Annotated in this window: 52 protein-coding genes (1 of these 52 only partly in view); 32 read left to right on the top strand and 20 right to left on the bottom strand. The window is 67.0% G+C overall.

What is annotated here, in order from left to right:
* The 7 genes from kynU to asnS all read right to left on the bottom strand — a co-directional run.
* Positions 1–1,215 carry the 5' portion of a kynureninase gene (gene kynU, locus AC5JLE_RS16000; RefSeq protein ID WP_164166446.1) on the bottom strand. 60 nt of this gene lie to the left of the window's left edge, so the window shows 1,215 of its 1,275 coding nt (coding positions 1–1,215); it begins with the start codon at positions 1,213–1,215; the stop codon falls past the left edge of the window.
* Positions 1,216–1,418: 203 nt separating this feature from the next.
* Positions 1,419–1,940: a 3-hydroxyanthranilate 3,4-dioxygenase gene (locus tag AC5JLE_RS15995; protein WP_126411140.1), complete on the bottom strand. Its 522-nt coding sequence runs from the start codon at positions 1,938–1,940 to the stop codon at positions 1,419–1,421.
* A 19-nt stretch (positions 1,941–1,959) separates the two neighbouring features.
* Positions 1,960–2,622 (bottom strand): carbonate dehydratase, encoded by a 663-nt coding sequence (gene can, locus AC5JLE_RS15990; protein WP_010480460.1) that lies wholly within the window; start codon positions 2,620–2,622, stop codon positions 1,960–1,962.
* A gap of 72 nt (positions 2,623–2,694) precedes the next feature.
* A complete protein-coding gene (locus AC5JLE_RS15985) occupies positions 2,695–3,333 on the bottom strand; it encodes an FMN-binding negative transcriptional regulator (protein ID WP_032962046.1) in 639 nt (212 codons plus the stop codon).
* Between the two features lie 7 nt (positions 3,334–3,340).
* Complete coding sequence (locus AC5JLE_RS15980) at positions 3,341–3,655, bottom strand: hypothetical protein (RefSeq protein WP_006453002.1); 315 nt, start codon at positions 3,653–3,655, stop codon at positions 3,341–3,343.
* 7 nt (positions 3,656–3,662) lie between these two features.
* Complete coding sequence (locus AC5JLE_RS15975) at positions 3,663–3,962, bottom strand: hypothetical protein (protein ID WP_005410232.1); 300 nt, start codon at positions 3,960–3,962, stop codon at positions 3,663–3,665.
* Positions 3,963–3,992: 30 nt separating this feature from the next.
* Positions 3,993–5,387, bottom strand: coding sequence for an asparagine--tRNA ligase (gene asnS, locus AC5JLE_RS15970; RefSeq protein ID WP_014647663.1), 1,395 nt, complete (start codon positions 5,385–5,387; stop codon positions 3,993–3,995).
* Positions 5,388–5,515: 128 nt separating this feature from the next.
* On the opposite strand from asnS, the gene AC5JLE_RS15965 reads away from it, so the two are divergent.
* From AC5JLE_RS15965 to zipA, 7 genes are all read left to right on the top strand, one after another.
* Positions 5,516–5,854 (top strand): HesB/IscA family protein, encoded by a 339-nt coding sequence (locus tag AC5JLE_RS15965; protein WP_046431542.1) that lies wholly within the window; start codon positions 5,516–5,518, stop codon positions 5,852–5,854.
* Between the two features lie 94 nt (positions 5,855–5,948).
* Complete coding sequence (locus tag AC5JLE_RS15960) at positions 5,949–6,491, top strand: CbrC family protein (RefSeq protein WP_032962041.1); 543 nt, start codon at positions 5,949–5,951, stop codon at positions 6,489–6,491.
* A 185-nt stretch (positions 6,492–6,676) separates the two neighbouring features.
* A complete protein-coding gene (gene rpsF / locus AC5JLE_RS15955) occupies positions 6,677–7,114 on the top strand; it encodes a 30S ribosomal protein S6 (RefSeq protein WP_006452997.1) in 438 nt (145 codons plus the stop codon).
* A gap of 11 nt (positions 7,115–7,125) precedes the next feature.
* Positions 7,126–7,356, top strand: coding sequence for a 30S ribosomal protein S18 (rpsR, locus tag AC5JLE_RS15950; protein ID WP_002804494.1), 231 nt, complete (start codon positions 7,126–7,128; stop codon positions 7,354–7,356).
* A 104-nt stretch (positions 7,357–7,460) separates the two neighbouring features.
* Complete coding sequence (gene rplI / locus AC5JLE_RS15945) at positions 7,461–7,910, top strand: 50S ribosomal protein L9 (RefSeq protein ID WP_014647660.1); 450 nt, start codon at positions 7,461–7,463, stop codon at positions 7,908–7,910.
* A gap of 259 nt (positions 7,911–8,169) precedes the next feature.
* Positions 8,170–11,673 (top strand): chromosome segregation protein SMC, encoded by a 3,504-nt coding sequence (smc, locus tag AC5JLE_RS15940; RefSeq protein WP_164110320.1) that lies wholly within the window; start codon positions 8,170–8,172, stop codon positions 11,671–11,673.
* Between the two features lie 46 nt (positions 11,674–11,719).
* The gene (gene zipA / locus AC5JLE_RS15935; protein WP_014647658.1) at positions 11,720–12,457 is read left to right on the top strand and encodes a cell division protein ZipA; all 738 of its coding nucleotides are present in this window, start codon (positions 11,720–11,722) and stop codon (positions 12,455–12,457) included.
* A 136-nt stretch (positions 12,458–12,593) separates the two neighbouring features.
* Here zipA and AC5JLE_RS15930 read toward each other — a convergent pair whose 3' ends face one another.
* On the bottom strand, positions 12,594–13,718 hold the full coding sequence (locus AC5JLE_RS15930; protein WP_164166444.1) for a pyridoxal phosphate-dependent aminotransferase: 1,125 nt from the start codon (positions 13,716–13,718) through the stop codon (positions 12,594–12,596).
* A 249-nt stretch (positions 13,719–13,967) separates the two neighbouring features.
* Between AC5JLE_RS15930 and ligA the strand changes: the two genes are divergently transcribed.
* The 9 genes from ligA (at position 13,968) to AC5JLE_RS15885 (ending at position 28,483) form a co-directional block, all read left to right on the top strand.
* Complete coding sequence (ligA, locus tag AC5JLE_RS15925) at positions 13,968–16,439, top strand: NAD-dependent DNA ligase LigA (RefSeq protein WP_185741890.1); 2,472 nt, start codon at positions 13,968–13,970, stop codon at positions 16,437–16,439.
* A 48-nt stretch (positions 16,440–16,487) separates the two neighbouring features.
* Positions 16,488–16,973, top strand: coding sequence for a GNAT family N-acetyltransferase (locus tag AC5JLE_RS15920; protein ID WP_010480482.1), 486 nt, complete (start codon positions 16,488–16,490; stop codon positions 16,971–16,973).
* Positions 16,970–17,926 carry an EF-P lysine aminoacylase EpmA gene (gene epmA / locus AC5JLE_RS15915; protein ID WP_014647654.1) on the top strand — a complete coding sequence of 319 codons (957 nt, stop codon included), beginning with the start codon at positions 16,970–16,972 and terminating at the stop codon, positions 17,924–17,926. Before AC5JLE_RS15920 ends, epmA begins: the two co-directional genes overlap by 4 nt.
* A gap of 138 nt (positions 17,927–18,064) precedes the next feature.
* Entirely contained in the window at positions 18,065–18,796 is a 732-nt protein-coding gene (locus AC5JLE_RS15910) for a DUF3011 domain-containing protein (protein ID WP_014647653.1), read from the top strand.
* Positions 18,797–18,843: 47 nt separating this feature from the next.
* On the top strand, positions 18,844–19,908 hold the full coding sequence (gene mtnA / locus AC5JLE_RS15905; RefSeq protein WP_014647652.1) for an S-methyl-5-thioribose-1-phosphate isomerase: 1,065 nt from the start codon (positions 18,844–18,846) through the stop codon (positions 19,906–19,908).
* A 297-nt stretch (positions 19,909–20,205) separates the two neighbouring features.
* Positions 20,206–22,932: a DNA gyrase subunit A gene (gene gyrA, locus AC5JLE_RS15900; protein ID WP_164166442.1), complete on the top strand. Its 2,727-nt coding sequence runs from the start codon at positions 20,206–20,208 to the stop codon at positions 22,930–22,932.
* Between the two features lie 131 nt (positions 22,933–23,063).
* Positions 23,064–25,592, top strand: a complete 2,529-nt coding sequence (locus AC5JLE_RS15895) for a membrane-bound PQQ-dependent dehydrogenase, glucose/quinate/shikimate family (RefSeq protein WP_164166440.1) — start codon at positions 23,064–23,066, stop codon at positions 25,590–25,592.
* A gap of 123 nt (positions 25,593–25,715) precedes the next feature.
* The gene (locus tag AC5JLE_RS15890; protein ID WP_164166438.1) at positions 25,716–26,804 is read left to right on the top strand and encodes a lysozyme inhibitor LprI family protein; all 1,089 of its coding nucleotides are present in this window, start codon (positions 25,716–25,718) and stop codon (positions 26,802–26,804) included.
* A 47-nt stretch (positions 26,805–26,851) separates the two neighbouring features.
* Entirely contained in the window at positions 26,852–28,483 is a 1,632-nt protein-coding gene (locus AC5JLE_RS15885) for a peptidoglycan-binding protein (RefSeq protein ID WP_496065462.1), read from the top strand.
* A 51-nt stretch (positions 28,484–28,534) separates the two neighbouring features.
* Here the strand turns inward: AC5JLE_RS15885 and AC5JLE_RS15880 are convergent, their stop codons facing one another.
* Positions 28,535–29,524, bottom strand: coding sequence for a zinc-dependent alcohol dehydrogenase family protein (locus tag AC5JLE_RS15880; RefSeq protein ID WP_134966558.1), 990 nt, complete (start codon positions 29,522–29,524; stop codon positions 28,535–28,537).
* A gap of 119 nt (positions 29,525–29,643) precedes the next feature.
* On the opposite strand from AC5JLE_RS15880, the gene AC5JLE_RS15875 reads away from it, so the two are divergent.
* The 3 genes from AC5JLE_RS15875 to AC5JLE_RS15865 all read left to right on the top strand — a co-directional run bounded on the left by AC5JLE_RS15875 (position 29,644) and on the right by AC5JLE_RS15865 (position 32,602).
* Entirely contained in the window at positions 29,644–30,549 is a 906-nt protein-coding gene (locus AC5JLE_RS15875) for a LysR family transcriptional regulator (protein WP_496065461.1), read from the top strand.
* Between the two features lie 62 nt (positions 30,550–30,611).
* On the top strand, positions 30,612–31,040 hold the full coding sequence (locus tag AC5JLE_RS15870; protein ID WP_496065460.1) for a DUF4952 domain-containing protein: 429 nt from the start codon (positions 30,612–30,614) through the stop codon (positions 31,038–31,040).
* Between the two features lie 131 nt (positions 31,041–31,171).
* Positions 31,172–32,602: a serine hydrolase domain-containing protein gene (locus AC5JLE_RS15865; RefSeq protein ID WP_496065459.1), complete on the top strand. Its 1,431-nt coding sequence runs from the start codon at positions 31,172–31,174 to the stop codon at positions 32,600–32,602.
* 16 nt (positions 32,603–32,618) lie between these two features.
* Here AC5JLE_RS15865 and AC5JLE_RS15860 read toward each other — a convergent pair whose 3' ends face one another.
* Together AC5JLE_RS15860 and AC5JLE_RS15855 are read right to left on the bottom strand one after the other, a co-directional pair.
* Positions 32,619–33,011 (bottom strand): DUF3037 domain-containing protein, encoded by a 393-nt coding sequence (locus tag AC5JLE_RS15860; RefSeq protein WP_014647643.1) that lies wholly within the window; start codon positions 33,009–33,011, stop codon positions 32,619–32,621.
* A complete protein-coding gene (locus AC5JLE_RS15855; RefSeq protein WP_046431494.1) occupies positions 32,989–33,765 on the bottom strand; it encodes a HipA family kinase in 777 nt (258 codons plus the stop codon). Before AC5JLE_RS15855 ends, AC5JLE_RS15860 begins: the two co-directional genes overlap by 23 nt.
* A gap of 467 nt (positions 33,766–34,232) precedes the next feature.
* Here AC5JLE_RS15855 and AC5JLE_RS15850 point away from each other — a divergent pair, with 467 nt between their 5' ends.
* From AC5JLE_RS15850 to AC5JLE_RS15840, 3 genes are all read left to right on the top strand, one after another.
* Positions 34,233–34,562, top strand: coding sequence for a hypothetical protein (locus AC5JLE_RS15850; protein ID WP_014647641.1), 330 nt, complete (start codon positions 34,233–34,235; stop codon positions 34,560–34,562).
* 168 nt (positions 34,563–34,730) lie between these two features.
* Positions 34,731–37,193, top strand: coding sequence for a S9 family peptidase (locus AC5JLE_RS15845; protein WP_496065458.1), 2,463 nt, complete (start codon positions 34,731–34,733; stop codon positions 37,191–37,193).
* Positions 37,194–37,391: 198 nt separating this feature from the next.
* The gene (locus tag AC5JLE_RS15840) at positions 37,392–37,712 is read left to right on the top strand and encodes a hypothetical protein (RefSeq protein WP_032962012.1); all 321 of its coding nucleotides are present in this window, start codon (positions 37,392–37,394) and stop codon (positions 37,710–37,712) included.
* A 13-nt stretch (positions 37,713–37,725) separates the two neighbouring features.
* On the opposite strand, the gene AC5JLE_RS15835 is transcribed toward AC5JLE_RS15840, so the two are convergent.
* Positions 37,726–38,709, bottom strand: coding sequence for a hypothetical protein (locus tag AC5JLE_RS15835; protein WP_496065457.1), 984 nt, complete (start codon positions 38,707–38,709; stop codon positions 37,726–37,728).
* Positions 38,710–38,847: 138 nt separating this feature from the next.
* Between AC5JLE_RS15835 and AC5JLE_RS15830 the strand changes: the two genes are divergently transcribed.
* The 3 genes from AC5JLE_RS15830 (at position 38,848) to AC5JLE_RS15820 (ending at position 41,464) form a co-directional block, all read left to right on the top strand.
* Positions 38,848–39,813, top strand: coding sequence for a DUF2268 domain-containing putative Zn-dependent protease (locus tag AC5JLE_RS15830; RefSeq protein WP_100450303.1), 966 nt, complete (start codon positions 38,848–38,850; stop codon positions 39,811–39,813).
* Between the two features lie 49 nt (positions 39,814–39,862).
* Complete coding sequence (locus tag AC5JLE_RS15825; RefSeq protein ID WP_014647636.1) at positions 39,863–40,645, top strand: SGNH/GDSL hydrolase family protein; 783 nt, start codon at positions 39,863–39,865, stop codon at positions 40,643–40,645.
* Between the two features lie 141 nt (positions 40,646–40,786).
* The gene (locus AC5JLE_RS15820; RefSeq protein WP_014647635.1) at positions 40,787–41,464 is read left to right on the top strand and encodes a hypothetical protein; all 678 of its coding nucleotides are present in this window, start codon (positions 40,787–40,789) and stop codon (positions 41,462–41,464) included.
* A 3-nt stretch (positions 41,465–41,467) separates the two neighbouring features.
* Here AC5JLE_RS15820 and AC5JLE_RS15815 read toward each other — a convergent pair whose 3' ends face one another.
* The gene (locus AC5JLE_RS15815; RefSeq protein ID WP_049397600.1) at positions 41,468–42,013 is read right to left on the bottom strand and encodes a thioesterase family protein; all 546 of its coding nucleotides are present in this window, start codon (positions 42,011–42,013) and stop codon (positions 41,468–41,470) included.
* A 69-nt stretch (positions 42,014–42,082) separates the two neighbouring features.
* Between AC5JLE_RS15815 and AC5JLE_RS15810 the strand changes: the two genes are divergently transcribed.
* Positions 42,083–42,658: a TetR/AcrR family transcriptional regulator gene (locus tag AC5JLE_RS15810; protein WP_401735264.1), complete on the top strand. Its 576-nt coding sequence runs from the start codon at positions 42,083–42,085 to the stop codon at positions 42,656–42,658.
* A 34-nt stretch (positions 42,659–42,692) separates the two neighbouring features.
* On the opposite strand, the gene AC5JLE_RS15805 is transcribed toward AC5JLE_RS15810, so the two are convergent.
* On the bottom strand, positions 42,693–43,016 hold the full coding sequence (locus AC5JLE_RS15805; RefSeq protein ID WP_075076612.1) for a hypothetical protein: 324 nt from the start codon (positions 43,014–43,016) through the stop codon (positions 42,693–42,695).
* A 244-nt stretch (positions 43,017–43,260) separates the two neighbouring features.
* On the opposite strand from AC5JLE_RS15805, the gene AC5JLE_RS15800 reads away from it, so the two are divergent.
* Both AC5JLE_RS15800 and AC5JLE_RS15795 read left to right on the top strand, forming a co-directional pair.
* On the top strand, positions 43,261–43,509 hold the full coding sequence (locus tag AC5JLE_RS15800; RefSeq protein WP_075076613.1) for a hypothetical protein: 249 nt from the start codon (positions 43,261–43,263) through the stop codon (positions 43,507–43,509).
* Between the two features lie 44 nt (positions 43,510–43,553).
* Complete coding sequence (locus tag AC5JLE_RS15795) at positions 43,554–44,426, top strand: hypothetical protein (RefSeq protein WP_401735255.1); 873 nt, start codon at positions 43,554–43,556, stop codon at positions 44,424–44,426.
* A gap of 46 nt (positions 44,427–44,472) precedes the next feature.
* Here the strand turns inward: AC5JLE_RS15795 and AC5JLE_RS15790 are convergent, their stop codons facing one another.
* The 6 genes from AC5JLE_RS15790 to hutI form a co-directional block, all read right to left on the bottom strand.
* Positions 44,473–46,581: a TonB-dependent receptor family protein gene (locus tag AC5JLE_RS15790; protein ID WP_496065456.1), complete on the bottom strand. Its 2,109-nt coding sequence runs from the start codon at positions 46,579–46,581 to the stop codon at positions 44,473–44,475.
* 194 nt (positions 46,582–46,775) lie between these two features.
* Positions 46,776–48,212 carry a serine hydrolase domain-containing protein gene (locus AC5JLE_RS15785; protein ID WP_496065455.1) on the bottom strand — a complete coding sequence of 479 codons (1,437 nt, stop codon included), beginning with the start codon at positions 48,210–48,212 and terminating at the stop codon, positions 46,776–46,778.
* Between the two features lie 300 nt (positions 48,213–48,512).
* Positions 48,513–50,180, bottom strand: coding sequence for a urocanate hydratase (gene hutU / locus AC5JLE_RS15780; RefSeq protein WP_496065454.1), 1,668 nt, complete (start codon positions 50,178–50,180; stop codon positions 48,513–48,515).
* A complete protein-coding gene (gene hutG / locus AC5JLE_RS15775) occupies positions 50,177–51,031 on the bottom strand; it encodes an N-formylglutamate deformylase (RefSeq protein WP_496065453.1) in 855 nt (284 codons plus the stop codon). Before hutG ends, hutU begins: the two co-directional genes overlap by 4 nt.
* Complete coding sequence (gene hutH, locus AC5JLE_RS15770) at positions 51,028–52,569, bottom strand: histidine ammonia-lyase (RefSeq protein WP_049407853.1); 1,542 nt, start codon at positions 52,567–52,569, stop codon at positions 51,028–51,030. The genes hutG and hutH overlap by 4 nt, the downstream gene beginning before the upstream one ends.
* The gene (gene hutI / locus AC5JLE_RS15765; RefSeq protein WP_049407859.1) at positions 52,566–53,789 is read right to left on the bottom strand and encodes an imidazolonepropionase; all 1,224 of its coding nucleotides are present in this window, start codon (positions 53,787–53,789) and stop codon (positions 52,566–52,568) included. The genes hutH and hutI overlap by 4 nt, the downstream gene beginning before the upstream one ends.
* Before the next feature lie 67 nt (positions 53,790–53,856).
* Between hutI and AC5JLE_RS15760 the strand changes: the two genes are divergently transcribed.
* The 4 genes from AC5JLE_RS15760 (at position 53,857) to AC5JLE_RS15745 (ending at position 56,662) form a co-directional block, all read left to right on the top strand.
* Entirely contained in the window at positions 53,857–55,227 is a 1,371-nt protein-coding gene (locus AC5JLE_RS15760) for a formimidoylglutamate deiminase (RefSeq protein ID WP_197562109.1), read from the top strand.
* Between the two features lie 28 nt (positions 55,228–55,255).
* Positions 55,256–55,984, top strand: coding sequence for a histidine utilization transcriptional repressor HutC (gene hutC, locus AC5JLE_RS15755; RefSeq protein ID WP_033835268.1), 729 nt, complete (start codon positions 55,256–55,258; stop codon positions 55,982–55,984).
* A 94-nt stretch (positions 55,985–56,078) separates the two neighbouring features.
* Positions 56,079–56,261: a type II toxin-antitoxin system HicA family toxin gene (locus tag AC5JLE_RS15750; RefSeq protein WP_080053039.1), complete on the top strand. Its 183-nt coding sequence runs from the start codon at positions 56,079–56,081 to the stop codon at positions 56,259–56,261.
* 8 nt (positions 56,262–56,269) lie between these two features.
* Positions 56,270–56,662 carry a type II toxin-antitoxin system HicB family antitoxin gene (locus AC5JLE_RS15745; protein WP_046431440.1) on the top strand — a complete coding sequence of 131 codons (393 nt, stop codon included), beginning with the start codon at positions 56,270–56,272 and terminating at the stop codon, positions 56,660–56,662.
* The last annotated feature ends 131 nt before the right edge of the window (positions 56,663–56,793 follow it).

Below are 56,793 nucleotides of genomic sequence, written 5' to 3'. Positions count from 1 at the left end.
GTAGAGCGGGGTGGGCGAGATGCGGATCACGTCGGGTTCGCGCCAGTCGCCGAGCACACCGATGCCGCGCAGGTGCTCGAACAGTGCGCGGCCACGCTCGCGGCCACCGATCACGCGCAGCGACAACTGGCAGCCGCGGCGCTGCGGATCGGCCGGGGTGATGATGTCCAGCACCTGCGGCAGGCGCGTGCGCACCAGTGCTTCGAGCATGCCGGTGAGCGCCAGCGATTTGCTGCGCAGCGCCTCCATGCCGGCGCGCTCGAACAGGTCCAGCGAGGCGCGCAGCGGTGCCAGGCCGAGGATCGGTGGATTGCTCAGCTGCCAACCCTCGGCGCCGATGGCCGGGGTGAACTGCGGCGCCATCTGGAAGCGGGTGGCTTCCTCATGGCCCCACCAGCCAGCAAAGCGCGGCAGGGTGGTATCGCGGTGGTGGCGCTCGTGCACGAAGGCGCCAGCCACTGCGCCCGGGCCGCTGTTGAGGTACTTGTAATGGCACCACACGGCGAAATCGGGGGCCACGTCATGCAGGCGCAGCGGCAGGTTGCCGACCGAGTGCGCCAGGTCGAAGCCGATGCGTGCGCCCTGCAGGCGGGCGGCGCGGGTGATCGCATCGAGGTCGAAGGCCTGGCCGGTGCGGTACTGCACGCCAGGCCACAGCACCAGCGCCAGGCGCGGGCCGTGTTCGGTCATGGCGCGCTCGATGGCGTTCAGTGAAATCGTGCCGTTGGCTTCGTCCGGCTGCACTTCCACCAGGCACTCGGCCGGGTCGAAGCCATGGAAGCGGATCTGGGCTTCCACTGCGTGGCGATCGGTCGGGAACGCGCCGGCTTCCATCAGGATCACCGGGCGCTGCGTGGTCGGCCGGTAGAAGCTGACCATCATCAGATGCAGGTTTACGCTCAGCGTGTTCATCGCCACCACTTCGCTGGGCAGCGCGCCAACCACGCGGGCCAGCTGCGCGCTCACCAGGCGGTGGTAGGACAGCCATTGCGTCGGGCCGGTGAAGTGGCCTTCCACCGCCAGTTCGCCCCACTGCTTCATCACTTCCTGCACCGCTGCCTGCGCGCCGCGCGGCTGCAGGCCCAGCGAGTTGCCCACGAAGTAGGTCTGCTCGCCGCCCTCATGGCGCGGAATCAGGAATTCATTGCGCAGCGGGCGCAGCGGATCGGCGGCGTCCAGGGCGATGGCGTGGGTGCGGCTGAGCAGGTCGGACATGGTCGGGCAACAGGCTGCAACGGGACCGCCAGTGTAGCGCCTGGGGCATGGCCCGGTAGCAGCCGGCCCGGCACCAGCGCCGTGCGATCCGGTAGTCGCCAACCTTGGTTGGCGCACGTACAAGAAAGCGCCCATCAAGGTGGGCATCTACCAGGGCGGGAGCAAGCAAGCGCCCACCAAGGTGGGCGACTACCGTTCGGGACTCAGCCCGCCGCCGGCGCCGGCAGCGGATCCACGTGCCCGCACTGGCTGCAGGTACGCAGCTCCAGGCTGGCGTGGTAGCGCGCAAACACCTTGGGCAGGTCGGTCTCGATGTTCTGCAGCGGGAAGAACTCTTCGTGCAGCTTGTGGTTGCAGCGCTCGCAGTGCCAGATCACGCCGTCCATCTCGTGCGGCAGGCGCTTGCGCTCGACCACCAGGCCGATCCCACCGGGCGGGCGCCGCGGCGAGTGCGGAACCTTTGCCGGCAGCAGGAAGATCTCGCCGGCGCGGATCGGGATGTCGCGCACCGCGCCGTCTTCCTGCACCTTCAGCACCATCTCGCCTTCGAGCTGGTAGAACCACTCGGGGCCTTCGTCGTAGTGATAGTCGGTGCGCGAATTCGGCCCGCCGACCACCATCACGATGAAATCGCCGTTGTCGATCATCTTGTTGCCCACCGGCGGCTTCAGCAGGTGGCGGTTCTCTTCGATCCAGGCGTGCAGGTTGATCGGCGAAGCGAGCATGATGGTCATCCGTAAGGGGTCAGTCGCGCTTGCCCTTGCGCGGGATGTAGGACAGGGCCTTTTCATATGCAGGCTGCAGCTCTTCCTGCGAACCGACGTCGATGCCCATCTCGCGCACGCGTCCGTCCTTCAGGCTGTAGACCCAGCCATGCACCATCAGCTTCTGGCCGCGGGCCCACGCATCCTGCACGATGGTCGAGCGGCACAGGTTGGCCACCTGCTCGATCACGTTCAGTTCGCACAGGCGCGCGTGCTTGAGCTCATCGGTCTCGATCGCATCGAGGATGCCAGTGTGCTTCTGCATCACGTCACCGACGTGGCGCAGCCAGTTGTCGGCCAGGCCGACGCGGGTGTTGTGCAGGCACGCATGCACACCGCCGCAGCCGTAGTGGCCAACGATCAGGATGTGCTTCACCTTCAGCTGGTCCACCGCGTACTGCACCACGCTCAGGCAGTTCAGGTCGGTGTGCGCGACCACGTTGGCGACGTTGCGGTGCACGAACACTTCGCCCGGGGCCATGCCGATGATCTGGTTGGCCGGCACGCGCGAATCGGAGCAGCCGATCCACAGGTATTCCGGGTGCTGCTGCTTGGCCAGCTGGTGGAAGAACTCGGGGTCTTCCTTCTCGATCCGGTCGGCCCAGTCGCGGTTGTTCTGCAGCAGCTTGTGGATGTCTTTCATGTTCGGGTCCCTGGCGTCGGGTGGGGGCGCGCCGCAGCCGTCCGGCTGCGTCGTCGCGGGAATCTGCGGCGTTCAGTCGCTGCGGGCGGCCTGTTCGCGGTGCCAGCGCATCCACTGCGCCAACTCGGTGGAAGAGGGGGTGTCCAGCTGTTCCAGTGCCGCGATCACGGCGCGCTGGTTCGCGTCGGGATGGTTCTGGCTCAGCTTGAGCTTCATCTGCACATGTTCGACCTGGAAACGGAAGCCGACGATGGCGCGCAGCTCCGGGCCATGTTCGGCACGCGTGGCATCGAACTGCCAGGCCTTGCCGACGCTGGCTTCGAAGCGGTCGCTGATCGCGCCGACCAGCTCCGCCAGCGCACCGGCATCGTCGAAGGTCTGCAGCTGGCCACGCAGCTCGGCAGCAGCGTAGTTCCAGGTGGGTACCCGCGCGGCGGGCTCCTTGTCCGGATACCAGCTGGCGGAGACGTAACCGTGTGGGCCATCGACCAGCACCTTGGCCGCGCCGCTGTGGCGCGACTGCGGGTTGGCGCGGGCCCAGTGCCCGCACAGTTCGATCTGGTCGCCGTCACGCCGGTACAGCACCGGCATCCGGGTCAGCTCCGGCAGGCCATCGCTGCCGGGGGTGAGCACGGTAACGAACGGGTCGCGCGCCAGCAGGCGGTCCAGCCAGAGCAGGTCGGTCTCGGCGAAGGCGCGCGGGGTGAACATGCAGGGGTCAGGCGCGCCCGCCGAGTGACTGGATCATGCGGCCACGCAGGCCCTCGTCGCTGTCGGCCTGCGGCGGCTGCACTTCGTGCAGGCTGAAGCCGCGCACCAGTGCGTCCTCCTCGTCCAGGCCGTCGTACTCGACGAACTCGGCGTCGAACAACTGCGAACGGGCGGTGTCTTCGCTGTCGTAGCTCAGCGTGTTGCCATCGCTGTCGAGCACTTCGGCAGTGCCGGCCGGGCGAACGCGCAGGCGCGCCCAGATGAGGGTGTTGCCGAGGCTGGCCAGCCACCAGCTGTCGCGCGAGGCGGTGATGTCATTCATGAGCGTATTACCAGAGCGAGGCCAGCCAGAGCAGGGCGGCCATGCCCAGTCCGGCCAGCAGGGTCAGCAGCGATACCCAGGCCGGTGTCGCCAGCCCGGACAGCGAGCGGTCCGGTTGCTGCCGATAGTCGCGTCGCAGCAGCCAGGCCAGGGCATCGGGCTTGAGGAAGGCGCCGCTGCCGAAGCGCGCGGCGAGCGCCGGATGGCGGTCGCGCACGTGCACCAGGGTCAGCGGCCAGAAGATCACGAAGGCACTGAACCCGGCCACTGCAACGCCGACGAAACAGAGGGCGAAGAACAGGGTCATGGGGGCGGTACCTCCGTGGTCGTGTGGGGCTTAGAAGTCCGCGCTGCCCGGCGCACGCGGGTACGGGATCGCATCGCGGATGTTGGACAGCCCGCAGACGTACACCACCAGGCGTTCGAAGCCCAGGCCGAAGCCGGCGTGCGGCACCGAACCATAGCGGCGGAAATCGCGGTACCAGCTGTAGTGCTCGCGATCCAGGCCGAACTGGGCCATGCGCGCGTCCAGCACGTCCAGGCGCTCCTCGCGCTGGCTGCCGCCGATGATCTCGCCGATGCCCGGGGCCAGCACGTCCATCGCGGCAACGGTCCTGCCGTCGTCGTTCAGGCGCATGTAGAAGGCCTTGATGTGCTCCGGATAGTTGGTCACCACCACCGGGCGGCCGACGTGTTCCTCGGTCAGCCAGCGCTCGTGCTCGGTCTGCAGGTCCAGGCCCCATTCAACCGGGAAGTCGAACTTCCTGCCGGACTTCTGCAGCAGGCTGACCGCGTCGGTGTAGTCGATGCGCTCGAACGGTGCGTTGATGAAGTCTTCCAGCTTGGTGATCGCGTTCTTGTCCACGCGCTCGGCAATGAAGGCCAGGTCGTCGCTGCGTTCGTTCAGCACTGCGCGGAACAGGTACTTCAGGAACTCCTCGGCCAGGCGCGCGTCTTCGGCCAGGTCGGCGAAGGCGATTTCCGGCTCGATCATCCAGAACTCCGCCAGGTGGCGGGTGGTGTGGCTGTTCTCGGCGCGGAAGGTCGGGCCGAAGGTGTAGACCTTGCTCAGCGCCAGGCAGTAAGCCTCGACGTTCAGCTGGCCGGACACGGTCAGGAAGGTTTCCTTGCCGAAGAAGTCGCGGCTGAAATCGATCGCGCCCTTCTCGTCACGCGGCAGGTTCACCATGTCCAGGGTGGACACACGGAACATCTGCCCGGCGCCTTCGGCGTCGGAGGTGGTGATGATCGGGGTGCTGATCCAGTTGAAGCCGTTCTCGTGGAAGAAGCGGTGCACGGCCTGGGCCAGGCAGTTGCGGATGCGGGTGACCGCGCCGAACAGGTTGGTGCGCGGACGCAGGTGCGCCACTTCGCGCAGGAACTCCGGCGACATCGGCTTGGGCTGGATCGGGTAGGTGAGCGGGTCTTCGACCCAGCCGACCACGTCCAGCGTGCTGGCCTGGATCTCGAACGACTGGCCCTTGCCCTGCGACTTCACCAGCGTGCCGGTGGCGATGACCGAGCAGCCGCTGGTCAGGCGCTTGATCTCATCGAAGTTGGCCAGGCTGTCGCCGGCCACGACCTGGATCGGGGCGAAGCAGGAGCCGTCGCTCACATTCACGAAGGCCAGATTCGCTGAACCGCGCACCGTGCGCACCCATCCGCGTACCGTGACTTCGCCGCCTTCCGGGATCTTCCCGGCAAGCGCATGTTCAACGCTGACCACCGTCATGACTTGAATCCTCTGCTGATCGACTCGATCTGTGAACACGGGAGTTTACCGGTTGCAGCGTTCTGCTTGCGAGGCATTTTTCGTGGCAACGGCTCCTTATAATGTCCCCGTACCTCTGGAGTAGCCCCATGGCCGTCAGCCTGACCCCCATTGCCTTCGAGCGCGTGCAGCGCTTCGTCGCCCAGACCCCCGGCGCGCTGGGCCTGCGTTTCGGCGTGACCAAGACCGGCTGCTCCGGCTGGGGCCACGTGACCGACCTGGCCCGCGAAGAGCGCGAGGGCGACACGGTGTTCGAGCAGGAGGGCGTGAAGATCTACGTCGACGCCAAGAGCCTGGCGCTGGTGGACGGCACCGTGATCGACTTCGGCAAGCATGGCCTGAGCGAGACCTTCACGTTCAGCAACCCGAACGCCACCGCCGAGTGTGGCTGCGGCGAGAGCTTCACCACCGACGCCGACAAGGCCTGAGGGCCGGCCACCGGGCATGGCCCGGCGCTGACCAGGCGTGCTCTGGTGGGCGCCGACCTTGGTCGGCACGCTGGGCTCGGCAGGGACCCCACGGATGGAACGACCGCTTTTCACCTATCACCCCAACGCCTACGACCTCTCCTTCGAAGAGGTCGAGGGGATCTGCGACTGCTGCGGCCAGGCGCGCGCACTGCGCTATCGCGGACCGTTCTATACCCGCCTGCGCCCGGATTACCTGTGCCCCTGGTGTATCGCCGATGGCAGGGCTGCGGCCAGTTACGAGGGCGAGTTCACCGGCTGGAGCGATATCGAGGGGGTATCCCCGGATCCGGCTGATCCGCCGCCGACCATCGCCCGTGAGCTGCTGCTGGAGATCTGCGAGCGCACCCCGGGCTACTCCTCCTGGCAGCAATCGGTCTGGTTGAGCCATTGCGAACGGCCCTGCGCCTTCCTCGGCTACGCCGGCAGCGACGATCTGCTGCCGATCCTCGACCAGGTCCGGCCGGACGTGGCGGCGGTCAATCCGCGCGACGCCGACTGGGTGCTGGAGCATCTGAGCCGGGACGGGATGATGGTCGGCTGCCTGTTCCAATGCCTGGAATGCGGCCAGCATCGTCTTCACGTCGATCTGGAATGAGCACGTGCCGGACATGGGCCGGCGCTCCCGTTCAGGTTGCCCGGTTTGCGCCCGGTTGCCCGGTGGCGCCGCTTGCCGCATAATGCGCGGCTTCCTGCCTTCCCGGCGGGAATCCTTGCCCCACCGCGGTCTCAACGGCGGGGGGCTGTCCGGCCGCAAGGCCACATCCGAAAGGTAGAAAAAACATGAGTCGTCATTACGAAATCGTGTTCATGGTCCACCCGGACCAGAGCGAGCAGGTCCCGGCCATGATCGAGCGCTACAAGTCGCTGGTCGAGAACGGCAACGGCACCATCCACCGTCTGGAAGACTGGGGCCGCCGCCAGCTGGCGTACCCGATCCAGAACCTGGTGAAGGCCCACTACGTGCTGATGAACATCGAAGCCGACCAGGCCGTTCTGAACGAACTGACCGAAAGCTTCCGCTTCAACGACGCCGTGCTGCGCAACCTGGTCATCAAGCGTGACGAGGCTGACACCGAGCAGTCGCTGATCATGAAGAGCAAGGACGAGAAGGGTGACAAGCCGGAGCGCGGTGAGCGCCGTCGTCGTGACGACGAAGAAGGCGAGTCCACCACCACCGCTGACAACGAAGCCGGCGACGACGCCGCTTCCGCCGCCTAAGGAGCCTTCCCATGTCCAAGTTCTTCCGTCGCCGCAAGTTCTGCAAGTTCACGGCTGAAGGTGTGAAGGAGATCGACTACAAGGATCTCAACACCCTGCGCCAGTACCTGACCGAGAACGGCAAGATCGTGCCGAGCCGCGTCACCGGTACCAAGTCGAAGTACCAGCGCCAGCTGGCGACCGCCGTCAAGCGCGCCCGCTTCCTGGCCCTGATCCCGTACACCGACAACCACGACGTCTGATGCCCGGCGGGGCGGCCTGGTGCCGCCCCGCTGTGCCAGCTATTCGGACAGCCTTTGTTGCGGGGCATCGCCTCGCTAACGAATAACTCATCTGGAGCAATACCATGCAGCTGATCCTCCTGCAGAAAGTCACCAACCTCGGCAACCTGGGCGACCTGGTCGACGTGAAGCCGGGCTACGGCCGTAACTTCCTCGTGCCGCAGGGCAAGGCCGTGCCGGCCACCGAGAGCAACAAGGCCGAGTTCGAAGCCAAGCGCGCCGAATACGAAGCCAAGGCCCAGGCCATCCACGCCGACGCTGACGCCCGCAAGGCCAAGCTGGACGGCGCGAGCGTGACCATCCCGGCCAACGCTTCGACCGAAGGCAAGCTGTACGGTTCGGTCGGCGCCCGCGAAATCGCCGATGCCTTCACCGCTGCCGGCCTGCCGGTCAGCAAGAGCGAAGTCATCCTGGGCGAAGGCGCCTTCCGCAACATCGGCGAGTATGACGTGCTGATCCACCTGCACGCCGACGTCGAGACCACCGTCAAGGTCGTCGTCGTCGCCGAAGCCTGATCCCACGCCGCAAGGCCTGGCATCACCGCAGAACGGGCGCCCGCAAGGGTGCCCGTTTTGTTTTATGGCTCCGTTTCGTGGCGTACGGCCACGTCCGGCCGACGGGGTGGGGCTGGACAATGTTCCACGCCCATTCGTAGAACACGGCCACATCGGTATACTCAGGGCGTCACACCCGTTCCACGGGCATCGATCCCAGCAGGATCAATGACTTGGAGGGTAAACGCAGGCCGCTTGCCGGCCCCAGTCCGGAACCCCTATGCGTCTTTCCACGATCAAGCTGTCCGGCTTCAAGTCGTTCGTCGATCCGACCACCCTGCACCTGCCGACCAACATGACCGGCGTGGTGGGCCCCAATGGCTGCGGCAAGTCGAACATCATCGATGCCGTGCGCTGGGTCATGGGCGAGAGTTCGGCCAGCCGCCTGCGTGGCGACTCGCTGACCGACGTGATCTTCTCCGGGTCCAATGCCCGCAAGCCGGTCTCGCAGGCTACCGTCGAGCTGATCTTCGACAACTCCGACCACACGATCTCCGGCGAATACGCCTCGTTCAACGAAATCTCGGTCAAGCGCACGGTCAGCCGCGACGGCACCAGCAACTATTACCTCAACGGCACCAAGTGCCGCCGTCGCGACATCACCGACCTGTTCCTCGGCACCGGCCTGGGCCCGCGCAGCTACTCGATCATCGAGCAGGGCATGATCAGCCAGATCATCGAGGCGCGCCCGGAAGACCTGCGCGTGTACCTGGAAGAGGCAGCCGGCATCTCCAAGTACAAGGAGCGCCGCAAGGAGACCGAGACCCGCATCCGCCACACCCGCGAGAACCTGGACCGGCTGGGCGACCTGCGCGACGAGATCAGCAAGCAGCTCGAACACCTCAAGCGCCAGGCCAGGCAGGCCGAGCAGTACCAGGCCCTGCAGGAAGAGCGCCGGGTCAAGGATGCCGAGTGGAAGGCGCTGGAATTCCGTGGTCTCGACGGACGCCTGTCGAAGCTGCGCGAAGGCCTGTCGCAGGAAGAGACCAAGCTGCAGCAGCTGATCGCCGACCAGCGTGATGCCGAGGCCCGCATCGAGACCTCGCGCGCGCGGCGCGAAGAGGCCGCCGACGCGCTCAACACCGCGCAGGCCGCGGTCTACCAGGTCGGCAGCACGCTGGCGCGCCTGGAACAGCAGATCCAGCACCAGCGCGAGCTGTCGCAGCGCCTGCACAAGGCGCGCGATGAAACCCAGCAGGCCCTGGCCGAACTGGGCCAGCACATCAGCGGCGACGAGGCCAAACTGAGGGTGCTGCGCGAGGCAGTGGAGGCCGCCACCCCGCAGTTGGAAGCGCTGCAGGAAGAGAACGAGATCAAGCAGGAAAGCCTGCGCGAGGCCGAAGACCGGCTGGCCAGTTGGCAGCAGCGCTGGGAACAGCACACCTCGCAGAGTTCGGAGGCCTCGCGCGCCGGTGATGTCGAGCGCACGCGCGTGGACTACCTGGAAAAGCAGATCCTCGACGCCGACCGGCGTCGCGAGGCCCTGGCCGCCGAGCGCGCCGGGCTGGACGTGGACGCGCTGGAAGAAGCCTTCGAGCAGCTGCACCTGCAGCACGACACGCAGAAGGCCGCGCTGGATGAACTGAGCGAAGACGTCGAGCTGCGCAAGCAGGGCGTGGCGGCCGTGCAGGAACAGCAGCGCAATGGCCAGAACGAACTGGCCGAACTGCGCAAGCAGGCCAACGGCCTGCGCGGTCGCTTGGCCTCGCTGGAAACCCTGCAGCAGGCCGCGCTGGGCCAGGAGCAGGGCGCGGCCGTCGCGTGGCTGAAGGCGCGCGGGCTGGATTCGGCGGCACGTGTCGGCGAACGCCTGGACGTCGATGCCGGTTGGGAAAACGCGGTGGAAAGTGCGCTCGGCCAGCTGATCGAAGGCGTGCTGGTCGATGACCCGGGCAGCCTGGTCAACGCCCTCGGCGAACTCGGCGACGGCCACATTGCGCTGGTCGCCAGCGCGGATGCCGAGGTCAAGGCTGCACCGACGTCGCTGGCCGCACGCGTGCGTGGCCCGGCGGCGATCCGTCGCCTGCTGGCGCACCTGCATGGTGCCAAGGACCTGTCCGAGGCGAAGGCCCTGCAGGCCAGCCTTCCGGAAGGCGATTCGATCATCACCCAGAGCGGCGAGCGCCTGGGCCAGGGCTGGCTGCGCGTGTCGCGCTCCGGTGCAGCCCAGCAGGGCGCTCTGCTGCGCGAACGCGAGATCAACGAGCTGCGCGAGCAGATCGAGCAGCTGCAGGACCGCGAGGCCGAGCTGGAAGAACAGCTGGCCGGTTTCCGCGAGCAGCTGCAGGCCGCCGAACAGCAGCGCGAGGACGCGCAGCGCGCGCTGTACCAGGCCCACCGCGCGGTGTCCGAGCTGGCCGGCCAGCTGCAGGGGCAGCAGGGCAAGGTAGAGGCTGCACGCACGCGCATCGACCGCATCGAAGGCGAGCTGAAGCAACTGCAGGAAACGATTGAAGCCAACAACGCGCAGGCGCGCGAAGCGCGCTCGCGGTTGGAGAACGCGGTCAGCAGCATGGGTGACCTGGAGTCGACCCGGCAGCGGCTGGAGGGCGAGCGCCGCCAGCTGACCGAGGCGCGCGACCTGGCCCGCGATGCTGCCCGTGCAGTGCGCGAGCGCTCGCATTCGCTGGCCCTGACCCTGGAATCGCAGCGTGCGCAGCTGGCCTCGTTGAGCCAGGCGCTGGAGCGCATGGGCACCCAGCGTGGGCAGCTGGATTCGCGACTGGGCGAGCTGCACTCGCAGCTGGACGAAGGTGATTCGCCGGTCGAAGCGCTGCAGGCCGAACACCAGAACGCGCTGGAAGAGCGCGTGCGCGCCGATCGCGTGCTGACCGAGGCGCGGACGTTGCTGGACGGCATCGACGCCGAGCTGCGCAATTACGAGCAGACCCGTCACCAGCGTGACGAACAGGCGCTGGCCCAGCGCGAGCGTATTTCGCAGCGCAAGCTGGACCAGCAGGCACTGGTGCTCAGCGCGGACACCCTGCAGGCGGCGGTGGAAAAGGCCGGCTTCGTGCTGCAGGACGTGCTCAACGCGTTGCCCGAGGATGCGCGCCTGGGCGACTGGGAACAGGCCGTGCATCAGATCGACGCACGCATGCGCCGGCTGGAGCCGGTCAACCTGGCCGCCATCCACGAGTACGGCGAGGCTTCGCAGCGCTCGGATTACCTGGATTCGCAGCACACCGACCTGACTACGGCGCTGGAAACCCTCGAGGATGCCATCCGCAAGATCGACCGCGAGACCCGCGGCCGTTTCAAGGACACCTTCGACCGCGTCAATGCTGGCGTGCAGGCGCTGTACCCGCGCCTGTTCGGTGGCGGCCACGCCTACCTGGAGCTGACCGGTGAAGACCTGCTCGACACCGGTGTGACCATCATGGCGCGCCCGCCGGGCAAGCGCGTGTCCAGCATCTCGCTGCTGTCCGGCGGCGAGAAGGCGATGACGGCAGTGGCGCTGGTGTTCGCCATCTTCCAGCTGAACCCCGCGCCGTTCTGCCTGCTGGACGAGGTGGACGCGCCGCTGGACGAAGCCAACGTCGGCCGGCTGGCCAACATGGTTAAGGAAATGAGCGAGAAGGTGCAGTTCCTGTTCGTCAGCCACAACAAGGCGACGATGGAGGCCGCGCACCAGCTCTCGGGCGTGACCATGCGCGAACCGGGCGTCAGCCGCCTGGTCAGCGTGGACCTGGAAGAAGCCGCGCGATTGGCGGGCGCGGCCTGACGTGCCATCCTAGTTACCTGAATGAACTAGCCGGAGAACCTATCGAATGTCCGACACGGCACTGTTGCGCATCGGCATCCTGGCCGCCGGCCTGCTGTTGATCGCCGCGATCTTCCTGTTTGGCCGTCCGAAGAAGAAGCCCCAGGGACGCCGCGTGGAAAGCGCGGAACCGGCCAGCGGCGAGCGCCGCGAACCGGTATTGGGCGAGGACGGCGTTGTCGTGGCCGATGGCCGCGTCGAACCGGGCATGGGCACGGAAGGCGAACAGGCCGAACTCGGCCTGGGCGATACCGACCCGGGCGCCAGCGATCTCGGCAAGCGCGCCACCCAGGATTTCGACAAGATCGTTTCGCTGTTCGTGGCCGCCCGTGCCGGTGAGCAGCTGCGCGGCGAAGACATCGTGGTAGCCGCGGAGAAGACCGGCCTGGTGTTCGGCCACATGAACGTGTTCCACCGTCTGGTGGAAGGCCATCCCGAGCGCGGGCCGATCTTCTCGATGGCCAGCATCATGAAGCCAGGCAGCTTCGACATGGCCAACATCCGTGCCATGGAAACCCCGGCCATCGCCTTCTTCCTGACCCTGCCGGCGCCGCTGACCGCGCTGGATGCCTGGGAGAAGATGCTGCCGACGGTGCAGCGCATGGCCGAACTGCTGGATGGCGTGGTGCTGGATGACAGCCGCAACGCCTTGGGTCGCCAGCGCATCGCGCACATCCGTGACGAACTGCGCGCCTACGACCGCCAGCACCAGGCGCCGCCGCTGACCAAGACCCCGCGCTGGTGAGCGCCATGGCGTGCCGACCAACGGTCGGCACCCACCCCGACCAACAGTCGGCACCAACCCCGACCAACAGTCGGCACCAACCCCGACCAACGGTCGGCACCCACAACAGTAGATCCACGCCCTGTGTGGATGGGGTCTACGCCGGTACGCCGGCCACCTTGGCAAACGCGCGGCGGAACGCGGCCATCTCGTCCTCGCTGCCGACGGTCACGCGCACGTGCTGCGGCCAGATCGGCCAGCTGCGCCCGATCACCACACCGTTGTCGGCCATCGCCTTGGCGAACGTGCTGCCGTCGCGTTGCACGTCGACCACGAAGCAGTTCGCTTCCGACGGCAGGCAGCTGAAACCACGCTTGCCCAGCCATGCGATGGTGGCCTGGCGCACCTTGGCGTTCTGCAGGCGACGCTGCGGAATCAGCTGCGGATCCTGCAGGCTGGCCAGCGCCGCCGCCAGCGCGGGCACCGGTAGCGGGTTGTCGCCGGGGCTGGCCAGCTCGCGCAGACGCTCGGGATGTGCGGCCACCAGACCCAGGCGCAGGCCGGCCATGCCGTACAGCTTGGAGAAGGTACGCAGCACGATCAGATCGTCGCGCTGCGCCACCTGCGCGATCAGGCTGGGCTGCTCGCTGTATTGCAGGTAGGCCTCGTCGACCAGCACGCGGGTGGAGGCAGGCTTGTGGGCCAGCAGCCAGGCGAGCTCATCCGGTGGGCTGATCGAACCGGTCGGGTTGTTCGGATTGCACACGTACAGCAGCCCGGTCGGGCGCGCATGCGCGGCTGCGACCATCGCACGCAGGTCATGTGCGCCGTCATTGCGCAGCGGCACCTTCTGCACGTGTGCACCATGTGCGGCAGCGACCTCGCCCAGGGTCTCGAAGGTGGGGTCGGCCACCACCAGTCCCGCCTGCGGGCCGGTCCACAACGTGGCGGCGCGGTTCAACGGTTCGCTCGAGCCCGGATAGAGGCGCACATGGTCGGCCGGGATACGGGCCTGCTCGATGAACGCATCGCGTACCTGTGCCGCCAGGGCGAAGCGGTAGCGGCCGCAGCTGGCGATGCTGTCGCGTGCCGCCTGCTGGGCAGCGGGGGAGGGGCCGTAGGGGCATTCGTTGAAGTTCAGTAGTACCGCGCCTTCGGCGGGGGCCGCACCGACGGTGGCCGCGGATTGGGCCTGGCCACGCAGTGGCAGGCCGCTGCCGGCGACGGCAAGGCTGGCACCGGCCAGCTGCAGGAAGCGTCTACGGGAGTCAGGCAGGGTCATGGGCAGGATTCCGATGGGGCCGTCGCACGCTAGCGCCGGCGAGGGTGGGCGGCAAGGTGCTTCTTGTGGTGTCGAGCCATGCTCGACTACAGACGTGCCAACCAAGGTTGGCACCTACCGGAATGAGAGAGAAGGTTGGCACCGGAGCGGGGGAGTGCCCGTCGAGCACGCTCGACGCTGCAAGGGCGGGGCGTTACAGGGCCTGACGGCCGGGCGCGGTAGAATCCCCGGCCATCCCAGAACCACCGGATCCCGATGAGCCCCAGCCCCGCCGAACGCGCCGAAGATCTCCGCCGGCAGATCGCCCAGGCCAACCGCGCCTACCACGAGCTGGACGCGCCGGAGATCCCCGACGTCGACTACGACCGGATGGTGCGCGAGCTGGAAGCGTTGGAGCGCGAGCACCCGGAACTGGCCCGTGCCGACAGCCCGACCCAACAGGTTGGTGCACGCCCGTCCGGCCGCTTCCCCGAAGTGCGCCATGCGGTGCCGATGCTGTCGCTGTCCAATGCCTTCAGCGATGAGGAAGTGGCCGACTTCGTGCGCCGCATCGATGAGCGCCTGGGCCGCCGCAGCCTGCAGTTCTCGGCCGAACCGAAGATGGATGGCCTGGCGATCAGCCTGCGCTACGAGGACGGTCATTTCGTACTCGGCGCAACCCGCGGTGATGGCAGTACCGGCGAGGACGTGACCGCCAACCTGCGTGAAATCGGCGATGTTCCCAAGCGCCTGCACGGCAAGGACTGGCCGGATGTGCTGGAGGTGCGTGGCGAGGTCTACATGGCCCGCGCCGACTTCGAGGCCTACAACGAACGTGCGCGCCAGCAGGGCGGCAAGGTGCTGGCCAACCCGCGCAACGCGGCAGCGGGTTCACTGCGCCAGCTCGATCCGAAGATCAGTGCGCAGCGCCGGCTGAGTTTCTTCGCCTACGGCACCGGTGAAGTGCAGGGCGGCGAGCTGCCGGACACCCATTCGGGCACGCTGGCCCAGCTCGGCGCCTGGGGCTTCCCGGTCAGCGGGTTGTGCAAGGTGGTGCAAGGCGCCGACGGCCTGCTCGGCTACTACCGTGACATCGGCGAGCGTCGCGATGGCCTGCCGTTCGACATCGATGGTGTGGTCTACAAGCTGGATGACCGCGCCGGCCAGCAGGCCATGGGTTTTGTCTCGCGTGCACCGCGCTGGGCCATCGCGCACAAGTTCCCGGCGCAGGAACAGAGCACCACGGTGGAGGCGATCGAGATCCAGATCGGCCGCACCGGTGCCGCCACGCCGGTCGCGCGGCTGGCACCGGTGGCTGTGGCCGGCGTGATCGTGTCCAATGCCACGTTGCACAATGCCGATCAGATCGCGCGTCTCGATGTGCGTGTCGGTGACAGCGTGATCGTGCGACGTGCTGGCGACGTGATTCCGGAAGTGGTCAGCGTCATCCTCGACCGCCGTCCACAGGGCACCTCGCCCTGGCAGATGCCGACGCGCTGCCCGGTGTGCGGCTCGGAAATCGTGCGCGAGGAAGGTGCAGCCGCGTGGCGCTGTTCGGGCGAACTGTCCTGCCCTGCGCAGCGCAAGGAGGCCATTGCCCATTTCGCTTCGCGTCGTGCGATGGATATCGACGGCCTCGGCGACAAGTACATCGAAACCCTGGTCGACGCCGGCATCGTCAGGAGCGTGGCCGATCTGTACCGGCTCAACCGCGACCAGCTGTTGCACCTGAAGCTGGTGCTGGATGCCGAGGACCCTTCCGCACTGGCCGCCGCGCTGAAGCTGCACCTGCCGGCAGAAGGCAGCGGCGCGGTGCTCAATGCGGTGCTCAAGCTGGATGGCAACGATCCGGCGTGGCGCGCGCAGGCGCTGGCACAGCCGGCCAGCTTCGAATGGAACACGAAGAAGATCGCCACCAGATGGGCCGACAACCTGATCGCGGCAATCGACGCCAGTCGCGCAGCCACGCTGGAGCGCCTGCTGTTCGCGCTTGGCATCGAGCACGTCGGCGAGAGCACGGCCAAGGCGCTGGCGCAGTGGTTCGGTGACCTGGAACTGATCCGCCACCTGCCATGGCCGTTGTTCAAGCGCGTGCCGGACATCGGTGGCGAAGTGGCGCGTTCTCTCGGCCATTTCTTCGAGCAGCAGGGCAACCAGCAGGCCATCGACGACCTGCTGCAGGTCGGGCAGGTGCGCATCAGTGATGTGCACGCGCCCAGTGCCAAGCTGCGCGAAGGCCTGGATCTGGCGCAACTGCTGGTCGAATCGGAAATCCCCGGCATCACCCGCCTGCGTGCGGAGAAGCTGGTGGCTGCCTTGCCGGGTGCCCAGGCGGTGCTGGATGCCGAGCATGGCCAGTTCGTCAACGCCGGCCTGCCGGACGACACTGCGCGCGGTCTGGCCGACTGGCTCGATGCCGATGGCCATGGCGCGATGCTGCTGGCAGCCGAGAAGGCGATGCAGCAGATCCTGGCCAAGGCGCCGGCGCTGGCCGAGATCGTGGCCGGCCCGCTGGATGGGCAGACCGTGGTGCTGACCGGCACCCTGGCCCAGCTCACCCGCGATGCCGCCAAGGAACGCCTGGAAGCGCTGGGTGCCAAGGTTTCCGGCAGCGTGTCGAAGAAGACCAGCTTCGTGGTCGCCGGCACCGAGGCCGGCTCCAAGCTGGACAAGGCGCAATCGCTGGGCGTGCCGGTGTGGGACGAAGACCGCCTGCTGGCCTACCTCGCCGAACACGAATGATGACCCGCCGGGTGCCTGGCGCCCGGCATGAAAGACAAAGGAACACCGATGCAGACCGCCCCGCTGGATTTCCGCCTGGCCACCCGTGCCGACGAAGAACTGTTGATCGCGTTGATGCGCGAGTTCTACGCCGAAGACAGGATCGACTTCGATGACGCGCGCGTGCGTCGCGGCGTGGACGCGCTGCTGGCCGATCCGCGCAATGGCGAAGTGCTGCTGTGGCTGGACGAGGCCGGCGAGGTGGTCGGCTACGCGGTGATCGCGATGGGCTTCAGCCTGGAGCAGGGCGGCCACTTCATGCTGCTGGACGAGCTGTACCTGAGTCATCGCGCGCGCGGTCGTGGTCGCGGCAAGCAGGCGCTGGCCATCTGTGAACAGCGCGCTCGCGGGCGTGGTGTCAGCCGCCTGCGCCTGGAGGTGAACCACCACAACGAACTGGCCCGCCGCCTGTACCTGGCCAGCGGCTACATCGACGACACCCGCGATCTGCTGACCCTGCCGCTCGACCATCCGCGCCCGGAGGGCATCCTGTGAGCGAGGCCCTGCTGCGCGCGCTGCAGCAGCGCGCCACGCTCAATGCACTGGTGCGCCGCTTCTTCGCCGAGCGCGATGTGCTGGAGGTGGAAACGCCGATCCTGTCGGTGGCAGGCAACACCGAGCCGAACATCGACAGCTTCCATACCGATTTCACCGGCCATGTCGATGCCGGTGGCCGTCGTCGCTGGCTGCGCACTTCGCCGGAATATCCGCTCAAGCGCCTGCTGGCGGCCGGTGTGGGCGACTGCTACGAACTGGGCCGGGTGTTCCGCAACGGCGAGGCCGGCGGTCGCCACAACCCGGAATTCACCATGCTGGAGTGGTATCGGGTCGGCTGGGACCACCACCGGTTGATGGAGGAAACCGCCGAGTTGGTCGGCCAGGCGCTGGCCCTGGTCGGACGCCGTGCAACGCTGCGTGTGTTGAGTTACCGCGAGCTGTTCCAGCAGCACGTGGGCCTGGATCCGTTCGAGGCCGATGAAGCCGCGCTGCGTGTTGCGCTTGGCGACGTGCACATCGACCCGGTCGGGTTGACCCGTGATGATTGGCTGGACCTGTTGATGACCCACCACATCCAGCCGCAGTTCGATGACGCGGTGATGACCGTGGTGCATGACTGGCCGGCCAGCCAGGCCGCGCTGGCCCGCATCCGTCCGGGCACGCCGCCGCTGGCCGAGCGTTTCGAGCTGTACCTGGGTGCAGTGGAGCTGGCCAACGGCTATCACGAACTGAACGACGCCCACGAGCAGCGCGCCCGGTTCCAGCGTGACCAGCAGCGCCGCCACGAACGTGGACAGGTGCAGCCGGCCGTGGACGAGGCACTGTTGTCGGCGTTGCCGTCGATGCCTGCCTGTGCCGGCGTGGCGGTGGGTGTCGATCGCCTGTTGATGGCGATGAACCGCACGCCACGCATCGCCGATGTGCTGGCCTACGACTTCGCCCACGCGTGATCCCCGCGTGTTGCTGAACATCGCAGGCTGAACGAAACGCGGGTTCGGTGCGCTTGCGTCGGTAAGCACGATGATGCTCTTATCACGGCCAATGCCGGACACTGGCATCCAGTTCATCCATTCCTGCTGGGGAAGGCTTTGGTCAAGTGGTTCGCGGTTGTCGCTGCACCGGTGTACTCCATTGCGCTCTGGGGTGCCTGGCTGCCGTCGCCGGCGTCGGCCCAGCAGGTGGGCTACGACGATGAAGTGGTGACCTGCGAATCACGCGACATGGGTTGGGTGCACTGCGATATCGAGGTTGCCAATGGCGTCGACCTGGTGCGCCAACTGTCCAGCAACAGCTGCATCCGCGGCAGCGAGTGGGGTACTGACCGCAGTGGTGTGTGGGTCACCCTGGGCTGCCGTGCCGAGTTCCGCGCCCGGCGCGCAGCGGGCGCGGCGCCGCCGGCTGACAGCTCGGGCAAGCGCCTGGTGCGCCGTGTGGTGCGCTGCGAGTCCAATGGCCGTCCGCAGAGTTGCCCGGTACGACTCGATGGCGCGCCGGTGCGCCTGCTGCGCCAGTTGTCGGTGTTGCCGTGCCGCGAAGGGCAGGGCTGGGGCTACAAGCGCAATGAAGTCTGGACCAGCCGTGGCTGCCAGGGTGACTTCGAAGTGGCCGATGACGATGGCCGCTTCGTCGACATGCCGCGCCGCCTGACCTGCGAATCGAAGTCGAAGAAGCGGCGCTTCTGCGGTGCCAGCATCTCGGTTGGCGCCGTGGTCTCCGAGCAGCTGTCCAGCACGCCCTGCGAGGAAGGCAGTACCTGGGGCTGGAGCCGCAACGGGATCTGGGTGGACGGCGGCTGCCGCGCCGAATTCTCGGTGAATTGAGCCCGGGCAGGCTCCAACCCTGCGGGGCGTGGCCCTACAATGGGCCCATGAACACTGCCTCTGACATCGACTACGCCCGTTACGACCACATCCGCCCGATCCTGTGGACCGGCGATGCCCTGCAACTGCTGGACCAGCGCAAGCTGCCGTTCGTGGTCGAGCACGTGGTCTGCCATGACAGCGACGAGGTTGCCAGCGCGATCCACGCATTGACCGTGCGTGGCGCGCCGGCGATCGGCATTGCCGCTGCCTGGGGTGTCGTGCTGGCTGCACGCGAGGTGCAGGCCGCCGATGGTGCGCACGCCCTGCAGCAGCTGGAACCGGCCCTGCAGCGCCTCAATGCATCGCGCCCGACTGCGGTCAACCTGGCCTGGGCGCTGGCGCGCATGCGCCGTTGCCTGAACGCCGCCGGCGCCGACTGGAAGGCGTTGCTGGAATCGGAAGCGCAGGCCATCGCCGAGGAAGACCTGGCCGCCAACCGCCACATGGGTGCACTGGGCGCGGGCCTGATCGAGGCTGGCAGCGGCGTGCTGACCCACTGCAATACCGGCTCGCTGGCCACTGCGGGGTTCGGTACCGCGCTGGGCGTGATCCGCGCCGGCATGGCCCAGCACCGCATCGCCCGCGTGTTCGCCGGCGAAACCCGGCCGTGGCTGCAGGGGGCACGCCTGACCGTGTGGGAACTGCAGCAGGACGGCATCGATGCCACCCTGATCGCCGATTCGGCTGCCTCGCACCTGATGAAGACCGGCGCCGTGCAATGGGTGATCGTGGGCGCGGACCGCATCTGCGCCAATGGCGATACCGCCAACAAGATCGGCACCTACCAGCTGGCCATCGCCGCCCGCCACCACGGCGTCAAGTTCATGGTGGTCGCACCGTCCTCGACCGTGGACATGGAGACCGTGGACGGCAGCCAGATCGAGATCGAGCAGCGCGACCCGGGTGAGCTGTACGGCGTGGGGGGTACCCGTACCGTCGCCGAGGGCATTGCTGCCTGGAACCCGGTGTTCGACGTCACCCCGGGCGAGCTGATCGACGCCATCGTGACCGAGCGCGGGGTCATCCTGAACCCGACCGCCGGGAACATGCGCACCGCCTTCGGCGGCTGAGGCGGGCAGGAAGGTCCCGGGGTCGGATCCCTTTTCGCAGGAAAGGGCTCTGACCCCAGGCAGGCCTCATCCACGCACGGCGCGGATCTACTGATTTCGCGCAGCCGAGCATGGGCTCGGCTCTACAGGGGCGGTATGGGGCCCTAAGTTCCTGATTTGTGCCGGTAAAATCCCCGTAAAGGGAGGCGGAAAACGGCCTGTTGTGGTAGTATCCACAGGTTGAATCGAGGTTCCGGCGCGACCCCCTCCCGCAGAGGGCTGCGCCGGACTGGACCGCTACCAGACAACGGAACCCGAATGGCAGAAACCGCCAAGGAAATCATCCAGGTCAACCTGGAAGACGAGATGCGCAAGAGCTACCTCGATTACGCCATGAGCGTGATCGTGGGCCGCGCGCTGCCGGATGCGCGCGACGGCCTCAAGCCGGTGCATCGCCGCGTGCTGTACGCGATGAACGAACTCAACGCGCACAGCAACAAGCCCTACTTCAAGTCGGCGCGTATCGTCGGTGACGTCATCGGTAAGTACCACCCGCATGGCGATCAGTCGGTGTACGACACGCTGGTGCGCTTGGCACAGCCGTTCTCGCTGCGCTACATGCTGGTCGACGGCCAGGGTAACTTCGGTTCGATCGACGGCGACTCCGCTGCAGCAATGCGATACACCGAGGCGCGCATGTCGCGCCTGGCGCATGAGCTGATGGCGGACATCGACAAGGAAACCGTCGATTTCCAGCCCAACTACGATGAGAAGGAACTGGAGCCGACGGTCATGCCGACCCGGTTCCCGAACCTGCTGGTCAATGGTTCGGCTGGCATCGCGGTGGGCATGGCGACCAACATTCCGCCGCACAACCTGAGCGAATCGATCAACGCCTGCATCGCGCTGATCGACAACCCGGACATCGATGTCGACGGCCTGATGGAATACATCCCGGGCCCGGATTTCCCGACTGCCGGCATCATCAACGGCACTGCCGGCATCGTCGCCGGCTACCGCACCGGCCGTGGCCGCGTGCGCATCCGTGCCAAGGCCGATATCGAAGTGGCCGACAACGGCCGCGAATCGATCATCGTCACTGAAATTCCTTACCAGGTGAACAAGGCGCGTCTGATCGAGAAGATCGCCGAGCTGGTCAAGGAAAAGAAGATCGAAGGCATCAGCGAGCTGCGCGATGAGTCCGACAAGGACGGCATGCGCATCTACATCGAGATCAAGCGCGGTGAATCTGCCGAGGTTGTGCTGAACAACCTGTACCAGCAGACGCAGATGGAATCGGTGTTCGGCATCAACATGGTGGCGCTGGTCGATGGCCGCCCGCAGTTGATGAACCTCAAGCAGATGCTGGAGGCGTTCGTCCGCCACCGTCGCGAAGTGGTCACCCGCCGCACCGTGTTCGAGCTGCGCAAGGCGCGCGCCCGTGCCCACGTGCTGGAAGGCCTGACCGTTGCGTTGGCCAACATCGACGAGATGATCGAACTGATCAAGACCTCGCCGAACCCGAACGAAGCCCGCGAGCGCATGCTGGCCCGCGTGTGGGAGCCGGGCCTGGTCGGTGCGATGCTGGGTGCGGCCGGTGCCGAGGCCTCCCGTCCGGAAGACCTGCCCAAGGGCGTGGGCCTGATCGAGGGCGGCTACCAGCTGACCGAGATCCAGGCCACCCAGATCCTGGAAATGCGGCTGCACCGCCTGACCGGGCTGGAGCAGGACCGCCTGACCGACGAGTACAAGCAGCTGCTGGAAGTGATCGCCGGGCTGATCCACATCCTGGAAGATCCCGACCGCCTGCTGCAGGTGATCCGCGAGGAGCTGGTCAACGTCAAGGCCGAATTCGGCGACGAACGTCGTACCGAAATCCGCCACAGCGAAGAGGACCTGGACATCCTCGACCTGATCGCGCCGGAAGACGTGGTGGTTACCGTGTCGCATGCCGGTTACGTGAAGCGGCAGCCGGTGAGCGTGTACCGCGCACAGCGCCGTGGTGGCCGTGGCCGCAGCGCGGCGGCGACCAAGGAAGAGGATTTCATCGAACAGCTGTGGCTGGTCAACACGCACGACACGCTGCTGACCTTCACCAGTTCGGGCAAGGTGTTCTGGCTGCCGGTCTACCAGCTGCCCGAAGCCGGTTCCAACGCCCGCGGCCGTCCGATCATCAACTGGATCCCGCTGGAGCCGGGCGAACGCGTGCAGGCCGTGCTGCCGGTGCGCGAGTACGCCGATGGCCAGTTCGTGTTCTTCGCCACGAAGAACGGTACGGTCAAGAAGACCCCGCTGAGCGAGTTCGCCTTCCGCCTGGCCCGCGGCAAGATCGCGATCAACCTGGACGAGGGCGATGCGCTGGTCGGCGTCGGCTTGACCGACGGCCAGCGCGACATCCTGCTGTTCGCCTCCAACGGCAAGACCGTGCGCTTCGGTGAGGACAAGGTCCGCTCGATGGGCCGTACTGCCACCGGCGTGCGCGGCATCAAGATGCCGGCCGGCGAGGAAGTGGTCAGCCTGATCGTGGCCGAAAGTGCCGGTGGCAGCGAGGACGAGAACGAGGACGACAACGGTGTCGAGGAAGCTGTCGCCAATGGCGACGCGGTGATCGACGGCGCCGATGACAGCAGCGTGCAGTACATCCTTACCGCCACCGAGAACGGCTACGGCAAGCGCACCCCGCTGCCGGACTACCCGCGCAAGGGCCGTGGTACGCAGGGCGTGATCGGCATCCAGACCACCGAGCGCAACGGCAAGCTGGTCGCCGCAGTGCTGATGGGCTCCAGCGACGAAGTCCTGCTGATCTCCGATGGTGGCACCCTGGTGCGTACGCGTGGCTCGGAAATCAGCCGCGTCGGCCGCAACACCCAGGGCGTGACCCTGATCCGCCTGTCCAAGGACGAGAAGCTGCAGGCGGTGGAGCGCATGGATGCCTCGATCGACGAGGACGAGGATGAGGTGGCAGTGCCTGCCTCTGCCCCGGCCGCGACCACGACCGATGGCGCCCCGGCGGCTTCCAGCAGCGAGGACGCCGCACAGGAGTGATCCTGCCGCAAGGTTGAGTTACGCGACGACGCCGGCCCTGTGCCGGCGTCGTCGTATCCGGATGCCGCACATACGCACGCGCTTCACGTCGGCGGTGGGATAACGGCGCATGCTGCCCCCGGAGATCGACGATGTCCGCCACGCCGCCGTCCGCTCCTGCTCCCGTCCGCGCCTCCCGGCATCCTCTCGTTACCGTGCTGTCGCTGCTGCTGGTCCTGCTCGGCCTGGTCATCGGCGGGCTCGGCGCATGGCTGCTCAGCCTGGGCGGCTCGGCGTACTACGCCATCGCCGGGGCCGGCCTGCTGGCCAGTGGCCTCCTGTTGTTCGGCAATCGCCGCAGCGGCGCGCTGCTGTATGCGCTGGTGTTCGCCGGTACGCTGTTGTGGACCTGGTGGGAGTCGGGCAGCGACTACTGGCGCTGGGTACCGCGGCTCGGCCTGGTGACCGCGCTTGGCATCGTGCTGGCGCTGCTGGCGCCCACCCTCCACCAACCGGTTTCCAGGCGCCTGTCGCGCAGCGTGGCCGGCGTGCTGATGCTGGTGTTCGTCGCTGCCTTCGGATTGGCGTTCGCGCCGCACGGCGAAGTGGACGGGCACCAGCCGTTCCCGGAAGGCGCGGCCAGCGTCGGGCTGGAACCGACCCGCGACACCACCGGCCTGCAGCCGGCCGACCAGCCTGCCGAAGGGGACTGGCCGGCGTGGGGGCGCAGCAATGCCGCCACCCGCTATTCGCCGCTGCAGCAGATCACCCCGGCCAACGTGGCCACGCTGCAGCTGGCCTGGCAGTTCCGCACCGGCGATATGCCGAAGAAGCGCTGGGGTGCGGAAACCACGCCACTGAAGATCGGCGACCGTCTGTACCTGTGCACCGCCCGCAACCGCCTGATCGCACTGGATGCGGCCAGCGGCAAGGAAGTGTGGCGGTTCGATCCGAAGGTAAAGGACGCTTCGATTCCATACACCGCCGCCTGCCGTGGCGTGAGTTATTACGAGCAGCCGGCCACGCCGATCCTCGCCGATGCCGCATTGGCCGATGCCGCTGCTGATCTGGCGTTGCCGGAACCGCCGCCCACTGCCACCCGCAGCGCTGCACCGGGCAGTCGTCCGGCATGCTGGGCGCGCATCATCGAGGGCACGCTGGACGGGCGCATCATCGCGGTGGATGCCGACAGTGGCCGCCCCTGCGCGAATTTCGGCAACAACGGCCAGGTCGACATCACCCTGGGCATGGGCGAGGTGCCACCGGGCTATGTGTCGATCACCTCGCCACCGGCCATCGTGCGCGGGGTGATCGTCACCGGCCACCAGGTGCTGGATGGTCAGCGCCGCGACGCGCCGTCGGGCGTGATCCAGGCCTACGATGCGATCACCGGCAAGCTGCGCTGGGCGTGGGACATGGACCAGCCCGAACGCAGCGGCCTGCCGCCGCATGAGCAGACCTACACGCGCGGCACGCCGAACATGTGGACCACCGCGACCGGTGATGAGGCGCTGGGGCTGGTCTATCTGCCGCTGGGCAATTCCGCTGGCGACTACTGGAGTGGCTCACGCACGGAAAACCAGAACCGCTATGCGACGTCGCTGGTGGCGATCGATGTGGCCACCGGCAAGCCGGCCTGGCATTTCCAGGCGGTGCGCAAGGATGTGTGGGACTACGACCTGGGTTCGCAGGCCAGCCTGATCGATTACCCGACGGCGGCTGGCAAGGTGCCGGCGCTCCTGCTGCCGACCAAGCAGGGTGATCTCTACATCCTTGACCGCCGCAACGGCCAGCTGCTGACCGCCGCCGAAGAGCGCAGGGTGCCGGTCGGCGGTGTCGAACCGGAACAACGCTCACCCACGCAGCTGTTCTCGCTGTATCACACGCTGCGCCGGCAGCATGACCTGACCGAGCGCGACATGTGGGGCATCACCCCGGTCGACCAGCTGATCTGCCGCATCCAGTTCCGCAAGGCGTACTACGAAGGCTTCTACACCCCGCCGAGCAGTGATCGCCATTCCATCGAATATCCCGGCTACAACGGCGGTTCGGATTGGGGAAGTGTGTCCATCGATACACGCCGCGGCGTGATCGTGGCCAACTACAACGACATGCCCAACTACAACCGGCTGGTGCCACGCGCCGAGGCCGACAGGCTGGGCTGGCTGCCACGCGAGAAGGTCCGGTTCGACAAGGGCGGCGCCGAAGGCGCGGGCGACCCACAGGTGGGCACGCCCTACGCCATCCAGGTAAACGCCGGTTGGCGCCTGCCGTTCACTGGTCTGCTGTGCAAGCAGCCACCCTATGGCGGCATCCGGGCCATCGACCTGCGCACCGGCAAGCTGCTGTGGGACCGTCCGTTCGGCAGTGCGCGCGGCAACGGACCATTCGGCATCCGTTCCGGCCTGCCCATCGAGATCGGCACGCCGAACAATGGCGGTTCGGTAGTCACCGCCAGCGGCCTGATCTTCATCGCCGCCGCCACCGACGACCTGCTGCGCGCCATCGACCTGAAGACCGGCAAGGAGCTGTGGCATGCCAAGCTGCCCGCGGGTGGCCAGGCCAATCCGATGGTGTACGCGCAGGGCGGGCGCCAGTACGTGGTGATCATGGCTGGCGGCCACCATTTCATGGAAACCCCGAACGGCGATTACGTGATGGCCTACGCGCTGCCGAAATAGCGCTGCCGGCCTGAATGCGACCTGCGGGCTGTGACCGCTGTCGCTGAAGTTGCGCTGGCGACCGGGCAGCATCCATCATCGGAACAGGACGGGGCCGGCCAACGCCCCCAGGGAAGGAAACGCATGCTGACCTCCGAACGCCTGCCGGGGCGTGCCACCCGGCTGCTGGCAGGACTGCTTCTGCTTGGCCCTTGCCTGTGGGCAAGCGCGCAGGCGTCGCCCCAGCCCGCCGCACGCAAGGTGCCCAGCGGTGCCGAACTGATCGCAGGCGATGCGCGCTCTCTGAGCCCCGCCCATGCGCCTTGCATGGCGGCCGCAGGCACCGCGCTGGACGCCCGTCGCCGTTGTGCCGACGCTGAACTCAAGGTGCACGACGATGCACTCAATGCCGCCTACAGCGCGGCGCGCTCCACACTGACCGCCAGTGATCAGCAGGTGCTGCGCGATCTGCAGCGGCAATGGCTGCACCAGCGCGACAGCCGGTGCCCGGAAGGCAGCACGGCCGTTGCCCAGCTGGATTCACAGCAGTGCCGCACGCACATGACCCTGCTGCGTGCCCGCCAGTTGCAGGGCGGCGGTGCGGCGGCGCTGGTGGCGGAAGCCAAGGCGGCCCCGGCGCCGGCGCAGGCCGCTGTGCATGCCGCCGATGCCGCGCCCGACAAGCAGGGCAGGATCGTCCTGCGGCCCGGCGAGGGCAGGCTCACACCGGCACTGCAGGTGGTCTTCCAGGTGACCGATTGCAGCGGCACCGACAACGTGACGACCTGCCAGGTGCGGAGCATGGGCGTGACCCGTGGTGGGCGCAACGTGGTGGTCACGGACGTGCAGCCGCGCCTGACCCGCGCCGGCACCGGTGCCCAGGGTGCGACCGCCGTGCTGCTGACCGTTTCGGATTTCAATGGTGATGGCGTGCCGGACCTGCAGGTGTGGCAGGACAACAGCGGTGTCTACAACGTTCCGGTGCATGCGTTCTACCTGTTCGATGCCAAGCGCAACCGCTATGTGCGTGCCAAGGCGTTGGAAGCGGCCATCGGTGGGCGCGACATCGACCATATCGACAATGGGCGGTTCGTGCTTCGCGCGAAGGTCAGCCCGTGCGAGCGCGAGGACAAGGTCATCCAGCTGCGCGGAACCGGCACGCGCACGCTGCTGCAGCGCCGCTATGACACCTGCAGGGGCGAGGCCCCGACCGAACCGGACCTGCTGAAGTAGGTCTTCCCCCGACGAATGGATGCGTTCCGGAACTGGAGAGCTGAAGGATGAGCGAAGGCTATGGAAAAGGTGGGTCGGGCTTCGGCCTGACCCGGGACCAGTCGGTCGAGATGATCGTGCGTACCTGCATCGACAACGGCATTACCGACCATCGGCAGATTGCCTATGTGCTGGCCACGGCGCAGCACGAATCGCGTGATTTCGCCGCGCCCGAGGAAGACTGGGGCAGGAAGCAGGCGGTGGATCTGCGCTACTTCGGCGGCGAGGAGTATTTCGGCCGGGGCTTTGCCCACCTTACCCACGTCAACAACTACGAGCGGCTGGGCGAGGCGCTGGGGATGGGCCGCGAGCTGGTCGAGCATCCGGAACGGGCTGCCCAGGCAGACATCGCCACCAAGGTGCTGGTGGTGGGGATGCGCGACGGCCTGTTCGGTGCGCGGCTGTCCGACAACGTCAACGCCAACCATGCCGACTACCGGCAGGCGCGGGCCTCGGTCAATGGCGGTGAGCTGAACAACGGCAGTCCCTATCCAGACGCCATCGCCACACGGGCCACTGAATGGGAATCCCAGGTTGCCGGCCTGGTCCAGCGTGTGCAGCAACCAGGCTTCCAGATGCCGGTGCCGACCCCCCAGGCGCCCGGCGGGGCGATGGACCTGCACCGGGGTGACGCCAACCAGCACGTGCTGGAAGCGCAGCAGTACCTGCAGCGCTTGGACGTCCGCAACAACGCCAATGCCGCGATCAAGCCCGACGGTGATTTCGGCGCCTCCACCGAGCAGGCCGTGCGCCGCTTCCAGACCGAGCGGGGTATCAGCCCGGCCAATGGCCGCATCGACGCTGCGCTGCTGGAACGCATGCGCAGCGACACGCTGGCGGTCGATCCGGACTTCAGGCGCCGGACGGTGACTGACCTGACCGGGCCGCTGGCCGACGGCAACCTGGACCCCGGTGAGAAGGGCGAGCCGGTGTTCGAAATGCGCCGGCAGCTGGAGGCGTTGGGGTACCTGACCGAACCGAACCCACGTGCCGAGCGCGATGCGCGCACGTTTGATGCCGGCATGCAGGCGGCCATGCGCAACTTCCAGCAGGACTATGGCCTGCCGCTGCGCCCCGGCGGCGTCATCGGCGCGGATGCGCGCCGGCAGTTGAACGATGCCGCCGTCGCTCGCGAGCATGCGCCGACCACCGAGTTCGACCGCGCGGAGAACTGGCCGCCGCAGCGTCCGCCCTATACGCGGGCGGAGTTCCAGCCGGAGCAGGTGCGGGCGCGGCAGCAGGCATCGGCGAATGCACCGGTCGCTGGTCCGGCCGCGCCGGAGCCCGCACCGCAGCCCAATGGCATGGAATCGCTGTCGCCCAGGGACGCCGCGCTGTTCGAGCGCATCCGCCAGGGGGTACCTGGCACCATCGGCGACGAGCACGTCATGCAGGCAGTGCTGGAGTCCAAGCGCAACGGCATCGATGATGCCGCGCGCGTCGACCGGGTGATGATGGCCGGAGATCGCCTGTGGGTTGCCGGGTTGATTCCCGGTGAGCGCGCCAGTGTGGATACGGCACAACCCGCGCGCTCGATGGAGGAAACGGTGAATGATCTGGCCGGTGACAACCGGCAGCGCGAGCACCAGCTCACCCTCGAAAGCCGCCAGCATGAGAACCGCGGGCCTTCAATGGCCTGAGCCTGCGGCAGCGACGTGCCCGCAGTGGGTCCGTCGCTGCCGGCAGGGTGTTTACAGCGTCACCACCACTTTGCCGATCTGTTCGTTCGATTCCAGGTAGCGGTGGGCGTCCTGGATCTGTGCGAAGGGGAACACCTTCGCGATCTTCGGCGCCAGCGTGCCCTTGTCCAGGCCATCGACGATGAACGCCTTGGCACGTGCCAGCGCGGCATCGTCGGAGACGATTTCCGAGTACAGGTAGCCCTTCAGCGTCAGCGACTTGCCCAGCACGTTGAACAACGGGAACGGGGTGGGTTCGCTGCTCAGCGCGCCGTATTCCAGCAGGATGCCGCCACGGGCCATTGCCTCGGTCAGCGGCACGAACTGCGGGCCACCGATCGGGTCGAACACCACGCGGGCGCCGGCACCGCCGGTGATGCGCGCCACCTCGGCTGCCAGGTCCTGCTCCTGGGTGGCGATGACATGGGCGGCACCGGCATCGAGCAAGGCCTGGCGCTTGCCCGGGCCACGGGTCACCGCAATCGGCGTGGCACCCACTGCATTGGCGATCTGGATCGCGGCCAGGCCGACGCTGCTGCTGGCAGCGGTGATGATGACGGAATCCCCGGCGGCCAGCTGCGCCTGCTCCAACAGTGCGCCCCAGGCGGTGACGTACTGCATCCACACTGCAGCCGCCGTTTCGAAGCCCAGCGCCTGCGGGTGCTTGACCACCAGTCGTGCCGGCACGTTGGCCAGCTCGCCGTAGGTGCCCCAGCGGGCGATGTCCAGCGGCGGCACCACGCTCACCGCATCGCCAGCAGCGAATCCGCTCACCGCACTGCCGACCGCCTCGACCATGCCGGCCGCTTCATAGCCCAGCCGGCTGGGGAACTGCGCCTCCTGCAGATAGGCGCCGTTGCGGAACATCACCTCGGCACGGTTCAGGCCGATGGCCTTGACCCGGATCTGGACCTCGTCGGCGGCGGGGGCGGGAACATCGATGTCGTCGATGCGCAGCACATCGGCGCTGCCATATTCGTGGATGCGGACAACCTGGCTCATGGGGGGCTCCTGGGCAAGGCCGGCGCTGGGGCCGGCGGAAAGGTGGAGGCTACTGTGCGCGTGGCCTGCCTCCAGGATAAGGGGTAATCTGGCGTTTCATTGAAAACCAATTGTTTGCAATGGACCTGATCGCTCCCCTGCGGACCTTCGTCAAAGTGGCCGAGGTCGGCTCCTTCGCCGCTGCCGCCGACGCGCTGGGCCTGTCGCCGCAGCTGGTCGGCAAACACGTGCAGTCGCTGGAACAACACCTGGGCGTGCGCCTGCTCAACCGCACCACGCGCAAGCAGAGCCTGACCGACTTCGGCCAGGCCTATCTGGCCCGTGCGCGGGTGATCCTGGAGGAGGTGGAAGGCGCCGAGCAGCTGGCCGAAGTGGCGCGCGGGCGGCCGATGGGGCGCCTGCGCGTCAGCGCACCGGTCACCTTCGGCGTGCATGCACTGGGACCGGCGGTGGTGGCCTACCTGCAGCAGTACCCGGACGTGCAGGTTGATCTGAACCTGTCCAACAGCCTGGTGGACATCGTCGAGGACGGCTTTGATCTTGTGTTCCGCACCGGTGATCTGGCCGACAGTGGGCTGGTGGCGCGACGGCTGGGGCCGTATCCGCTGGTGCTGTGTGCATCGCCAGGCTATCTGGCTTCGCGCCCGGCCATCACCCATCCCAATGACCTGAGCCGGCACGAGTGCCTGGGCTTCGCGCATTCGATCATCCGCACGCGCTGGAGTTTCCGCGATGCCGATGGCAGCGTGCTGACCGTGCCGGTGTCCAGCCGCTTCATGGTCAACCAGGCCGAGCCGCTGCTGACCGCGGCAGTCGGAGGGCTGGGGTTGATCCTGCAGCCCCATGAAATGCTTGCCGCCGCGCTGGCGCGTGGTGAACTGGTGGAAGTGCTGCCGGACTACGTGCCGGTATCGACGTGGATCAACCTGGTGTACCCGCGCGACCGCCAGCTGACGCCCAAGCTGCGCAGTTTCCTGGACTTCTGCGTGGCACGCTTCAGCGAGCAGACGATGGCACGGCGATAGCACGGCATCGGTTGGCATTCCTGTGACTGCCTGCGAAGGATCGCCCTGAGACGATTGGCCGGTTGCCGCTGCGTAGCGCGCGCTTGCTGCTGGGGCTGGCGGCATTGCTGTTCGCCGCCAACGTGATTGCGCAGCAGACGCCTGCGCAGGCGCTGGCCGCGTGGGAAGCGCAGGGGCGTGCGGATGGCCTGGCGCGACCGGATATCGAATGCCAGGATTTCCTGCAGGCGATGGGCCGGAAGCCTGCGGGACTGGAATACAGCGGCTGCAGCCAGGACGACGCGTCCTGCATCAAACCCATGCAGGCCCACTACCGCGTTCCAGGTACCCAGGCAGTGAAGGTGGAAGCCTATCTGCGCGAGACCCTTTGGCATGCCTGCATTGCGCTACGCCTGTTGCGGCTGGAGCAATGGCGCGCCGTACTACTGGCGCGACGGCCCGGATGCGGTGAGGTACCAGATCGGCATGGGCGTGGAATCGCTGCCGCATGAGCGGGGCGATTGGCATCGCATCGAGGCGTTCATCGTCACGGCTGAGGTGCTGCGGCAGGGTCCCTGGCGTGGATGCAGCGGGCGGTTCCATGATCTAGGATGCGCCCAGGGATACCCGCAAAGGAACTGCCATGAAGGCTGTTGGATGCCTGCTGCTCTGCAAAGTACTGGCCTGTTCGGTGCTGATGACGCTTTGGGCTGTTCCGGCAGTGGGCGCCCCCTCCAGCGTGCGTGCACATCCGCGTGCGCAGGACGCCATCGGTGACTGGCTTGCGGCCTTCAATGCGGGCAGCCTCGAGGGGTTGCAGGCATTCGCCGATAGATACGCGAAGAAGCAAGGCAGCGGTCCCAAGGACTATCTCGAGTTCCGCGAAAGCACAGGCCCCTTGCGCGTACTCGAATCAACCGAGAGTGCACCCGGCCAAGCGAAGCTGCTGGTGATGGGCCAGATGAACGAACGCGCGATGTGGGTGACCGCCGTCATGGACCCGGCCAATCCGTCGCACCTGATGCAGTTCCAGATCGAGGGCACTGAAACGCCGGACAAGCACAAGCCGGCACGGGTTGCATTGCCTGCCCTGATGGCCGACGTCACAGCAAGGCTGGAGGCGCTGCGGGCACAGGACGCGCTGTCGGGCGCGTTGCAGGTGGCACAGAATGGGAAGGTGCTGCTGGACTGGCGCGGTGGTGATGCCGATCGCAGCACTGGAATTGCAGTGGGCGTGGAGACGCAGTTCCGCCTTGCGTCCTCCAACAAGATGTTCACCGCCGTGGCCATCCTGCAGCTGGTGCAGGATGGCAGGCTCAGTCTCGATGACACGATCGGCAAGCACTTGCCGGACTTTCCGAACAAGGCTGTCGCCAGCAGCGTGACCGTGCGCGAGTTGCTGTCACATACCAGTGGCCTGGGGGACTTCTTTGGCGATGATTTCGAACAGTATTCCGCGTCCCTGAAGACGCTGGATGACTACGTGCAGCGCTTCGCCAGGGATGCGCCGCAGTTCACGCCCGGCAGCCAGGACAGCTACTCCAACTATGGCTTCATCGTATTGGGACGCATCATCGAGGCGATATCGGGGCAGTCGTACTACGCATATCTGGAGGAGCACATCCTGCACCCGGCGGGCATGACCGGCACCGGCTTCGAGCCGGAAACAGCGAGCGTTCCAAAGCGTGCCGTCGCTTACACGAAGCACGATGGGCAATGGGTCCGTGAAACGAAGTCGCTGCCCTGGCGCGGCATGTCGGCCGGTGGTGGCTACAGCACAGTGGCCGATATGGTGAAATTCGCCGAGGCACTGCAAGGCGGGAAGCTGGTTTCACCTGCATTGCTGCAGCAGGCCACCACGGCGCAGAACCACAAGGGCTGGTATGGCTTTGGTTTCGTGGTTCAGGGCGAGGGCAGGGAGCATCAGTACGGCCACGAAGGCGGTGCGCCCGGATCGAACAGTGCCATCGTGGTGCTGCCGGCGCAGGGCTACGTGATCGTTGGCCTGGCCAATGTCGATCCGGATGCGATCGGTAATGTGGTCAACTACATCGCGCGAAGGTTGCCACTGTGAACGCGGCAGGTGCCGTTCATTCCGGTACCCGCACCATCTTCGTCATCAAGTGTTCCACCACACCCGCCGGGTCCGCAGTGCGGCCGACATGCGTGCTCGACATCTGCACAACCGAGCTGCGCTTGGCGGTGAGGAAATGAAAGCGGGCGCGCGCGGGCAGCTTTGCGATGGGTCCGGCGCTGGCGTCGCCACGGCAGATGGCCACGATTGCATCCAGCCATGGCTGCAGCGCGTCCTGGTCCAGCGCCGGCGCGAAGGCACGCAGGCGCTCAGGATCGATTTCGATGGCCGCCTCCAGATGGCGCGCGCCCGGGCAGGAGACGATCACCCCGACGTTGATGAATTCCTCGCGTTCCACCCGCGGCACGACGCGGATGACCGCATAGTCATACGTGTGCAGCGTGGGCACGGATGGCCTCCTGCACGAACACTGCACGCACTTTCAGGCGGTGCTTGAGATAGTCGATGTAGCCCTGGCGATAGGCCTGTGGGCTGTCGAACGCCGGTTCGTCCACCAGCCAGCTGTCCGGCACCAGGCCAACGATGCGCTCGATTTCGGCATCGGTCAGGCACGCAGCCAGTTCTGCGTCCACCTCGGCAATGCGGCTGGCGAACGACAGCAGCACGTGGTCGCGGATCAGCACGAACGGCTTCTCGCAGGCATCGCCGGCGCTGGCCCAGTCGTGGTGGAAGTACATGGCCGCACCGTGGTCGATCAGGTACAGCTTGCGATGCCATACCATCAGGTTGGGGTTGCGGGTGGTGCGATCGACGTTGCTGGTGAATGCATCGAACCAGACGATGCGCGAGGCCAGCTCGGCATCCACAGGCATCGCGGCCGGGTCGTAATTGATCGCACCGGGCAGATAGTCCAGGCCCAGGTTCAGGCCCTCGCTGGCGCGGATCAGCTCCTGGATTTCCGGGTCGGGCTCGGTGCGGGCGAACTCGCGGTCCAGCTCGACGAACAGGATTTCCGGAATCGGCAGGCCCAGCGTGCGTGCCATCTCGCCGGCGATCAGCTCGGCGATCAACGCCTTCGGGCCTTGGCCGGCTCCACGGAATTTCAGCACGGCCATGCCGTCGTCGTCGGTCTCGACCACGGCGGGCAGGGAGCCGCCTTCCCGTAACGGGGTGATGTAGCGGAGGGCATGTACGGTGCGCATGGACGCATTCTAGCGTCCTGCCAAGGCAGGCGTGCCGCAGCAGAGCGGGGCGCCAGCTTAATGAACGGGTACCGCGCGAACCGCTTGTTGCAGGTCGCCTGCAATCTTCACTTGTTCCTTCCGCGTGGAGTGGCAGCATTCGTTCCAACGGAGCAACGCACCCGCGTGTGACCTTCAACAGGAGGCGCTCATGCCACTACAGTGCAGCTGTCACGCTTCACCGTGTATGCAACGCAACGCGTGGTGTTGATCTTGACCTGACACGGTCACGCCATCGGCGCAGATGGCCATCCGCCGCAGTTCCAGCCAAGTTCCAGACACCTTTCACCCATCGCACCCCCGCGTTGCCCGGTCGGGCCTGCGATCCAGCTACTTGCGCCCCGAGAGAGATTCCTGCGTTGCCGTCGACGCTGGCAGCGTGGGACCGCCGAACCCACGCTATCCCCACAGGCTTTGGAGGTGCACCGATGAACGACGAATTCAATGCCATGCTGCCCCCACTGGACGATGCCAAGGCCGAGGAAATGATCGGCAAGGTCGTGCTGGTGGGTGTCACCCGCTATGGTGGCGACGGCCAAGTGCAGGGTCTGGAGCAGTACGCGGGCACCGTGCTGCGCATCAGCGCCGACGAAGGCGTGGTGCTGGCCGACGAAGACGATGGCCATGAGCGCTACCTGCCGCCCATGCTCGACCAGTACCAGCGGGCCGAGCCAGGCGAATACCGCATGCGGAACAGTGGCATGATCGTGGTCGACCCCGATTACCTGACCGCCTGGGACCTGCACGCCCAGCAGTGACGACAGACCACGCCTGGCAGATGCCGGTCCATCGCCGGCCTCTCCGGGCGTGTCCCACTTTGCCCCATCCGGCCTCTAGCCCTTCCGGCCCATTCACCCCATCCCCCGCGGTGCTAGATTCGGGTCCATGCCCGATTCCGGGTACCCATTCACACCCAGGGGATAAGGATGCTGATCCGTCGAACCTCTCTGGCGGCGGCTGTTGCCGTTGCCACCGTCGGCCTGTTGGCCGCTGGCCCGGCCTTGGCCGACTACGCCAAGCCGCCGGAACACCTGCTCAAGGTGCTGAAGGCACCGCCACCGCCGGCGCCGAACGTGGCCCCGGGCGGCCAGCGCCTGCTGCTGACCACCGCGCAGACCTACCCCTCGATCAGCCGCGTGGCCCAGCCCTACCTGAAGCTGGCCGGCGTGCGGCTGGAGCCGAAGAACCGCAGCCGCCATGACACCCCGGGTGGCTACGGCATTCCGGCCTGCGTGGCCGACTTCACCCTGGTCGACATCGGCAGTGGCAAGGAGACCAAGGTCAACCTGCCGCAGGGCTGCGCCACCGGCGCGCTGTGGTCGGCCGATGGCAGCCACTTCGCCTTCCAGAATGCGGTCGATACCAGCGTGCAGCTGTGGGTGGGCGATGCGTCCACCGGCCAGGTGAAGCAGGTGCCGAACGTGCAGTTGAACCCCATCTTCGGCAACACCGTGCAGTGGCTGGGCGGCAGCCAGAACCTGCTGGTGAAGCTGGTCCCGGCCAACCAGGGCCCGGCGCCGTCCGACGGTGGCGTGCCGACCGGCCCGGATGCGCAGGAGTCGCTGGGCAGCAGTGGCGAGAGCAGCACCTATGAGGCCCGCGACACGCTGACCAGCGTGCACGACGAAAAGCTGTTCGCTTACTACGGTGCCTCGCAGTTGGCCGTGGTAGATACCGCCGCAGGCAGCGTGCGCCCGGTCGGGCAGCCGGCACTGTTCAACGAAGTCAGCGCCGCGCCCGATGGCGTGCACGTGCTGACTGAATCGATCAAGGCACCGTATTCGCACGCGGTGACCTACCAGCGTTTCGCCAACGACGTGGCCGTGCTGGATATCAGCAGTGGCCGCAGCACGCCGATCGCCAGCCTGCCGCTGGCCGACCGCGTGCCGGTGCACGGCGTGCCGGAAGGCCCGCGCGGTTTCGACTGGCGCGCCACCGATCCGGCTACCCTGGTCTACGCCGAAGCGCTGGACAAGGGCGACTGGAAGGTCAACGTGCCGCATCGCGATCGCGTACTGATGCTGAAGGCGCCGTTCAACGGCAAGCCGACCGAAATCACCCGCACCGCGCAGCGCTTCGAAGGCTTCGCGTGGACCGCCGATCCGGCCGTGGCCTTCCAGTACGAGAACGACGAGAATCGTCACTGGATGCAGACCCGCATCGTCGATGTGGACCAGCCGAAGAAGGAAGGCCGCCTGCTGTGGGACATGTCCAGCGATGAGCTGTACGGCAACCCCGGCAACCTGGTCTTCACCCGCCTGCCGAATGGCGCGCAGGTGGTGCGCCGTGAGGGCAACCATGTGTTCCTCAGCGGCCGTGGTGCCTCGCCGCAGGGCGACCGTCCGTTCCTCGACCGCCTCGACCTGGGCACGTTGAAGAGCGAGCGCCTGTTCCGCAGCAGTGCAGACGCCTACGAACAGTTCCTCGGTTTCAGCAACATGCCGGGCCGCTACCTGACCTGGCATCAGTCGGTGATCGATCCGCCGAATGCCTTCGTCCGCCAGCAGGGTGAGGCGGTGGCTGATGCGAAGGCCGGCGAGGCGCAGTTCGCGTCCACCGCGACCGCACTGACCAAGCTGGTCGACCCGACACCGGAAGTGCGCCAGATCAAGAAGCAGCTGGTGACCTACAAGCGCGCCGACGGCGTGGACCTGTCGTTCACCCTGTACACGCCGCCGGGCTACAAGGAAGGCCAGCGCGTGCCGGCGATCCTGTACGCCTATCCGGCCGACTTCGCCAACGCCGCGCAGGCGGGGCAGGTGTCCGGTTCGCAGCAGACCTTCACCCGCCTGCAGCCGTACCGCCTGATGCTGCTGGCCGGCTACGCGATCATCGACAACGCCTCGTTCCCGATCGTGGGCGATCCGAAGAACGCCTACGACACCTACCTGGAGCAGCTGGAAGCCGACGCCAAGGCGGCGGTGGACAAGGCCGTGGACATGGGCGTGGTTGACCGCAACCGCATCGGCGTGACCGGCCACAGCCACGGCGGCCTGATGACCGCCAACCTGATCGCGCACACCAAGCTGTTCAAGGCCGGTGTGGCGACCAGCGGTTCGTACAACAAGACCTTTACCCCGTTCGGCTTCCAGAACGAGCGTCGCTCGGTGTGGCAGGCGCAGGACGTGTACCTGAAGGCCTCGCCGTTCTTCTATGCCGACAAGATCAAGCTGCCGCTGCTGCTGGTCCACGGCGAGGACGACGCCAACCCGGGCACCGAGCCGTTCCAGTCGCGCAAGCTGTACCAGGCGATCCGCGGCAACGGCGGCACCACCCGGCTGGTGATGCTGCCGAACGAGCCCCACTGGTACACCGCGCTGGAATCGAACGAACAGTTGGTGGCGGAAATGCTGAACTGGTTCGATACCTACGTGAAGAACGCCAAGTGAAGGAACAGGAAGGCCGCCTCAGAGCGGCCTTCCTGCATTCTGTAGAGCCGAACCCATGCTCGGCTGCCACTGGCCTGTAAGCGGATTGAGGTGCTCTGAAATCAACTGTGGAGACTCGGTAACGACGTGTTACCGGCACATTCGCACGCCACGCAAATGATCTAGGCTGAACCTGATAGCTCGTTTCAGGTCACTGCGATGAAAGCCATTCTTCTTGCTGCAACGTTGTCGTTGGCCCTGGTTTCAACGGCCCATGCCCAGTCGTTTCCTGCTGAGCTGACGCAATTGGGCATCGTCGCCGGCATGCCCTATGCCAAGGCCAAGCGCCTGCTGGATGCGGCAGGTTGGCAGGCGAGTCCGGCACAGGGCGCCCCCGAGTCACTTGAGGGCTTTCCGGAAGTCGGATGCCAGAAGGGCGGAACGCAGTGCGCGACAACCTTCGAGAAGGGCGGGCAGCAGATCGCGGTGCAGCTGGGCACTACCTTGGCAGGGCAGCCGTTCGTGCAGGGCGCTGATTGAGCGCCTGCCACTCTCACGCCAGCGGTAGGCGATCCTGGGCGCGTGACAGCCGGTCATGCAGGTCACGCACATGCTCGGCCTTGGCATGCACCCGGGTGGTATCACCGAAGCTGCGCAGGTAGGCGCAGGCGGCGAAGCCGGCACTCTTCTTTTCGTAATCGGCAATCCAGGCCAACCGGTCCGGGTTGTTGGCCTGTTCGGCTGACCACGCAGCCACCGGTGGCCTGATGCGATAACGCAGGCCGACGCGCCACGGCTTCGGTGTCAGTCGGGCACGGAAGCAATGCTGCAGCCGGCACATGCGCGCGTACAGGGTGTCGGTGCCCAGTGCCTTGAAGAATGACTGGAGCTGCTCGTCCTCGGGTGAGAACGTGGCATGCATCGCCAGCACGCGCAGCCCCGCCGGGGTGCGGTAGACGCGCAGATGCCAATCGGGATGCTGCTCGCTGAAGGCGTCCACGCGCTTCAGCGCAAGCCCTTCAGCACCGCCGGCAGCGGCCAGGCGCTGCTTCCGCCGCATCAGCAGTGCCGCGTTGACCAGCAGCACTGCCACCACGCCCAGTACCAGGCCCACCAGCCAATGCCAGAGCACGGTGCCGATGACGGCGCCGGCAAGCAGCACGAGCGCAGCGACGATGGCCGGTATCACGCATCCAGCCGGTGGCTGCGCATGGTCGATGTCGGCGAACAGCACGTCGGGGCTGTTGAGGCACAGCGCGCCATAGCTGTTGCGGGTGATGATGACATCGCCATCGCGCTGTACGATCTGCTCGCGGATCGGCACGCCCTCCACACCGTAGTTGCTGCGCACTTCACGACGCGGCAGCACCTGCCCGGCGATGATGGCGTTGAGGGCTTCATGGGCACGTGCGTCGGCGTGGGCCTGGGCTTGGGCAGGCCCCTCGTCGGACCAGCCGAAGCGGCGCACGACCATCGGCCGGCCACGGAAACGGGCCTGCAGGCGGGCTTCGGCCCAGTACGCGGGAACGATCATCATCGTGCGGTGCTCCATCATCCATGGCAGGTGCCTGAGTGAGTCTGGCACAGCCCCGAAGGGCCTGCATGTGCCCGCTGCGGTGGCCGGGGCGGAGTGGTAGATTGCGCGCTTCGCATGCACTCCACCAAGGACGGAGCGATGTCCAGTTTCCTGCGTTGCCTGCTTGCCCTGGCCTGTGCCGGGGCGGTCGGCGTGGCGTCGGCGGGAACCCCGCCGGGGCCGCAGATCCTCACCACCGATGCCAGCCGCTTCTACGCGCTCTACGACAGCACCGGCGGCAAGCCCAGCATCGCCCAGCTGGCCGGTTACCTGGCCGAAGGCAGTCCGGGCCTGGGTGAACTGGCGAAGGCGCGCCGGGTCACGCCCGAGCGTATGGCCGAGGCCATTGCCAGCCAGCCCGGGGTGTATGCGCAGGGACGCGGTTGCCTTGCAGAGCTGCCGGCGGTGAAGCAGCGCCTGGTGCAGGTGTTCGGCAACCTGCAGGCGATCTATCCGCAGGCCGCGTTTCCGCCTGTGACCATCGCGGTCGGCCGCGGCCGACCGGTCGGGTTGACCTCCAAGAGCGGGGTGATCATCGGCCTGGAAGCGCTGTGCGCAGCCGATTTCATGAATCCCAATGTGCAGGACCGCTTCGTGCACGTGATCGCGCACGAGTACGTGCACATCCAGCAGACCGGCCTGACCGACGTCGAGCCAGGCGACCCGCATGCGACGGTGCTGCGTGTTTCACTGGGCGAAGGCATCGCCGAGTTCATCGGCGAGCTGATTTCCGGCAATGTCGGCAACGGTCGCCACGCGGCCTGGACCCGTGGCCGGGAAGTACATATCGAAAGCGCCTTCGCACTGGATGTGGACAGCACCGATCTGTCGCCGTGGCTGTACAACTACAAGCCCGGTTCGCAGGAACCCTATGATCTGGGCTACTGGGTGGGCTATCGCATCGCCAAGGCCTATTACCTGCAGGCCAAGGACAAGCGTGACGCGGTGCGTGCGCTGATCCAGCAGGACAACCCGAAGGCGATCCTGGCCGCCAGTGGCTGGACGCCAGGCATGTGGATGCCGGCCAAGGTGACCGGCGTGGCGGCGCGGTCGGCGGCACGCTGAGCGCGGGGCCGCGCGCTAGACTGGCGCAGACATTCAACGGAGAGACCCCATGCGTTCCTTGTCCGCTGGCCTGGCCGCGGTTGCCCTCGGTAGCGCGATGAGCGCCCATGGGATGGCGGCCGACGTGCCCGCCGTCAACCCGTTGTTGGTGGAACCTGTCGAGCGACTGCGCCCGGACGAGGTGCGCTTCATGCAGCAGCGCCTGGCCGATTGGCCGGAACTGCAGCGTTACCGCGATGCCAACGCGCGACTGCCTGCCGCCGTACCGGGGCAACCACGCGTGGTGCTCTTCGGTGACTCGATCACCGAAGGCTGGGGCAGGGAGGGCAGCGCGACGTTCTTTCCCGGCAAGGGTTGGCTCAATCGCGGGATCAGCGGCCAGACCACGGCGCAGATGCTGGTGCGTTTCCCGCAGGACGTGCTGGCACTCAAGCCGCGGGTGGTGGTGATCCTGGCTGGCACCAACGACATCGCCGGCAACACCGGCCCGTCCACGCAGGCGATGATCGAAGACAACCTGCACGCGATGGTGGACCTGGCTCGTGCACATGGCATTGCCGTGGTGCTGGCATCGGTGCTGCCGGTCAGCGATTACCCGTGGTTGCCGGGCACGGCACCTGCGCCCAAGGTGCGCGCATTGAACGCGGCATTGAAGCGCTATGCCGATGCGAAGCAGCTGGTCTATCTGGACTACTACACGCCGATGGCCAATGCCGCCGGAGGGCTGGATCCGCAGCTGGCCGACGACGGCGTGCATCCCACGGCGAAGGGCTATGCGGTGATGGCGCCGTTGGCCGAGGCGGCGGTCAAGCGCGCAATGGCGCTGGAGTAGGCACAGTACCCGCACTGCACAGGATCCAGCCCGCCAAGGTACAGTGGCGCCGAAGCTGGCCACGCCGCGTGGCCGCCAGGGACGATGGGGTGGGTGATGCGGAAGGGAATCCAGGGATGGCTTTGCCGCAGTGGCGCAACGATGGCCTTGCTGCTGGCCGCCGTGCCGGCGTTCAGTGCAGACACGGCGGTGCCTTCGCCGCTGACGCGTGAACCGGTGGGCGGCGTTTCATTGGCCGAATGGACCGCCCGCTGGTGGCGCTGGGCCGACGGCCAGGGCGGCGCGCCCTATCTCGACCCGGATGGCCGTGTGTGTGATCTGGGCCAGGAAGGCCCGGTCTGGAACCTGGCCGGCACCAATGGCCGTTTCCGGCCACATCGCGAATGCGTGGTGCCGGCTGGCAAGTACCTGTTGCTGCCGATCATCAACATGGCGCACTACCAGGTGGATGAGGCTGTGTCCTGCAAGGAGCTGCAGGCGGGGGCGGCGGTCAACAACGATTACCTGATCAGCGCGGTGGTGCTGCTGGACGGCCAGCCACTGGGCGACATGCGCAGGCATCGGGTCCGCAGCGAAGGCTGCTTCCGCATGGATGCCGACGACGAACACTCTCGGCTGGCCGCCGCCGACGGCTACTGGGTAATGCTCAAGCCGTTGCCGCCGGGCCGGCATACCCTCAGCGTGGGTGCCAACTACGGCGTGCCGGATGGCGGCGCATACAGCCGCATGCGGCAGTCCTTCGAGTACGTGCTGCACGTGGGAGGGCGCACCCAGGTCGTGTCGCGCGAACCGCACGCGGTGCCGGTGGCGGCCCCCTGAAGCTCAGGCGTCGTCCTGCTTCAACGCCGCATCGGCGGCCAGCAACGCTTCGGCGGCCGCACTGAGCGGCGGCGACGGCGGGGCGACCACGCCGATCGCTTCCATCATCTTCGGCATGCCCAGGAACTGCCGCGCACGCCGGTCGTAGATGCCGGTGACCAGCAGCGCGCGCGTGGCGATCTTCTGCTCGGGCCCGATCAGCACGCGCTGCTCCATGATGCCGCGCGAGCCGACCCAGCCCACCAGGCGCGTTTCCAGGGTGAAGCGCTGGAACGGCTTCAGCTCGCGACGGAACTGGATGGTGCCGGCGCCTACGATGGGCGCCCACTTCTCGCGCAGCGCCACCCGGCCCAGGCCCATGCGCAGGATCAGGTCCAGCCGGCCCAGGTCGAAGATGTTCCAGTAGCGACCGTTGGTCATGTGCAGGTTGCTGTCCAGATCGTTGGGCAGCACCCGGAACTGCAGGCGCGAGACCCCGAACGGGGCCTCCAGCTTCGGCCGGAACAGGCTGCACAGCAGCAGGTGGAGCAGGCGGAACCAGAGATTCATGGCTATGACGACTGTTATAGAATCGCCGGTACGCTAATCTATGACGACTGTCTTAGCAAGGAGCCCACCGTGAGCCCGCGTCCCTCTGATGCGCCACAACGCGTGATTGATGCTGCGGCACAGATGCTGGCGCGCGTGGGTCTCAATGCCACCAGCATCCGTGAGGTGACCAAGCTGGCCGAGGCACCGCTGGGCTCCACCTATCACCACTTTCCCGGCGGCAAGCAGGAGTTGCTGGCGCGCGCCACCCACATGGCTGGCGACAAGGTAGAAACGCTGCTGGTGGAGCTGCTGAAGGGTGGGGCGGTGCAGGGCCTGCAGCAGTTCCTGGCGATGTGGCGTGAGCGCTTGCTGCGTTCCGGATTCCGCGCGGGCTGTCCGGTGCTGGCCGCGGCAGTGGAAGAGCCGGTGGAGGCCGTGCCCAGCCAGGCACGCGTTGCCGCTGCCGAAGTGTTCGCGCGCTGGCAGGGGCACCTCGCCTCGGCGTTCGTCGCTGAAGGGCGCGCCCCCGCAGCGGCGGGCGAGCTGGCCAGCCTGGTGATTGCCAGCGTGGAAGGCGCAGTGGCGATGTGCCGCGCACTGCAGGACATCGCCCCGTTCGACCAGGTGACCGCGCAGTTGCTGAAGGCGGCCGCGCGTCCTTGATCCGGCTATCCGCGTGCGGAAGACGCGCAGCAGGTCATCGGAAGATCATCAGATAGCCCCAGCCGAGCACGATGGGCAGGAAGGCAGCGATGGCCGACGCGCCCAACCAACGCAGGTAGCTGCGGGAGGCGGGGGATCCCTGCCGCTTGAGGGCCCAGGCATGCGTCGGGAGCACCAGCAACGCCTGCACCGCAAAGGTGGCCACGGCGGCAAGCCATGCCACCAGGACGCCGAGGCAGCCATCGCTGATGCAGCGGCTACCAAACCACGAACCCCAACCGGCGAGGCCAATCATTGGAACGAACATCACGAGGGCGGTGGAGCGGGTGAGCTGGGAGACGTGCATGCCGTAGAGCATACTTTTTCGTGGCGGAAAGTCATGATCCAGCCGCCGGCGCGCGGGTACAAGGCCGGCGCCAGTGCGGCCTGTGGGTGATGGACCCACGGCCCATCGCGCTGGAATCCGTCCACCACCGCCTACGCGTGCCCGGCAAGGATGTCCGCATGCAGTATCAGGTTCCCGAGGTCCCTTGCCGCGCTGCCTCCCGCCCCCTCGCGGCGGCATGAAGCGCTCGCGCCATTTTTCACGCAGTCCACTGAAATTGCCCGTAAACCACGGCAGCGAAGTCGTGCGTGCGCGCCGGTACCTGCAGCAGCGGGGTTGGCCACGCCTGCAGATGGCGCTGATCGTCTCCCTGACCGGTGCGGCCGGATTCCTTGCCTCGTACCTGCTGCGCCTGGCCGGCATCGACGCGATGTTGCTTCGCTACCCGATGGCCGTGTTGCTGGCCTATGGCGTGTTCCTGCTGCTGGTGTGGATCTGGATCCGCTGGCGCTGGGCAACGTACTGAAGGGACTGTCGCAGGATGTGGGCGGTGGCAGCCCATCGCCTCGCATGCAGGGCATGCAGGAACAGGGATGGTGGCGGGTATGCGTGTCGCATACGATCTGGCCGCTGCTCGGCCTGCTGCTGTTTTTCGCCGTACTGGGCTGGCTCGCGCAGGAATGCGTGCCGGGTGCGAGCCATCTGCTGCAGGTCATCCAGGGGGGGGAGTGCGGTTGGCTCCTTCATATCGCCTGGACCCGCCCCGTTTTCAGCTGCACTGAACAGTGGGCTATGATCGCGGTCGGCCGGGATTCGTGTCCCGGCGGTGTCACCTATCGGGAGCTTGTCGTACTGCATCTGAAACAGGGGCGCTGGATGGCCGGACGCCCACTGGGACACACAACCACTGACGAGGAAGAGCGCATGGATGTCGCTGCACGCAGGAACAGGACGTTGTTTCGTTGGATCATGGTGACGCTGCTGGCGGCGTTGTTGCCGTTTGCAGCCCTGGCGCAGCCCGCAACCGGGCAGGCCGATGGCGCCGAAGCCGCCACCGCCGCGGAAGAGGCGCAGTGCCGCGCCTGTACCTATGAGCGCATTGGAACCAAGGTCGATATCGGCCTGGTGGCACTGGTGTCGCTGCTGGTGGTGGGCCTGCTGACCGCGGCGTCACGGGAATGGGGCACTACCTCGCAGCGCTGGACCTGCCGCACGCTGGCCCTGCTGCTGGTGGGTGTCGGTCTGGCGTTGCTGTGGTGGGCTGGCAGCGTCGTCTACCTGGGCTACAACCCGTGGCAGGAAATGGCCGCCCCCGCCGATGGCTCGCTCACCTCGACACTGCTCAGTACCTCGCCGAAGTGGTTGGCGGCACTGGTGCTGATCGGCTTGGCGCCTTCCATCTGGAAGCGCAGCGAGCGCCTGCCGGCCTGGCGTATCGGCTGACACTGGAACGGCGGCGCCGGATCACACCCGGCGCCGCCTGCGGCAATCAGTCAAAGCGCCAGCGCATGCCCGCATAGACGCCACGACCTTCGCCCGGGGTCGAGCGCGCGACATCCTTGCCGGCGTCGTCGTAACCCGGCGTGACCGTAGCGGCGTAGTGGCGGTTGCCGATGTTGCGCATCTCCACCCAGGCCTGCCAGCGGCCACCGGGTGCGTCGTAGCCGATGCGGCTGCCGAAGATCACATGGCTGTCGGCCCAGTAGCTGTTGGCGTAGTCGACGGCGATGCGCGAGGCGTATTCGGTATTGAGCGCAGCGTACAGGCCGGATGCATGATCGAAGCGCAGCTCGGCCTGGTAGGCGTGGCGCGGCAGGCCGGGCAGGCGGTTGCTGCCGAAACGCGCGTCGTGGCGGTAGCGGAAATCGCTGAAGGTATAGGCCTGGCGAAGCGACAGCCGGCCCGGTGCAGCCTGCCACAGCGTGCTGTCCAATCCGGCCTCGATGCCGCGGTGAACGGTGGGGCTGGCGTTGTTCTCGGCGATGAACAGGTTCGGCACCGGTTGCAGTTCAACGCTCAGCAGTTCGTGGTTCACGTGCGCGTAGTAGCCGGTCAGTTCCCAGCGGCCCAGCGCCGCGTCACCGCGCGCGCCCAGTTCCAGCGTGGTGGCGGTCTGGTTCTGCATCGGCACCGGCGCGCGCTGGCGGCCGGTAGACGGGCCATTGCCTGGCCCGAAGTACTGGTTCGAGCCCCAGATCATCGACCACGGGTGCGGCGCCTCCACCGAGCGGCTGAGGTTGCCGAACCACTGGGTCTGGGCGCTGTGCTGCCAGGTGAAGCCCAGTCGCGGCGCGTAGTCCCAGTCGTGGTCGCGCAGGCGGCCACCGCTGCTCGGCCAGGTCACCTGCACATCGCGACGGGTGTTGATCAGCGCCAGCCCGGTCTGCATGCGCAGGCGGTCATTGAAGGCGAGGGTATTGCTGACGTGCAGCGTGCTGTCGGTGCCGTGGTGGCGGAAGTCACGCGTGCGCGTGCCGGCAGCGAAGCCGTTGCTGGCAAAGCGCAGCGACTCGCGCACATCGGCGTCCAGATCGTGGGTGGCGCGCAGGCCGACCGTGGTTTCGCTGTCCAGGCCGAACAGCTGGTGGCGATGGCGGTAGTCCAGCGTGGCGTTGAGGTTGGCGTAGTCCAGCTGCTGCCGGTACAGGCTCTCGTTCAAGTCCATCGGGTACGTGTGATAGACCAGCCCGGCCTGCAACGAGGAGTCCTCATCGATCTGCAGCGTGGTGGCGTTGCCCACCCAGGTGCTGCCCGGCTGCGGGCGACGCGCATCGATGGCCAGGTTGGCCGCATTCGCGGCACGCGGATCGTTACGGATCTGATCGCGGGTCAGGCGACCGGGCGTTTCATGATTGGTTTCGCGGTAGCGCACGAAGAAACGCGTCTGCAGGTCGGGCGTGATCTGCCAGCCGATGTTGGCCATCGCGCCCTTGCCGTCGCCGCGCGCATGACGCTGGTAACCGTCGAATTCGGTATCGGTGTAGGCCAGGAAGTAGTCGACATCACCGCTGACGCCGCCCCAGCTGATGCCGCGCTTCTGATAGCCACGGCTGCCGGCTTCGTAGTGCAGCTGCACGCCCGCCGAATCACGACCGCTGCGGCTGACGTAGTCGATGGCACCGCCCAGCGCCAGCGCGCCACGCTCGAAGCCGTTGGCGCCGCGCAGCACTTCCACGCGCGACAGCCACAGTGGTTCCAGCAGCTCGTAGGGCGTGCCGCCCGGGCCGGTCAGTGGCAGGCCGTCGATCGACACCGCAATGCCCGAGGCGTGCGCGCCCGGGCCACGATTGATGCCCGAGCCACGGATCGAGATCCTGGTGCCTTCGTTGCCCGGCGACTGCGCGCTGATACCCGGCTGATAGGCCAGCACATCCTCACTGGTGGATAGGCGGCTGTCGGCCTTGGCCACGTCGATGACGTTACTGGCGCCCGGCACGCGCTTCAGCGCTTCGCGCGCCTGCGCGTTGGCACCGGCGGCGGTGACCTGTACGGCGTCCAGCGTGGTGGCCTGTGGGGCGGCGGCGGCGGTGGAAGCCAGGGCGAGGGAAACAGCCAGGAACAGCAGCGACGGGTGAGGGCGGTACGACGGAAGCGACATGCGGGAATGCTGTAAACCACGAAAGTGGCGCGCAAGTTAACAGGTCGGCAGCGCCGCGTCACCCGCCGGCGGCGTATGGCCGCCCGCCGTGTTCCTGTAGAGCCGAGCCCACGCTCGGCTAATCGCGCGCAGCGCGGGTTGTCTGCCATCGCGGCGAAGATCAGCCGAGCACGGGCTCGGCTCTACAGCAGGGTTTATGGCGAGGGCTTCGCCAGCTTCTTGGCCTTCGCGTACAGCCGATCAGCCGCTTCCCTCTCCCCCAATGCAGCGTGGCACTCGGCCAGGCTGTCCCACGTGTTGGCGGACTGCGGATACAGCTCGGTGTTCAGCGCGAACACCTTCAGCGCCTTGCGTGCACCGAGGCTTTCGCGGATGGCATAGCCATCACTGTTGATCGCACGTTCCAGTTCGCCGTTGGGAACGCCATTGCTGTCGCGCAGCCAGCTACGCATCTGCGGTTTCGCATCGGTGCTGTCATCCAGCGCATAGCCGATCAGCCGCTCGGACAACACCGCATGCGGAAACTCCCCGGGCGCAACCACCGCCATCGTGCTCTCCACCAGCGTGCTGGACCAGACATTGCGGGCGCTGCCATTGGTCAGGTACACGAACACCCAGTAACCGTTGGCCAGCGTGCCCTTGTAGGCCAACCGCGCACGAACGCGGGTGCCGCCATCATGACCGACCTGGGTGTAGCCATCGCTGCGGGTGGTATCCCAACCGGTGGAGAAGAAATTGCTGCCGCCACCGCTCAGCTTCTGCGGCTGCCAGAGTTTTTCCAGGGTCGCCGTGCGCACCAGCTTGCCGGTCGCCAGCGCCTGCAGGAAACGGTTCATGTCGCCCACGGTGGTCTGCAGGTCGGCATGCCCCCAGCCGTAGTTGGGCCAGGGATCTTCATTGGCCGGTTGCAACGCGCCATCCTTGCCGATGTACGGCACCGCCGCGCGCTCGACCGGCACGTTGGCGATGCCCCATGACGTGCTGGTCATCTTCAATGGCTGCAGGATGCGTTCGCGCGCGATGGCCGGGTAGGGCGTGCGGTAGTGTGCTTCCAGCAGCGCTGTCAGCACCAGGTAGTTGGCCTGGGTGTACTGCACGCGGCTGCCGGTGGCGAACTGCATCGGTGCCGCACCGGCCACCTTCAGTGCCGCGCCAAGGTCAGGCGCTACACCGGGGTAGCCCTTGCTCACCCAGCGGTTATCCACCCGGCCGTAGTACTCGCCGATGCCGGAGCTGTGGTTGAGGAAATCACGCACGTGGATCGCCTGCCATGCAAACGGCAGGCCCGGCACGTAGCGGCTGGCCGGCGCATCCAGATCCACCTTGCCCTGATCGACCAGTTGCATCACCAGCGTGCTGGTCAGCAGCTTGGCCATCGACTGCGCGGCGAAGATGGTCTCGACGGTGGCAGGGGCATGGGCAGCGGGATCACGTTCACCGCTGGCGCCCTGGTAGAGCACCTGGCCGTTGTGTGCGACCAGTACCGCCTGGCCGGCAATGCCGTAGCGCTCGCGGTTGCTCTGCAGTTGGGCGTCTAGCTGAGTGGAGAGAGTGGTGGGGACGTCACGCGCCGAAGCGGGCGGGATCGCAAACAGCGTGCAGAGCAATGCGGCAGCGAGCGTGCGGTACATCGCGGTGATCCATCAGCGGTGATGGCGCATGTTGGTCACGACCGACGAGCGGGTCAAGGCCGCCGATTCCCGCATCGGGGAGAGCCGGAGATCGGAAGAGCGTCGTGTAGGGAAAGAGGGTTGTGGGGTGTGGTTTGGGGGGGGGGGGGGGGGGGGGGGGGGAGGGGGGGGGGGGGGGGCGCATGTGGGCCACGCCCGCCGCGCGGGTCACGGCCGCCGATTCCCGCATGGGGGCGACCCGCCCCGCGGCCGCCGCCGCCGGATTCCGGTAGTGCCGGCCGCTGGCCGGCACCTCCGTGATCAGCCGAGGATCCCCGGCAGATCCAGTCCCTTTTCCTTCGCGCAGTCGATCGCGATGCCATACCCCGCATCGGCATGGCGCATCACGCCAGTGGCCGGGTCGTTCCACAGCACGCGGCCAATCCGCTTCGCCGCCGCTTCGGTGCCATCACAGACAATCACCATGCCGGCGTGCTGCGAGAAGCCCATGCCCACGCCGCCACCGTGGTGCAGCGACACCCACGTCGCGCCGCTGGCGGTGTTGAGCAGGGCGTTCAGCAGCGGCCAGTCGGACACCGCATCGGAGCCGTCGGCCATCGCTTCGGTTTCGCGGTTCGGCGAAGCGACGCTGCCGCTGTCCAGATGGTCACGACCGATCACCACCGGTGCCTTCAGTTCGCCGTTGGCCACCATTTCATTGAAGGCCAGGCCGAGTCGATCACGATCACCCAGGCCGACCCAGCAGATGCGCGCCGGCAGGCCCTGGAACTTGATCTTCTCGGCGGCCATGTCCAGCCAGCGGTGCAGGTGCGGGTTGTCCGGAATCAGTTCCTTCACCTTTGCATCGGTCTTGGCGATGTCTTCCGGATCACCGCTCAGTGCCGCCCAGCGGAACGGGCCGATGCCGCGGCAGAACAGTGGACGGATATAGGCCGGCACGAAACCCGGGAAATCGAAGGCATTGGACACACCTTCTTCCAGCGCCATCTGCCGCAGGTTGTTGCCGTAATCCACGGTGGGCACGCCCAGCGCATGGAAGCCGAGCATGGCGCGGATGTGGTTGGCCATCGATGCACGCGCGGCCTTCTCCACTTCCTTGGGGGCGGAAGCGCGCTTCTCATCCCACTGTTCGACCGTCCAGCCCTGCGGCAGGTAGCCGTTCACCGGGTCGTGCGCGGAGGTCTGGTCGGTCAGCAGGTCCGGCTTCACGCCACGCTTGAGCAGTTCGGCCAGCACGTCAGCCACATTGCCGAGCAGGCCCACCGACTTCGGCGTGCCGGCCTTGCACGACTCGTCGATCAGGCGCAGCGCTTCGTCCAGATTATCGGTCCAAGTGTCGAGGTAGCCGGTGCGCAGGCGCATGTCGATGCTGCTCTTGCGGCACTCGACGGCCAGGCAGGAGGCGCCGGCCATCACGGCAGCCAGCGGCTGTGCACCACCCATGCCGCCGAGGCCACCGGTGAACAGCCACTTGCCGGTCAGGTCGCCGCCGAAATGCTGGCGCCCCATTTCCACGAAGGTCTCGTAGGTGCCCTGCACGATGCCCTGCGCGCCGATGTAGATCCAGCTGCCGGCGGTCATCTGGCCGTACATGGCCAGGCCTTTCCTATCCAGCTCGTTGAAGTGGTCCCAGTTGGCCCAGCGCGGCACCAGGTTGGAATTGGCGATCAGCACGCGCGGCGCGTCGGCGTGGGTGCGGAACACGCCTACCGGCTTGCCCGACTGCACCAGCAGGGTCTGGTCGTCGTCCAGGCGCTTGAGCGTCTCGACGATGGCATCGAAGCTTTCCCAGTCGCGCGCGGCGCGGCCGATGCCGCCGTACACCACCAGTTCCTGCGGGCGCTCGGCCACGTCCGGGTGCAGGTTGTTCATCAGCATGCGCAGCGGCGCTTCGGTCAGCCAGCTTTTGGCGTTGAGCGTGGTGCCGGTCGGCGCGGCAATGGTGCGGGACGGGTCGTTGCGGGTCATGCGGCGCTCCGGTTCGTAGCGAATTCAAGGCAGGCGTTGAGCACCTGCGCCAGGGTGTGGCGCAGCGGTGCGGCGTGGGCGGGGTCGAGCGGGGTGGGCCAGCTGTGTTCGTCCACCTGGTCGGGCAGCGGCTCGTGCATGTAGCCGCGGCAGGCAAGTTCCATCTGCAGGCTGTGCACGCCGGCGGCGATGTTGCTGTAGTGGCGGGTGATCCAGCCGCCCTTGAAGCGGCCGTTGCGCACCTGGCTCATGCCGCTGATTTTCAGCAGGTTCTCCACCACATCGCTCAAGGCGTTGTCGCAGGAGGTGTCCGGTGCACCGGAGGGGCCGGCGGTACCCAGGTTGAACTGCGGCAGCTCGCCTTCGAACAGGTGCGGGATGTGTGAGCGGATCGAGTGCGCGTCGTACACCACCACGGTAGCGTGGCGTGCGCGCAGGCGCGTGATCTGCGCCGCCAGCGCATCGTGGTAAGGCAGGAAATACGTGTCGCGGCGACGGGCGATTTCCGCTTCGTCCGGTTCGCGCCCGGCATGGTACAGCGGCTGGTTGTCGAAGGTGGTCAGCGGGCACAGGCCGGTGGTGTTCTGGCCTGGGTACAGCGAGACGCCGCTGGGATCGCGGTTGAGGTCGATTACCGAACGCGAAATCGCCGAGCGCACCGTGGTCGCGCCCATGCCACGCACGAAGTCGTACAGTTCGTGTACCCACCAGTCTGCGTCGCGGCGGGCCAGCCACGGTGAGTGGTAGTCGCCGAACAGGTCGTGCGGCAGCTCGCTGCCGGTATGCGGAAAGCTGACGATGAGGGGGGCGTCGCCTTCGTGCACCGTCAGCCATTCGGGTTGGGTATTCATGCCTGCGGTTCCACGGTTGGCAGCAGGTCGGTCAGGCCCTGCGCCAGCGCGCCACTGCGCACCAGATTCGTGGCGGTCACCATGTCCGGATGGAAGTAGCGGTCTTCTTCCAGCGTCGGCACCTGCGCACGCAGGGTGGCGCGCACGGCTTCCAGCGCGGCGCTGGAGCGCAGCGGGGCGTGGAAGTCGCAGCCCTGCGCAGCGGCCAGCAGCTCGATGCCGATCACGTTGGCCGCGTTCTCGGCCATCTGCATCAGCCGGCGCGCGCCGTGCGCGGCCATCGAGACATGGTCTTCCTGATTTGCCGAGGTCGGGATCGAGTCAACGCTGGCGGGGTAGGCGCGCTGCTTGTTTTCCGAGACCAGCGCCGCGGCAGTCACCTGCGGAATCATGAAACCGGAATTCAAACCGGGGCGCGGGGTCAGGAAGGCGGGCAGGCCGGACAGCGCCGGGTCCACCAGCATCGCCAGGCGGCGCTCGCTGATCGAACCGATCTCGCACACCGCCATCGCCAGCATGTCGGCCGCGAAGGCCACCGGCTCTGCGTGGAAGTTGCCACCGGACAACGCTTCGCCGGTATCGGTGAACACCAGCGGATTGTCAGAGACGCCGTTGGCTTCGATTTCCAGCGTGGTAGCGGCCTGGCGCAGGATGTCCAGCGCCGCGCCCATCACCTGCGGCTGGCAGCGCAGGCAGTAGGGATCCTGCACGCGCACGTCGTTGTCACGGTGCGATTCACGGATGTCCGAGCCCTGCATCAGCGTGCGCAGGGTGGCGGCGGTGGCGATCTGCCCGCGCTGGCCGCGGATGGCGTGGATGCGGGGGTCGAAGGGCGTGTCGGAACCCTTGGCCGCTTCCACCGACAGCGCGCCGGTGACCAGCGCGGCCTGGAACACGGTCTCGATCTCGAACAGGCCCGCCAGCGCATAGGCGGTGGAGAACTGCGTGCCGTTGAGCAGCGCCAGGCCTTCCTTCGCGCCCAGTTCGATCGGCTGCAGGCCGGCACGTGCCAGTGCGTCGGCTGCCGGTAGGCGCTCGTCACCGATGAAGGCTTCGCCTACGCCCAGCATCACGCTGGCCAGGTGCGAGAGCGGCGCCAGGTCACCCGAGGCACCCACCGAGCCCTGTGCGGGCACCACCGGCAGCACGCCCTTGACCAGCATCGCTTCCAGCAGCAGCAGGGTCTCCTCGCGAATGCCTGACGCACCCTGCGCCAGGCTGACCAGCTTCAGCGCCATCATCAGGCGCACCACGCTGGCCGGCATCGGCTCGCCCACGCCGGCGGCATGCGAGAGCACGATGTTCCGCTGCAGGGTGGCCAGGTCTTCGCGCTCGATGCGCACGCTGGCCAGCTTGCCGAAGCCGGTATTGATGCCATACACCGGCGCGCCCTTGGCGACGATGGCGGCCACCGCCGCCGCACTGGCGCGCACCACCGGCAGCGCGGCCGGGTCCAGTGCGAGCGGCGCACCGCGATAGACCTGCCGCCACTGGGCGAGAGTGACATGGCCGGGGCGAAGAACCAGGGTGTTGCTCATGTGTTGCTCCAGGAGGCAGGCAGGTCGGGCTGTCCGCGCACCACGCGCGCGTGCAGCGGGTTGAATCCAATGCGATAGACCAGGTCGGCGGGGGCATCGATGTCCCAGATCGCCAGGTCGCAGTCCATGCCCACCGCCAGGCGGCCGATGCGCTCGCCATGGCCCAGTGCGCGCGCCGCTTCACGGGTGAAGCCGGCGATGCACTCGTCCACGGTCAGGCGGAACAGGGTGGCGCCCATGTTCATCGCCAGCAGTGGGCTGGTCAGCGGCGAAGTGCCCGGGTTGCTGTCGGTGGCCAGCGCCAGCGGTACGCCGGCCGCACGCAGCGCGGCGATCGGCGGCAGGGTGGTATCGCGGGTGAAATAGAAGGCACCGGGCAGCAGCACGGCGACGGTACCGGCAGCGGCCATCGCGGCGATGCCGGCATCGTCCAGATGTTCGATATGGTCGGCCGACAGTGCCCCGAAGCGGGCCGCCAGTTCGGCGCCATGCTGGTTGCTCAGCTGCTCGGCGTGGATCTTCACCGACAGCCCGTTGGCGCGCGCCGCTTCAAAGACCTGGCGCGCCTGCGCCGGCGAGAAGGCGATGTTCTCGCAGAACACATCCACCGCTTCGGCCAGGCCTTCGGCGGCGATGGCCGGAATCATCACGTTGCACACCTCGTCGGTGTATTCCTGTGCTTCGCGGCCTGGCGGAACCGCGTGTGCGCCGAGGAAGGTGGTCACCACGTTGACCCGGCATTCCTCGCCCAGCGCGCGTGCGACCTGCAGCTGCTTGCGTTCGTCGGGCAGGGTCAGGCCGTAGCCGGACTTGATCTCGATCGTGGTCACGCCTTCGGCACGCATCGCCAGCAGGCGCGGCCGGCTTTCGCTGGCCAGCTGTTCCGGGGTGGCAGCACGGGTGGCGCGCACGGTGGAGACGATGCCGCCGCCGGCACGGGCGATCTCGGCATAACTGACGCCCTGCAGGCGCTGCTCGAATTCATTGGCGCGGTTGCCGGCGTAGACCAGGTGGGTGTGGCAGTCGATCAGGCCGGGCGAGATCCAGCGGCCTTCGCCGTCGATGCGGGTGGTCGGCTGCAGGTGGGCATCGCTGCCGGCCGCGCCGACGTGGACGATGCGGCCGTCGGCGCAGGCCAGGACGCCATCGCGGATGACACCCAGCCCTTCGCCATCAAGGGTGATCAGGTGGACGTTGGACCAGAGGGTATCGACGTGCATGGCATCCACAACGCGGCTGTGCTTATATGTCTATACAATATAGGCGTCCATTTCGGGTTGTCCAGCCATGTCCGATTCGCGTTCCCCGCACAGTTTCCATGCCGCCCACGCCCTGCTGGCCGAGGGTTGGGTCCGCGATGTCCGCCTGCAGGTGCAGAACGGTCGCATCGCGGCCATCAGCACGGGGCAGGGCGCGCAGGCGGGCGACACCCGGGTCGGCATCCTGGTGCCGGGCCTGCCCAACCTGCACAGCCATGCCTTCCAGCGCGGCATGGCCGGGCTGACCGAGATCGGCGGCGTCGACGGTGACAGCTTCTGGAGCTGGCGCGAGCTGATGTACCGTTTCCTGGCCCACCTGCGCCCAGACGCGGTGCAGGCCATTGCCGCCCAGGCCTACATGGAAATGCTGGAAAGCGGCTTCACCCGCGTCGGCGAATTCCATTACCTGCACCACGATGCCGACGGCCGGCCGTATACCAACCGCGCCGAGATGAGTGCGGGGATCGCCGCCGCCGCCGACCAGACCGGCATTGGCTTGACCCTGCTGCCGGTGTTCTATGCACATGCCGATTTCGGCGGGGCGGCGCCGAATCCAGCGCAGCGGCGCCTGATCCACGACGTGGACGGCTTCGCGCAGCTGCTGGAGGCCGCCAAGCCGGCCTTGGCCGCGCTGCCCGACGCGGTGCTCGGCATCGCACCGCACAGCCTGCGTGCGGTCACCGGCGAGGAACTGAGTGCGTTGCTGCCGCTGACCGACGGCCCGGTGCACATCCATATCGCCGAGCAGGTGCGCGAAGTGGAGGCCTGCCTGGCCTGGAGCGGCCAGCGCCCGGTGCAGTGGCTGTACAACCATGCGCCGGTGGATGCGCGCTGGTGCCTGGTGCATGCCACCCATATCACTGATGACGAGCGCGCGGCCATCGTCGCCAGCCAGGCCGTGGCCGGCCTGTGCCCGATCACCGAGGCCAACCTGGGCGACGGCCTGTTCCCGATGCAGGCGTTCGCGCGCGAAGGCGGGCGCTTCGGCGTCGGCTCCGATTCCAATGTGCTGATCGACGCGGCCGAAGAACTGCGCCTGCTCGAGTACGGCCAGCGGCTTACCCTGCGCGGGCGCAACGTGCTGGCGCCGGATGCCACCCGCAGCAGCGGTCGTTTCCTGTTTGAAGGTGCACTGCACGGTGGCGCACAGGCGCTGGGCGTGGCCGCCGGCCTGCAGGTCGGCGCCAGTGCCGACCTGGTTGAACTGGACGCCGCACACCCGGCGCTGCAGGCGCGACAGGATGACGCATGGCTTGACAGCTGGGTGTTCGCCGCACGTAATGGCGCGCTGCGATCGGTCTGGCGCCATGGCCGCCAATGCGTGGCCGAGGGCCGCCACCTGCAGCGCGAGGCGATCACCACCGCCTTTACCGCCGCCCTGCGTGGCGTGCTGGGCTGATCGCCTCCCGCCACCGAGACCCCATTACGTGAAGGCCAGCAAGTCCGCCACGCTCAACCAGCGTATCCGCAGCGATCTGGAAAGCCGCATCCTCAGCGGAGAATGGGCGCCGGGCTTTCGTATTCCGTACGAACACGAGCTGATGGAGCAGTACGGCTGCTCGCGGATGACGGTGAACAAGGTGCTGACCGCGCTGGCCGAGAGCGGCATGATCGAGCGTCGCCGCCGTGCCGGTTCGTTCGTCGCGCGGCAGCCCCCGCACCTGGAGCAGGTGGCGCTGGAGATTCCCGATATCGCGATGGAGGTTGGCTCGCGCGGCCACCAGTACGCCTATCGCCTGCTGCAGCGCGACCTGCGCCTTGCCGATGCCGGCAATGCCGGTGAAGTCGAGCTGGCCGGACAGGAAAACCTGCTGGCGATGCGCTGCCTGCACCTGGCCGATGGTCGACCGCTGGCACTGGAGCATCGCCTGATCAGCCCGGTGGGCGTACCCGAGGTACTGGAGGTCGACTTCAGCACCACCGCCCCGGGCAGCTGGCTGCTGCAGAACGTGTCGTGGACCCGTGCCCAGCATCGCATCAGTGCCTGGGGGGCAGATACCGCCACCGCCAGGCTGCTGGATGTGAAGCCCGGTACCGCCTGCCTGGTGATCGAACGCCTGACCTGGCGTGGCGAACAGCCGATCACCCGCGTTCGCCAGGTGTTCCTGGGGGATGCCTGGGACCTGGTGGCGCGCTTCGCGCCGGGCGCGCGATAGGGATTCCATCCACGCATGGCGTGGATCTACTCTGCCGAAACGACTGTCGCCTTGAACTCTGTCGGGGCGTGTGTACGATGTGTATCGTCCCTGCATGAAGAGCAGGGACCTCATCCGGGAACTGGAAGCGGCAGGTTGGATCTGTCGTCGGATCCGCGGATCCCATCATGTATTCGTGCACTCGCAGCACCCTCACATCATCACCGTTCCTCACCCAAGGAAGGATCTGGGGAAAGGGCTGGTGCAGGCGTTGCGGAAGCTCGCAGGACTGACGTAGGAGGGCCCATGCGATATCCAGTCTTGATCGAGGCAGGCGATGAGCGCACCGCGTGGGGTGTGGTCGTTCCAGATCTGCCGGGGTGCTTCTCAGCGGCCGACACGCTTGATGATGCGCTCACTGCGGCGGAAGAGGCGGCGCTCGCCTGGATTGATGTGGCCCTGGATGAGGGGCGCTCGATTCCGACACCTTCCGCGCCGCAGAAGATCGCCGCCGAGGCATCCAAGGACATCTGTTGGATTCTTGCGTACATCTGCATTGATCCGGCTCTGCTGGACGACACCATCGAGCGGGTCAATATCAGCCTGCCACGCCGGATCCTGGCGAGGCTGGATGCGCAGGCCAGAGCGGCGGGTGAATCGCGCTCCAGTTACATCGCCCATCTCGCGGCATTGGGCTGAGCAGGCGCCATGTGGAGCCGAGCCCATGCTCGGCTGCTGTTCGCGCGTGGCTCAACTCTGCAAAGGCATCCACGCGTGGCGTGGATCTTATCTCTTGCCGATCTGGCACCTTGGGGGCCGAGAGCCCGGCG

The sequence above is a fragment of the Stenotrophomonas sp. genome (genome assembly GCF_059505245.1).
The sequence above is the reverse complement of the archived record's forward strand: the minus strand, read 5'-3'. Positions and strand labels throughout refer to the sequence as shown.

Excerpts from the sequence above, each read along its gene's own strand:
- AC5JLE_RS15995 (WP_126411140.1), bottom strand. The coding sequence starts at position 1,940 with ATGCTCGCTTCGCCGATCAACCTGCACGCCTGGATCGAAGAGAACCGC.
- can (WP_010480460.1), bottom strand. The coding sequence starts at position 2,622 with ATGAAAGACATCCACAAGCTGCTGCAGAACAACCGCGACTGGGCCGAC.
- AC5JLE_RS15985 (WP_032962046.1), bottom strand. The coding sequence starts at position 3,333 with ATGTTCACCCCGCGCGCCTTCGCCGAGACCGACCTGCTCTGGCTGGAC.
- AC5JLE_RS15980 (WP_006453002.1), bottom strand. The coding sequence starts at position 3,655 with ATGAATGACATCACCGCCTCGCGCGACAGCTGGTGGCTGGCCAGCCTC.
- AC5JLE_RS15975 (WP_005410232.1), bottom strand. The coding sequence starts at position 3,962 with ATGACCCTGTTCTTCGCCCTCTGTTTCGTCGGCGTTGCAGTGGCCGGG.
- asnS (WP_014647663.1), bottom strand. The coding sequence starts at position 5,387 with ATGACGGTGGTCAGCGTTGAACATGCGCTTGCCGGGAAGATCCCGGAA.
- AC5JLE_RS15965 (WP_046431542.1), top strand. The coding sequence starts at position 5,516 with ATGGCCGTCAGCCTGACCCCCATTGCCTTCGAGCGCGTGCAGCGCTTC.
- AC5JLE_RS15960 (WP_032962041.1), top strand. The coding sequence starts at position 5,949 with ATGGAACGACCGCTTTTCACCTATCACCCCAACGCCTACGACCTCTCC.
- rpsF (WP_006452997.1), top strand. The coding sequence starts at position 6,677 with ATGAGTCGTCATTACGAAATCGTGTTCATGGTCCACCCGGACCAGAGC.
- rpsR (WP_002804494.1), top strand. The coding sequence starts at position 7,126 with ATGTCCAAGTTCTTCCGTCGCCGCAAGTTCTGCAAGTTCACGGCTGAA.
- rplI (WP_014647660.1), top strand. The coding sequence starts at position 7,461 with ATGCAGCTGATCCTCCTGCAGAAAGTCACCAACCTCGGCAACCTGGGC.
- smc (WP_164110320.1), top strand. The coding sequence starts at position 8,170 with ATGCGTCTTTCCACGATCAAGCTGTCCGGCTTCAAGTCGTTCGTCGAT.
- zipA (WP_014647658.1), top strand. The coding sequence starts at position 11,720 with ATGTCCGACACGGCACTGTTGCGCATCGGCATCCTGGCCGCCGGCCTG.
- AC5JLE_RS15930 (WP_164166444.1), bottom strand. The coding sequence starts at position 13,718 with ATGACCCTGCCTGACTCCCGTAGACGCTTCCTGCAGCTGGCCGGTGCC.
- AC5JLE_RS15920 (WP_010480482.1), top strand. The coding sequence starts at position 16,488 with ATGCAGACCGCCCCGCTGGATTTCCGCCTGGCCACCCGTGCCGACGAA.
- mtnA (WP_014647652.1), top strand. The coding sequence starts at position 18,844 with ATGAACACTGCCTCTGACATCGACTACGCCCGTTACGACCACATCCGC.
- gyrA (WP_164166442.1), top strand. The coding sequence starts at position 20,206 with ATGGCAGAAACCGCCAAGGAAATCATCCAGGTCAACCTGGAAGACGAG.
- AC5JLE_RS15895 (WP_164166440.1), top strand. The coding sequence starts at position 23,064 with ATGTCCGCCACGCCGCCGTCCGCTCCTGCTCCCGTCCGCGCCTCCCGG.
- AC5JLE_RS15890 (WP_164166438.1), top strand. The coding sequence starts at position 25,716 with ATGCTGACCTCCGAACGCCTGCCGGGGCGTGCCACCCGGCTGCTGGCA.
- AC5JLE_RS15885 (WP_496065462.1), top strand. The coding sequence starts at position 26,852 with ATGAGCGAAGGCTATGGAAAAGGTGGGTCGGGCTTCGGCCTGACCCGG.
- AC5JLE_RS15880 (WP_134966558.1), bottom strand. The coding sequence starts at position 29,524 with ATGAGCCAGGTTGTCCGCATCCACGAATATGGCAGCGCCGATGTGCTG.
- AC5JLE_RS15875 (WP_496065461.1), top strand. The coding sequence starts at position 29,644 with ATGGACCTGATCGCTCCCCTGCGGACCTTCGTCAAAGTGGCCGAGGTC.
- AC5JLE_RS15865 (WP_496065459.1), top strand. The coding sequence starts at position 31,172 with ATGAAGGCTGTTGGATGCCTGCTGCTCTGCAAAGTACTGGCCTGTTCG.
- AC5JLE_RS15855 (WP_046431494.1), bottom strand. The coding sequence starts at position 33,765 with ATGCGCACCGTACATGCCCTCCGCTACATCACCCCGTTACGGGAAGGC.
- AC5JLE_RS15850 (WP_014647641.1), top strand. The coding sequence starts at position 34,233 with ATGAACGACGAATTCAATGCCATGCTGCCCCCACTGGACGATGCCAAG.
- AC5JLE_RS15845 (WP_496065458.1), top strand. The coding sequence starts at position 34,731 with ATGCTGATCCGTCGAACCTCTCTGGCGGCGGCTGTTGCCGTTGCCACC.
- AC5JLE_RS15840 (WP_032962012.1), top strand. The coding sequence starts at position 37,392 with ATGAAAGCCATTCTTCTTGCTGCAACGTTGTCGTTGGCCCTGGTTTCA.
- AC5JLE_RS15835 (WP_496065457.1), bottom strand. The coding sequence starts at position 38,709 with ATGATGATCGTTCCCGCGTACTGGGCCGAAGCCCGCCTGCAGGCCCGT.
- AC5JLE_RS15830 (WP_100450303.1), top strand. The coding sequence starts at position 38,848 with ATGTCCAGTTTCCTGCGTTGCCTGCTTGCCCTGGCCTGTGCCGGGGCG.
- AC5JLE_RS15825 (WP_014647636.1), top strand. The coding sequence starts at position 39,863 with ATGCGTTCCTTGTCCGCTGGCCTGGCCGCGGTTGCCCTCGGTAGCGCG.
- AC5JLE_RS15820 (WP_014647635.1), top strand. The coding sequence starts at position 40,787 with ATGGCCTTGCTGCTGGCCGCCGTGCCGGCGTTCAGTGCAGACACGGCG.
- AC5JLE_RS15815 (WP_049397600.1), bottom strand. The coding sequence starts at position 42,013 with ATGAATCTCTGGTTCCGCCTGCTCCACCTGCTGCTGTGCAGCCTGTTC.
- AC5JLE_RS15805 (WP_075076612.1), bottom strand. The coding sequence starts at position 43,016 with ATGCTCTACGGCATGCACGTCTCCCAGCTCACCCGCTCCACCGCCCTC.
- AC5JLE_RS15795 (WP_401735255.1), top strand. The coding sequence starts at position 43,554 with ATGCAGGGCATGCAGGAACAGGGATGGTGGCGGGTATGCGTGTCGCAT.
- AC5JLE_RS15790 (WP_496065456.1), bottom strand. The coding sequence starts at position 46,581 with ATGTCGCTTCCGTCGTACCGCCCTCACCCGTCGCTGCTGTTCCTGGCT.
- AC5JLE_RS15785 (WP_496065455.1), bottom strand. The coding sequence starts at position 48,212 with ATGTACCGCACGCTCGCTGCCGCATTGCTCTGCACGCTGTTTGCGATC.
- hutU (WP_496065454.1), bottom strand. The coding sequence starts at position 50,180 with ATGACCCGCAACGACCCGTCCCGCACCATTGCCGCGCCGACCGGCACC.
- hutG (WP_496065453.1), bottom strand. The coding sequence starts at position 51,031 with ATGAATACCCAACCCGAATGGCTGACGGTGCACGAAGGCGACGCCCCC.
- hutH (WP_049407853.1), bottom strand. The coding sequence starts at position 52,569 with ATGAGCAACACCCTGGTTCTTCGCCCCGGCCATGTCACTCTCGCCCAG.
- hutI (WP_049407859.1), bottom strand. The coding sequence starts at position 53,789 with ATGCACGTCGATACCCTCTGGTCCAACGTCCACCTGATCACCCTTGAT.
- AC5JLE_RS15760 (WP_197562109.1), top strand. The coding sequence starts at position 53,857 with ATGTCCGATTCGCGTTCCCCGCACAGTTTCCATGCCGCCCACGCCCTG.
- AC5JLE_RS15750 (WP_080053039.1), top strand. The coding sequence starts at position 56,079 with ATGAAGAGCAGGGACCTCATCCGGGAACTGGAAGCGGCAGGTTGGATC.
- AC5JLE_RS15745 (WP_046431440.1), top strand. The coding sequence starts at position 56,270 with ATGCGATATCCAGTCTTGATCGAGGCAGGCGATGAGCGCACCGCGTGG.